Origin of the sequence: Kineosphaera limosa NBRC 100340 (genome assembly GCF_000298215.1) — a bacterium.
Lineage (GTDB): Bacteria > Actinomycetota > Actinomycetes > Actinomycetales > Dermatophilaceae > Kineosphaera > Kineosphaera limosa.
Map to the genome: position 1 here is coordinate 1 of NZ_BAHD01000028.1, position 48,969 is coordinate 48,969.

A 48,969-nucleotide genomic window follows, 5' to 3' on the forward strand; every position below is an offset into this window, starting at 1 on the left:
CGGGCGGCGCGGCTTGGGCCGCTCGGAGTCGGTGTCGACCGTGCGCGAGATCGTGCCCCGCACGGGGCGAGCCACCGAGCCGCGGCGCAGCAGCGTCGTCGGGGAGCTGGCGCGGCCCAGGTGCGTCACGGCGTCGACGACCTCGTCAGCCTGCTCGCGCGCGGAGTGCAGGGTCGTGGTGGCGCGGTCGCGGGTGCGGTCGGCGGCCTCGTGCGCCACCTTGCTGGCGCGTGCCTGCCCACGGGCCACGGTGCGGCCGGCGCGGTGCAGCAGGTCTTCGGTCTGCTGCACCGGGGCGGGACGGCGCTTGGCGAGGCGCTCGCCGCGGTCGGCCAGCTCGGAGAACTGCTCCTGGCTGCGAACCACGACGTCGAGGGCCTCGTTGAGAGCCAACACCGGCAACTGCCGGGCGCCCCGGGCCATGCGCCGCAGTTCGCCCTTGGCGTCGGTCGTGCTCTCGACGCTGGGCAGCGCCGTCTCGCCGACCGCGTTCGCGCCGATCTCGCGCAGCTTCTCGGCGGCCAGGTCGGTGGCGCCGATCACGGCGTACAGGGGGTTGAGGCCGTAGATGGAACGGCGCTTGGTCGTGCTCATGATTTCGCTCCTTGCTGGGGCCGCTCGGCGGCCGTGCGGGTTCGTGATGTTCGTGTGTTCTTGGGGTTCTTGGCGCGCGCTGCGGCGGAGGGCGGTGCGGCGCGCGGGGCGTCGGCCAGGGTGGCGTCGATGAAGTCGCCGGGGTCGACGAACGAGTCGTAGAGGTCGAGCAGCAGTCGGCGCTGCCGGGCCGTCAGCCGTGGGTCGGCCTCGATGGCGACGCGCGCATCGGGTGCCGCACCGGGTGGCCCGGCAGTACCGGTCCCGTTGGCACCGGTCTCGCTGGTGGCCTCGGCGGCCGCAGCCTGCTCCTGCGCGGTTGGCATGTCGAGTAGGCCAGCCTGCTGGTACAGCGACTCGGCCGAGACCTCCAACCCCTTGGCCAGCGCTTGCAGGATCTCTGCGCTCGGGCGGCGCAGCCCCCGCTCGATCTGGCTCAGGTACGGATTGGAGATGCCCGCCGCCTTGCTCAGTTGGCGGACGGACAACTTGGCGTTCTGCCGCTGCTCACGCAGGTAAGCCCCAAGGTCACGCACCCCGGGAACATGCGCCCCCGACGCGCCGGGCACCCCGGGCAACGTTCGGTTCAGTCGGCTCATACCCCCATTGTGCTTGCAACAGCTAGCGCAATGCAAATCCCTGCAAGCGCCACCCGCTTCCCCACTGCCCTCGACAGTTGCGCTCCCTGCCGACGAACGCGGTCGCAACAGCAACCCACGGCAGGGAGCGCAACCGTCGGCGGGGCCTGGGGCGGCCAGACGAGCGAGCCTGGGGAGGGTCGCGCGGGGACCCGGGAGGGCGGTCGGTTAGCGGCGGGTGATCAGCGTCTGGGCGGCGGCTACGTGGCCGCCGTCGAAGGCGGCGTCCAGCACCGCGTCCGGCGCGGTGTTGCGCTTGATCACCCCGAGCGCGATGGGCCCCTCCTCGTGGTGCCGGGCGACGGTGGTGAGGCGGCCGACCTCGCGGCCATCGACGGTCAGCGCAGTACCTGCGGGAGGCAGCACGTGTCCGGACCCGTCGAGGTGCAGAAACACCAGGCGGCGCGGCGGCCGGCCCAGGTTGTGCACGCGGGCGATGGTCTCCTGCCCGCGGTAGCAGCCTTTGTGCAGGTGCACGGCGGTGCGCAGCCAGTCGAGCTCGTGGGCGATCGTGCGGTGATCGGTCTCCGCGCCGAGCCGGGGCCGCCAGGCAGCCACCCGCGCGGCCTCGGCGGCCCACGTGCCGGCCAGTGGCCGGTCACCGACCCGCTGCGCCAACTCGGCCCGCGGCACGAAAACCTCGCGCCAGGCCGTCCCGACGCCGGGATGCGGGTCGGCGTCGCTGTAGCTGGCGGTGTCCCCGACCGGCCCCGGCCACGGATCCACCCACGCGGGCGGCTCCCCCGGCAGCGACTCGGCTCCGATCGGCTCACCCAGCGTGGCGTGCTGCGCGGTGACGTTCTCGACCTCCACGCGCAGCAGGAAGCGCATGCGATCCAGCCACTCGACGACGGCCGGCGCACTGCCGGGCTCCACCCCGAGCCACGTCGCCTCGCCGTCGTCCACGATGTGCAGCGCGTGCTCGATGTGCCCCTTAGGGCTCAGGATGAGGCTCTCGCGGGAGGTGCGCGGCGGCAGGTCGAGCAGGTGCTGGCTGGTCAACGAGTGCAGCCAGGAGATGCGGTCGGGCCCGGTGATCCGCACCAGGCCGCGGTGGGACAGGTCGACGACCGCCAGGCCCTGCTCCAGCATGCGTTGCTCGCGGACCGGGTCGCCGTAGTGCGCGGCGACGCCCGCGTCGGCTCCTTGCCCCTCGACCGCCCCCGGCCGGCTCAGCAGTTCGGAGTGCAGCGGCGCCAGAGAACCGCTGTCAGGCCCGCTGTCCGGCCCGCTGTCGGATGGGGTCGTCGTCATCAAGCTCAGCCCACCCGCTTGAGCTGCGCCGACACGTGGCTCTGCAGCGGCTGCCCTACGGCCGCCATGTCCATGACCCACATCAGCTGGGAGTCGACGAGACCGTACATCCGCGCGGCGGAGGTGTACTCCTTGGCCGCTGGGGAGCGCAGCACCCCGTCGGTGGCCAGCTCGATCGCCGGCCGCTGCGGATCTCTGCGGCCGACATACATCTCGAGAAAACCGGTCGGGTGGGTCAGCAGCAGCTCGACTTCGCCGTTCTCGAGCACCCGCCAGAAGCCCTCTTCGCGGGCCAGCGGGCGCACCTGGTTGCCCGCCTCGTCCAGGAGCCAGGTGCGGCTGGACATCGCCAGGAAGGCTCGACCGTCGTGCTCGATCGTCAGCTCCTGGCCGAAGTTCGCCGATTCGATCGTCGGATAGCCGACGACCCCGGCGCCCTCCCAGCGGCCGACGAGCCACGCGAGCGGCGCGAGAATGGGGTTCAGGGTCGGGTCGAGTTCGAACACCATGGCCAGTTCTCCCAACTGGTTCGTGACCGGTCAGTGCATGACGGCCATCATGTCAGGGCCGAGCGCGATCCAGGTCAGGGCGTAGGCCAGCACGCCGGGCGCCAGCACGGAGGAGACGCCGCTGGCGATCTGCGCCCGCCGCCCGAACAGCGTGGGCAGCACCGACTGCACCTGCCGCAGCGCGTAGCTCGAGCCGGCGGCCAGCCCCCCGGCCAGCGCGAGCACGGCCAGCGGCAGCTCGGCACCGACGGCGGGGCCGAGCAGCGCGGCGACCAGCGCCCCCAGACCGATCGCCAGCGCGCCCGTCAACGGTCCGCCGCCACCCCAGCGCAGGCCGACATCGGCCAGGCTGGCGACGGCGACTGCGGCGAAGATCGTCACGCTCGTGGCCACCCCCGCAGGACTGGCCGTCAGCAGCAGAACACAGGCCCCGGAGGTCAGCAGGGTGATGCCGGTGATGGAGCCCGAGACCGACTCCACGAGCCGGGGGCGGCCGTCGCGGCGCGCCAACTGGTGCACGAATTCGACGATCATCGCCAGAGCCACCGCTCCGGGGAGCAGCATCGTGCGCGCCTCCTGGGAGAGCACCCCACCGCCCAGGAGGATGAGGCTCGCCCCGGCGAGCACCGCGGTCGTGCCGCGGGGGCTCGGCAGACCCAGCAGCAGCACCCAGCCACCGGCGAGCAGCACCATCGCCAGCCCAGTCACGAGAAACGTCGGGACGGTGCCGAGCGCGACGGCACCGGCCATCAGGGCCGCTCCGATCGCGGCCGTCGCGGTGACGAGCGGGCGCCAGGGGCGGCGCGGCAGCATCAGCGAGTCGGTGCTCGGTTCGTCGGTGGCCACGCCGCGCATCCTGTCAGCCGCCGGCGAAGGGCGGCAACACCTCGAGCGTCGAGCCGGGCTCGAGCCGCTGGCCGTCGCGGGCCGGCACCCCGTCGAGCAGAACCGTCGCGACGGCCAGCACCCGTTCCAGCTCGGGGTGGTCGGCGCGCGCGCCGGCGAGCACCTGCGCCACGGTGCCGACCGGGCGATCCTCCTGCTCCACGCCGGCCGCCGCCTTTGCCGCGGCCCAGTAGCGCACGGTCACGCGGGACTGGTCCTTGCCAGCAGGCGAGGTGGGGGCGTCGGTGCGGGGTCCGGATGAGGTCGACACCAGCCCAGCCTGTCAGGTCGCGCGCCGCCACGCCTCTCCCATCGAAAGTTGCGCTCGCAGCAGCCGCTTGCGGTCGAGGCCGCGACCGTCGGCATGAGCCACACCGTCGGCGGAGGTGAAGCGACTTCGCCTCCCGCATTAGGCTTTGCGCGTGGCCCAACTCGTGCTGATGACCGATGCGCTCGCCCTGAGCGCCGAGGTGTTGCCCGCGTTGGCACTGCTGAACCACCACGTGCGCATCGTGCCCGCAGACACCGCGGCGCTGCTCGACGACAGCGCCGCCGACATCGTCCTCGTCGACGGACGACGCGAGTTGGCCCAGGCCCGCACACTGTGCCGGATGCTCGACATGACCGGCACCTCCGCACCGGTCATCGTCATTCTCACCGAGGGCGGGCTCACGGCCGTCAACGCCGATTGGGCCATCACGGACGTGCTGCTGACCACCGCCGGGCCGGCCGAGGTCGAGGCCCGGCTCCGGCTGGCGGGGGCCCGCCGCCAGGACGTCCACCCCGACGCCGACTCCCCCATCCGCTCCGGTGAACTGCTCATCGACGAACAGGCGTACTCCGCCCGCTTGCGCGGCTCCTCACTCGACCTCACCTACAAGGAGTTCGAGCTGCTGAAGTACCTCGCGCAACACCCCGGCCGGGTGTTCACCCGCGCCCAACTGCTGCAGGAGGTGTGGGGCTACGACTACTTCGGCGGCACCCGCACGGTCGATGTGCACGTCCGGCGCCTGCGCGCCAAGCTCGGCGCCGATCACGAGACGCTGATCGGCACGGTGCGCAACGTCGGCTACCGGTTCGTACCGCAAGAACTACTGGAGGAAGAGTCACCCGAGAACGGCTAGCGCCTCGGCGTGCGCAACCCGCCGCAGCGCGCCACCACTGGCTGACGTGCCGTGATAGTCATGGGCGCATGCTGCGCGCCACCGCCGTCCTCACCGAGCACGAGCAACGCCAGGTGCACGCCCTCATCACCAACGCGCGCATCCAGGACGGGGTGAGCCCGGCCTCGGAGCAGACGCTGCTGCGGCTGCCCGCGACGGGCGCCGGCGAATGGCTGCACCTGCTGTACCAACGCAACGACGACCTGCTCGGCTACGCCCACCTCGACACCAGCGACGCGAACGCGCCGTGGGCCGAGCTCGTCGTCGCACCGCTGAGCCGTCGCAGGGGTATCGGCACCCAGATGCTGCGCGACCTGCAGGAGCGGGCACCGCAGGTGCGGCTGTGGGCGCACGGCTTTCTGCCGTCGACGTCGAACTTCGCGATCACCCGGCGGCTGCGTGTCGTGCGTGAGCTGTGGCAGATGGCGCGCCCGCTGGCCGATCTGCCGCAAGGACGACCCCTGGCGGACGGCTTCGAAGTCAGCACGCTGACTCCGGGCAACGAGCGCGACGAACAGGACTGGGTGCAGGTCAATGCCGCGGCGTTCGCCACGCACCCCGAGCAGGGCCGCATGACCCGCGCCGACTTGCAGGAGCGTCAGGGCGAGCCGTGGTTCGACCCGGCCGGCTTCTTTCTCGTGCGCGACGCCCGCCCAGGCCCCACCAAGGGCAGCCTCGCGGCCTTCCACTGGACAAAGGTGGAGCGCGGCGTCGGCGAGGTCTATGTCGTCGGCGTCGACCCCGCGTACCAGGGTCACGGCCTGGGCACCGCCGTGACGTGGATCGGTCTGAACCACCTGCGCCAGGAGGGGCTGGAGCGGGTGACGCTGTACGTCGACGGCAACAACGCCGCCGCGATCGCCACCTACCGCCGGCTGGGCTTCGAACGCATCGGCCTGGACGTGCAATTGGCGGCCGCGGGAGTTTCCGGGCGGGGCGGGCGATGACACGATGGACGACATGACGACGTCAGCGCGCACGCAGGACAGCTCGGAGTCGGCAGGCACCGAGTACTCCGACGACCCCAGCGGCCTCGGCGCACCTGCCGACACGCCGGACACCGCCGATCTGAACCCTGATCGTCCGCAGAGCGGGGCGACTCCGATCGCCGCGGTCTCGCAGTCCTCCTCGCTGCAGCGCCCGCGCGCCGCGAACGGCCGGTTCGTGAGCCTGGAGGTCGGCCCCACCGCCGGGGAGTCCGCCGCGACCAGCAACGACGAGCTGCCCGCCGATCGCTTCTTGGATCGGGAGGTGTCGTGGCTGCAGTTCAACGAACGCGTGTTGCAGTTGGCCGCCGACCCCGACCAGCCGCTGCTGGAGCGCGCCCGCTTCCTGGCGATCTTCGCCAGCAACCTCGACGAGTTCTTCATGGTCCGCGTCGCCGGCCTCAAGCGCCGGGTCGCCACAGGGCTGGCCGTGCGCTCGGCCTCCGGGCTGGAGCCGCGGGAGGTGTTGGAGTCGATCCACACCGTCTCCGATGCGCTGATGCGAGAGCACGCGGAGGTCTTCCGCGAGGTGGTGCGCCCCGCGCTGGCCGCCAACGACATCCACCTGCTGTCCTTCGACGAGCTCGCGGACACCGAACGCGACAAGCTCTCCGAATGGTTCACCGACCTCGTCTTCCCGGTGCTCACGCCGCTGGCGGTCGACCCGGCGCACCCCTTTCCCTACATCTCGGGTCTGTCGCTGAACCTGGCCGTCGTGCTGGCCAACGCCAAGACCGGCACGGAGCACTTCGCCCGCGTCAAGGTGCCCTCGTTGCTGCCGCGGTTCGTGCGGGTACCCGCCGTCGACACCGACGAGGAGCTGTACTCCGCCCGCTTCGTGCCGCTCGAAGAGGTGATCGCCGCCCACCTGGACATGCTCTTCCCCGGCATGGAGGTGCGCGACCACATCACCTTCCGGGTCACCCGCAACGAGGACCTGGAGGTCGAGGAGGACGACGCCGAGAACCTGCTGACCGCCTTGGAGAAGGAGTTGACGCGACGCCGGTTCGGCCCGCCGGTGCGCCTGGAGGTCGACGAGGACACCGACGACCACGTGCTCGACCTGCTCAAGCGCGAACTGCAGATCAGCACCAAGGAAGTGGTGCGGCTGCCCACGCCCCTGGATCTGCGGGGGCTCAACGCCATCGCCGACCTAGACCGCACGGAGCTGAAGTACCCGGCCTTCGTGCCGCGTACCCACCCCGATCTGGCTCGCGTCGAGAGCGCCAAGGCAGCGAACATCATGGCCGCCGTGCGCACCCAGGACGTGCTCGTGCAGCACCCCTACGACTCGTTCTCCACCTCGGTGCAGGCGTTCATCGAGCAGGCGGCCGCCGACCCCAAGGTGCTCGCCATCAAGCAGACCCTGTACCGCACCAGCGGCGACTCCCCGATCATCGACGCCCTCATCGACGCTGCCGAGGCCGGCAAACAGGTGCTGGCAGTCGTCGAGATCAAGGCCCGCTTCGACGAGCAGAACAACATCGAATGGGCCCGCAAGCTCGAACACTCGGGCGTGCATGTGGTCTACGGCGTCGTCGGCCTGAAGACCCACTGCAAGCTCTCGCTGGTGGTCCGCCAGGAGTCGGAGGGGTTGCGCCGGTACTGCCACGTCGGCACGGGCAACTACCACCCCAAGACGGCGCGGCTGTACGAGGACTTCGGCCTGTTCACCTGCGACCCCAAGGTCGGCGAGGACCTGACCAAGCTGTTCAACCAGCTCTCCGGCTGGGCGCCGCGCAGCAAGTACAAGCGGCTGCTGGTGGCGCCGCGCTCGCTGCGCTCGGGCCTGCTGGAGCGCATCGACGAGCAGATCCAGCGGGTCCGCGAGGGGCAAGAGGGATATGTCGGCATCAAGGTCAATTCGATGGTCGACGAGGCGCTCATCGACGCGTTGTACCGCGCCTCGCAGGCCGGCGTGCGGATCGACGTGCTGGTGCGCGGCATCTGCGCGCTGCGTCCCCGCGTGCCCGGGCTCAGCGAGAACATCGAGGTGCGCTCGATCCTCGGGCGCTTCCTGGAGCACAGTCGCGTGTTCGTCTTCGGACTGCAGGGTGAGGGCGGGGTGTACATCGGCAGCGCCGACATGATGCATCGCAACCTGGACCGGCGCGTCGAGACGCTCGTGCGGATCAGCGACCCGCGCCACGTCGAAGACCTCGTGCGCGTGGTCCGCCGCGGTATGAGCGACACGACCTCCAGCTGGCATCTGACCGGCGAGGGTCGCTGGCATCGGCACAACCGCGGCAACGACGGGGAGCCCCTGACCGACCTGCAGACCGCCCTGATCACCGAGCACGGGCGCCGCCGCCGCCGGCCCCGGTCGCGCTGAGCGGCGCTGACCCAGGCTGGCTCGGACTGCGTCGACGACACAGCGCCGATACCGTCAGCTCACCCACAAGACACCCACATCGGGCTCACGACAGGCGATCATCAGCATCGGATTAACAGCAGACCGTTGATTAACTTGGGGGGCATCTTCTGTGAGCAAGGGCGAACGCCTGATCGCCGCGGCCGGAGCCGTGCCGTGGCGGATCCGTTCCGGCAAACTGCAGGTCGCGCTGGTCCACCGCCCGCGCTACGACGACTGGTCGTGGCCCAAGGGCAAGCTCGACCCGGGCGAGGACTGGCCGGTCGCCGCGGTGCGGGAGGTCTGGGAGGAGACCGGCCTGCGGGTCCGCCTGGGCATCCCGCTACCCGAAGCCCACTTCCGCATCGGTGCCACCAACACCCGCAAACACGTGCTGTATTGGGCTGCCGAGATCACCGGCGGCCGCGGGGAACTGTGCAACGAGGTCGATGAGGTGCGTTGGCTGACGCCCAAGCAGGCCCGCAGCCAACTCAGCTACGCGCGGGACCGCGAACAGTTGGACGCCCTGGTCAAGGCGCACGGCAACGCTCGCCTCGGGGTGCGCCCGTTCGCGGTCGTGCGCCACGCCAAGGCCGTGCCGCGCCGCAAGTGGAAACACGAGCCGGACTGGCTGCGTCCCCTGGACGAGCAGGGCTTCGCCGAGGCCGAGCACATGGTCGACGTGCTCCGCGCCTACGGCGTGACCCGCCTGTTGTCGTCCAGCGCGACCCGTTGCCTGCAGACGCTGCAGCCGTACGCCACAGCGGCGGCGCTGCCGTTGGAGACCAGCTACGCGCTCTCCGAGGAGAGCTACGAGAAGCGGCCGAAGCACGCCATCAAGGCGATGCGCCGGCACCTGCACGGGCCTCGCCCCGGGGCCATCTGTTCACACGGACCCCTCCTGCCCGAGCTGCTGAGCACGTTGGCCGCCGACGCCAAGGGCAGCGCCCGCGGCACCCTGCGCGACGCCGCGGAGAGCAACCTGGAGAAGGGCGAGATCGTCTTCGGCCATCTCGACCGCAAGAACCGCATCGTCGCCGTCGAACGCATCCCGCCGCACCGGCCCTGACCGGCCCTGACCGGCCCGCACCGGACGGGCCGCGGGCCGGCGAGTTTTCTCGCGGGATGTGGGAACACTCCCAGACCTGCGATAGTTGTTCCCATCGTGCGCCGGGCCGCGGTAGCCCCGGGTCCCAACATAAGCCGCTACGAGCGGCCACGCGCCGTGAGGCGCTCCCGGCCCGGCGCACGACGCAGAACGTAGCGGCGCCCACCAGCTCTTGGCTGGTGGGCGCCGCTGTCGTTGGGGTCGTTGGCGCGGCCGCGGCTACTTCGAGCAGTCCTTGGCGTGCACTAGGTAGTCGTCGGTCGCCTTCTCCCTCGCGCGCCGCCCCGGGCCCTCCCAGCCGCACGCGGGGCAGGCGCCGTAGCTGAAGTTGCCGCGCTCCACGTAGGTGAGCACCTCGACGTCGGCCTTCTTCGCGGCCTTGATGTCGGCCTTACCGGGCTCTACGAGCCCCGGCGTGCCGTCGAAGCGCTTGGTGAGCCGCTTGAACAGCTTCTTGTGGCCCTTGCGGGCATCCTTGGTATCGGCCACCGGTCTGTTACTCCATCCCTGGGTTCGAGACGTCCCGTCCGCAGGCTGCGACGGAGCGACCACGATAGCCCCTGCGGCTGACTCCCACGACCCCTACCGGTTCCAGAGACGCCGAGAGGCCCGGCCCCCAAGGGGACCGGGCCTCCCCCTGTCGTCGATCAGCCGAAGCGGCCGGAGATGTAGTCCTCCGTCGCCTTCTGCGTCGGGTTGTTGAAGACCTTGGTGGTGTCGTCGAACTCGACGAGCTGGCCGGGCTTGCCGGTGCCCTCGATGTTGAAGAAGCCGGTCTTGTCGCTGACGCGAGCGGCCTGCTGCATGTTGTGCGTCACGATGACGATCGTGTAGTTCTCCTTGAGCTCACCGATGAGGTCTTCGACGGCAAGCGTGGAGATCGGGTCCAGCGCCGAGCACGGCTCGTCCATCAACACGACGTCCGGCTTGACGGCGATCGTGCGCGCGATGCACAGGCGCTGCTGCTGACCACCGGAGAGACCCGAGCCGGGCTTGTCGAGGCGGTCCTTGACCTCGTTCCACAGGTTGGCGCCGCGCAGCGAGGACTCCACGAGGTCATCCGAGTCGCTCTTCTTCATGCGGCGGTTGTTCAGGCGCTGACCGGCGATGACGTTTTCGTAGATCGACATCGTCGGGAACGGGTTGGGCTTCTGGAAGACCATGCCGACCTTGCGGCGCACCTGCACCGGGTCGACACCCTTGCCGTAGATGTTCTGCTCGTCGATGGTCACATTGCCCTGGCAGTAGGCGCCGGGGATGACCTCGTGCATGCGGTTCAGCGACCGCAGGAAGGTCGACTTACCGCAACCCGACGGGCCGATGAGGGCCGTGACCGACCGCGGCTCGATGAAGACGTCGACATCCTTCACGGCGAGAAAGTCGCCGTAGTAGATGTTGAGGTCCTTGACGTCGATGCTCTTCGACATGGTGTGCTCTATTCCTTCCGGGGCTTACGGGTCAGCGCCCGGTCTTGGGGGCGAAGAACTTGGAGATCAGTCGCGCGACGATGTTCAACGTCATGACGATGAGGATGAGGACGAGCGCAGCCGTCCACGCCCGCTCGAGGAACGGCTCCGGCGGAATGCCCGGCACCTTGTACTGGTAGTACGCGAACACCGGCAGGGTGGCCATGCGGCCGCTGAACGGGTTGAGGTTGACCCCAGTAGTAATACCGACGGTGACCAGCAGCGGGGCCGTCTCACCGATGACGCGGGCGATGGCCAGTGTCACGCCGGTCGCGATGCCCGCCAGGGCGGTAGGAATGACGACCTTGACGATCGTCAGCCACTTCGGCACCCCGAGTGCGTAGGAGGCTTCCCGCAGTTCGTTCGGCACGATCCGCAGCATCTCCTCAGTACTGCGCACGACCGTCGGAATCATGAGCACCGTTAGCGCCGTGGCGCCGATGATGCCGGCACGGGCGCCGGGGCCGAAGACCAGCACGAACAGCGCGTAGGCGAAGAGACCGGCGACGATCGAGGGGATACCGGTCATGACGTCGACGAAGAACGTCAGCGCGCGCGACAATCGGTTCTTCTTGCCGTACTCCACGAGGTAGATCGCGGCGAGGATGCCCACTGGGATCGAGACGACCGCGGCAAGCGCCGTGATAATGAGCGTGCCCATGATCGCGTGGTAGGCGCCGCCACCCTCGCCGATGATTCCGCGCATGGACATCGTGAAGAAGTCGACGTCGAAGCGCTTGTAACCCTGCTGGATGACCTCGATGACGACTGAGACCAGCGGCAGCAGCGCCAGCGCGAACATCGTGGTGACGACGCCGGTGACGAGACGATCGACGGCGTGCCGCGGACCCTCGATCGAGCGGGAAGCCGCGTAGATCGCGATGCAGTAGATGATTGCGGAGAGCGCCACTAGCCCAACGGGGTTGAGGCCCCAGCCGAACAGGAACGAGAGCGTCACGCCGGCGAGAACTGCGCCGGCGATGATGCCGCGGCGAGCGTTCAATGACAAGGTTCCGTGCGCCATGCCCTGGCCCTGCTTACCCTGCCCATCTCCTGCGCCATTGCCTCCGGTGGGACGGGTCATCGACGGGCGTCGGGTAGCTGTCTTAGCGTCGGTGTCGCGATTCATCGTCGTTTCCGTGCGGTCGGTGTCAGTCATGTCAGTTCGCTCCCGAGAATTCGGAACGTCGGGAGACGATCCATCGGGCGACCATGTTGACCGCAAGGGTCAGGGCGAAGAGCACGAGACCAGAGGCGACGAGTGCGTTGACCGCCAGGCCGCTGGACTCGGGGAACTGCAGGGCGATGTTGCCGGCGATCGTAGCCGGGTTCGCCGAGCCGATGAGGTTGAACGTGATCACGTTGGACACCGAGAGGATGATGGCGATCGCCATCGTCTCACCGAGCGCCCGGCCCAGGCCGAGCATCGCGCCGGAGATGACACCGGACTTGCCGAACGGGATGACCGACATCTGGATCATCTCCCAGCGAGTTGCGCCGAGGGCCAGCGCGGCCTCCTCGTGCAGCCGTGGGGTCTGCAGGAAGACCTCGCGGTTCACGGCCGTCATGATCGGCAAGATCATGACCGCCAAAACGATGCCGATGACCAGCATGGTTCGTCCCGTAGCACTCGGGGGGCCGGCGAAGAACGGCAGGAAGCCCAAGTACGTGTTGAGCCACTGGCTGATGGCGACCGAGGCCGGCGCGATGACGGCCAGGCCCCACAGGCCGTACACGAGGCTGGGCACCGCGGCCAGCAGGTCCACCAGGTAGCCCAGGGTCTGCGCCAGGCGGCGGGGGGCGTAGTGGCTGATGAACAGAGCGATGCCGATCGCCAGCGGCGTCGCGATGGCCAAGGCCAAAGTCGCCGAGATCACGGTTCCGAACAGTAGGGGCGCAACGTAGGCCCATAGGCCGTTGCCACCGGGAAGGGCGGCTGGGTCGGCCACCAGCGCCGGCCAGGCCTGCCACAGTAGGAAGGCTGCGACGCCGGCCAGGATGGCGAGAATGAAGATTCCCGAGCCGGTGGCTGCACCCGCAAAGATCTTGTCGCCGGGGCGGGTCACCGCTTTTTCGGGCCCAGCGGTCTGCGTTGTCACGTCGTTCTCTCTCGTGGCAGGGATAGCGAAAGCTGAAGGGGTACGGAGCCCCGAGTGCCTGCCAGGCCCGGCGATGCTGGGGTGACCAGCGTCGCCGAGCCTGGCAGAGCGTTAGCCATACCGGATCGTCAGCCGCCGGCAGAAATCTGGTTGATGCCCTTCATGGCGTTCTCGCGGGTGGTCGCGGAGATCGGGGCAGAGCCGGCGGCCTCAGCGGCGGCCTGCTGGCCATCTTCGCTGACGATGTAGGTCAGCCATGCCTTGACCAGGTCAGCGGTGCTCTGGTCGGAGTACTTCGTGCACGCCTCGGTGTAGGCGACGAGGACGATCGGGTAGGCGCCCGCCTCCTTGGTGTCGCGCTGGATGTCGATGGCGTAGGAGAACTCCGGATGACCCTCGGGGCGCTTGGAGGCGTCGACGACCTTGGCGGCCGCCTCGGCGGTGTACGCCACGTACTCGTCGCCGACCTTGATCTTGGCGTGGTGCAGCGAACCGATCTGACTCGCGTCGGCGTAGCCGATCGCGCCGGCCCCGGAGGTGATGGCCTGCACAACACCGGTCGTGCCGTTACCGGCCTCGCCACCGGTGACGGGCCAGTCGCCGGACGCCTCGTGCGTCCACTCCTGCGGCGCGGCCTTGTTGAGGTAGTCGGTGAAGTTCTCCGTGGTGCCCGATTTGTCGGAGCGGTGCACCGGAGTGATGTTCGTGGCCGGCAACGTCACGCCCGGGTTGTCAGCGGCAATGGCCGGGTCATTCCAAGTGGTGATCTTGCCGTCGAAGATCTTGGCCAGGGTCACGGGGTCGAGCTGTAGGTTGTCGACACCGTCGAGGTTGTAGGCGATGGCGATCGGCGAGATGTAGGCGGGGAACTCGATGAGTTCGCCACAGGCGGCCGGCACTTGGCCCAGCTCGTCCTTGTCCAGGTAGGCGTCCGTACCGGCGAACTGCACGCCACCGGCGAGGAACTGCTGGCGACCTGCCCCCGAGCCCTGCGGGTCGTAGTTGACGGTTGCGTCCGGGTTGGCACCTTCGAACTTGGCCTTCCACGCGGCAACCGCCGCAGCCTGCGAGCTCGCGCCCACGCCCGAGATCGTGCCCGACGCGCCGGCTGCGGCCGCCGCTCCGGTCCCGCCCTCGGCAGCGGGCTGCTCGTTGGCGGCGCCGCAGGCGGCCAGGCCGAAGACAAGGGCGAAGGCGGCGGTAGCGGTGGTGCCACGCAGAACGGTCTGCTTCACGGTTGTGCCTCTCTAGAGTCGATCCGTCACAGTCCCGGAGGCAGCGTCAGTGGCTCACCCCCCGGAGCGGTCACATCGCACAATGGTGGGACCGGGTGAAGCGTTGTGGCGCGAATAGTGAACGCCAGGTGAACGAGATTTGGACATTCGCCCAGAGACCGGTCGGCCGGCTCCGAATCTCAGCGCAACGGCCCTTGTGGGCACGTGTCAGGTCAGCCGAACTCGCCGGCGCGCCAGCGACGTGCCCCTGCCTCGAGGTCCTCCGCCGTCGTCAGCATCGCCGCGGCTCGGCGCAACTCCTGCGACCATCCCATTCCCGCCGGCCCAGCCGCTGGGTCGCTGGTCAGACCCGCTCCGACGCCAGGCCCCGCGACGCCAGGCCCCGCGACGCCAGGTCCTGCGGCATCGGGCGCCGCGGCATCGGGCGCCGACGCGGCGTCGACTCCGTACTCCTCCCGTGCGCCGCGGCCGGCGGCCACGACACGGCAGAAGGCTCCGGCCCGATGCAGGGCCACCCCCAGGTCGCCGTCGAAGACACCGCGCAGGATCTCGTCGGCCAGGTGCTGCAGCTCCTGCGGGCCCGGGGGCGATGCGGCGCCCGCGACGACCCCGTCGACGTCGGCGAAGCGCAGGCCCTCGGTGTAGTCCGCGCTGGCTCCGGCCGGGTCGCGCAGCACCCACTCGCGCAGCACGTACAGCCGCCACAGCAGGCCGGGCAGACTGCGCGCCGGTCGTTGCGACCACAGCTGCGCCAACGTGGAGAGGCCGATCTCGTCGACGATCGTCACGAGCCGCTGCGTGACCTGCGGGTCGTCACTGGCCCGCCCCGCGTGCACGAGCGCAGCGGCCGACTCGTCGGCCACCGCGATGATGACCGCCGGGTCGAGGCTCTCGGCGGCGAACATCTCCATCATCTGCGGCGTCAGCCGGCTTGGGCGGCGGGGCCGGCCGGGCTCTAGGTTGCTCATCGTGTGCTCATAGCGACCTCAGCCGGCGCGCGCCGGGCCCACGATCGCCACGCTGTGCCCGGGCAGGCGCAGCCGGCCGTCGACGTTGGCCACGGTCGGGTCCAGCGCCAGCAACACGACTCCGTCGGGCCCCTCCGGCAGACCGACCTCCACCTCCACCGGCTCGGGGTCGAGGTTGACCGCGACGCGGTGCCGGCCACGAACCACGACGAACGCCCAGGGCGTCGAGCCGGGCTCCACCTCGATCGCCGCCAGGTCGCCGTCGCACAGGTCCGCGCGGGCGCGGCGCAGCGTGATGAGCGCCCGGTACCAGTCGAGCATCACACCGTGCTCGCCCTGTTCGCGCTCCTCCCAGCGCAACACGCTGACGTCGCGGGTCGCCGGGTCCTGCGGATCCGGCACCGACTCCGGCTCCCAGCCGTGGGACTCGAACTCCGCACGGCGGCCCTGGCGGATCAGCTCGCCGAGCTCGTCGTTGTGGTCGGTGAAGAACTGCCACGGCGAACTGGCCGACCACTCCTCCCCCATGAACAGCATCGGGGTGTACGGGCCGGTCAACAGCAGCGCGACCCCGCAGCGCAGCAGCCGAGAATCGACGCTGTGGGCGAGCCGGTCACCCGTGCGCCGGTTGCCCACCTGGTCGTGGGTCTGCAGGGAGACGACGAAGGCCGAGCCGTCGACCAGGCTCGGATCGACCGGACGCCCGTGCGTCCGACCGCGGAAGGTCGAGTAGGTGCCGGCGTGCAGAAACGGCGTGGTGAGCAACCGGGGCAGCACGGCCGGGTCGGCGAAGTCGGCGTAATAGCCCTGAGTCTCGTCGGTCAGCGCCACGTGCAGGGCGTGGTGCACGTCGTCGGCCCACTGGCCGTCGATGCCCAGCCCCCCGCGTTCGCGGGCGATGACCGTGCGCATGTCGTTGCGGTCGGACTCGGCGACGAGCACGAGCGACCGGCCGAGCTCCTCCTCCAAGTCGTCGACCGCGGCGGCGAGCTCCTCCAGAATCGGCAACGCCCGCTCGTCGTGCAGCTCGTGCACCGCGTCGAGGCGTAGCCCGTCGAGGTGGAAGTCGCGCAGCCAGCCCAGCACGTTGTCGATGAGGAAGCCCCGCACCGGGTCGCTGTCGGGGCCGTCGAGGTTGACGCCCTGGCCCCAAGGGGTCTCGTGCCGGTCGGTGAAGTACGGGCCGAACATGCCCAGGTAGTTGCCGTCGGGGCCAAGATGGTTGTAGACGACGTCAAGGAAGACGGCCAGCCCGCGGGCGTGCGCCGCATCGACGAAACGCTGCAGTGCGGCCGGGCCTCCGTAGGGTTCGTGGACCGCGTACAGACCCACGCCGTCGTAGCCCCAGCCGTTGCGCCCGGGGAAGGTGTTCACGGGCATCAGCTCGACGATGTCGACACCGAGTTCGACCAACCGGTCCAGCTTCTGCGTCGCCGCATCGAGCGTGCCCTGGGACGTGAACGTGCCGACGTGCAGCTCGTAGATGATCGAGCCGTGCAGCTCGACGCCCTCCCAGTCGTCGTCGGACCACTCGTGCTCGGCAAGGTCGTACACCTGAGCCGGCGCGTGGGGACCGTCGGGCAGGCGCAGCGCCCGCGGGTCCGGCACCCACGGGCCGTCGTCGACGGCGAAGTCGTACCGGGAGCCGGTGGCGGCGGTCAGCGGTGACGTCCACCACCCATGCACGTCGCGGGTCATCGCCGCGACCTGATCGTCGACCCGCACCTGCACCACGTCGGCGCTCGGCCCCCACACGCGGGGCGTGAACCAGCGCGTGCCCGACCCCGCCGGGTCGTGCGAGGCGGTGGCGCGGCGCTCTGGGTCCGCAGCGCCGCCCGCGATGGAGGCGGTCGTGCTGGTGTGGGAAGTGCTCACTGCCTGGCCCTCATCCTCGATTGCTGGTCTTGCAGGGTACGTCGCCAGCGGGCCGGTGTGCCGCCGCCGCCCGCGGACGCGACCGCTCACAGGCTGCGCAGCACCGCCACCGGGTGCTGGGCGAACACCTGCGCGCAGTCGACCTCCCCCTCGTAGCGCCGCTGCGTCAACACATCGAGCCACGCGCCGGGCGGCAGGCTGACGCTGCGGTCGGCCCAGCCACCCGCGGCGCGCAGCCGCGCCGGGGCGTTGACGACGAGCGTGACGACCGCCGCGTCTGCGCCGGGGGCGCCCGCCACGGCAGCGGAGCCCCGCACGTACCCGAACACGTGCTCGTCGGTGTCCAGCGGGGTGAACCCGCCCGCGAACACCTCCGGCAGGTCGCGGCGCAGGCGCAGCACGCTGGCGGTCAACCAGAGCTTCTCCGCGTCGAGGTAGCTCACGGGCAACTCTTCGGTCGCACGCTCGAGGCCGGCAGTGCCGTCGGCCGCATCGAGGCGCTCCAGCAGCCGCAGCCGCAGGTCGTAGTCGACCGGTCGGCGATTGTCCGGATCGACGAGCGAGAGGTCGACCAGTTCGCAGCCCTGGTAGGTGTCGGGCACCCCCGGCATCGTCAACGCGAGGGCCTTCTGACCCAGCACGGTGGCGCGCACGGCCTCGCTGTTCTGCGCCAGCGCCGCCGCCACCGCGTCGTGCACCGGACCGTCGTCGCGCACCTCGTGCGCGAAGGCCAGCACCCGCTGCTCGTAGTCGGGGTCGCCGTCGACCCACGCGGTGTGCTGCTTGGCCTCCCGCAGGGCCTTGACGAGGTACTCGTCGAGACGATCGCTGCTGATGGCGCCGACGCCGAGGATCGTCTGCCACAGGAAGTGCGCCGTCGGGCCGTCGACGCTCTCCCGCTGCGCCCACTCCAGGGCGGCCGCAGAGCAGCGCTGCCACGCCTGCGGGTCGCCGGCCACCGCGAGCAGGCGGGCGCGCACGTCTTCGCTGCGCTTGGTGTCGTGGGTCGAGAGCGTCGTCATCCCGTCGGGCCAGTGCGCCACCTGCCGGGCCGACCAGGCGTTGAGCAGGTCCCGCCCGCTGCGCGGACCCTCCTCCGGCCGGTCCAGGTCGAGCGGGTCGCCGCCGACCTCGTTGAGCGCGATGAGCCGGTGCCAGCGGTAGAACGTCGTGTCCTCGATGCCCTTGGCCATCACCGGGCCCCACGTCTGCTGCAGCCGGACCGCGAAGTCCAGCGCGGCCGGATCGTCGTCGCCGGGGTGGGTCAGCGGGCGCAGCGCCTCCACCTCGGTGCGCAGATCGGGGCGCTCGGCCCGGGCGCGGGCGAACGCGTCGTCGAGGCGGCCCAGCGCCTCGGGAGAGACAGCCTCGTCGGGGCGCACGTAGGCCCGGTAGACCTCGCCGGCGACGAGCAACTCGACGATCGCGGCGCGCAGCCGCTCCGGGTCCAGGCTCGGGTTGACCTCGCGGGCCCGACGGGTCAGCCGCTCGACCTCCGGGACCAGCGACTGGGCGACGACCTGCCGCTTGGCGGCCGCCACCGCCTCCTCGATGTCGGCGTCACCACCGGCGGCCCGCCACGTGGCCGTCAGGACCGGTTCGGCCATCGTGTCGACGAGCGCCGCCTGCACGACCCGCATCGCGTCGTAGCCGGTGGTGCCGGCGCAGTGCCAGTCCTGCGGCAGCTCTTCGCTGCCCTCGAGGATCTTCTCGACCCACACGAGCGTGCCCGGTCGGCTGGCCTGCCGCAGTTGGTCGAGGTAGCCGGTCGGGTCGGCCAGGCCGTCGGGATGGTCGATGCGGAAGCCGTCGATGAGCCCGGCGTGGTTGAGTTCGAGCAGCAGCTCGTGGGTGGCCTCGAAGACCTCGGGCAGCTCGACGCGCACCGCGATGAGGCCGTCGACCTCGAAGAACCGCCGGTAGTTCAGCGAGTCGTCCTTGTCGCGCCAGTTCGTCAGCCGGTAGTGCTGGCGGTCCAGCACGGCCCGCACCGTCGGCTCGTCCTTGTCGCCGGGTTGCGCCTCCCCCTCGGTGCCGAGGGCGATCGGGTAGACGTGCTCGTGGTAGCGCACCACGAGGGCGGGTGCGGCCTCCAGTCCGTCGTGCACGGCCGGCGGGTCGGGGATCTGGTCGATGACCAGCTCGCCGTTCTCCAGCACGGTCGACAGGTCGTCACCGAGCACCGGCAGGCCGAGCCGCCCGCCGCCGGCCTTCCAGTCGATGTCGAACCACGACGCGGTCTTGGCGTCACGGCCGTCGCGCAGCACGTACCACAGCGGCAGGTTGGCCGACTCCGGCGCCACGAACGCCATGTGGTTGGGCACGACATCGACGACGATGCCCATGCCGTGCTCGCCGGCGGTCCGCGCGAGGTGCTCGAAGCCGACGCGACCGCCGAGGCGCGGGTTGATGCGGGTGTGGTCGACGACGTCGTACCCGTGCATCGAGCCGGCGACGGCCAGCAGGATCGGCGACAAGTAGAGGTGCGACACCCCGAGCCTGGCCAGGTAGGGCACGATCCGCTCGGCGTCGGCGAAGCCGAACCCACCGTGCATCTGGAGGCGGTAAGTAGAGGTGACGGGCATGGTTCAGTGAACTCCAGAGGTGCCGGGAATCTCGCACCGGTCGTGGCGAGCCGCGGACGGGCCATACCGTCCACAAGCGCCGTCGCGGCCGCGGTCGGGGGCTACGCTACCGACCCCGCGCAACGCGTGCGACTGGGTGGGGTGACCGCGATCACGCGCCCACCCTCGACGCGGCGGTCAGCGAGTGCCCGCGCGGCCCGTCGACCACCCGAGGCGGCCCCCGGTGAGAGCGCTCAGGCTGAGAGCCCTCAGGCTGAGCGCAACGACACGTGCGGCTGCGCGGCCAGGGCCGAGGCGGCCAGGTCGAAGACGAGTTCGACCTCGAACCGAGAGGGGTCGACATCCAGGCGCCGGCGCACCCCGGAGCGGCGGAAGCCGTGGTCCTCGAAGCGGGCCAGCAGGTCGTGCCGGTCCTCCCCGATGCCGACGACCACCGCCTCCGCGCCGTGCAGACCCGCCCAGGCTGCCACTCGCTCGAGCAGCAACGCCTCGGTCTCGAGGTCACCGTGCCGGGCGTACAGATGTGAGACGAAGGCGTGCCGGTCACGCGCCAGGTCGTCGAAGTAGCCGCAGACGAAGCCGAGCCAGCGCCCGCCCGCGTCGATGAGCGCCTCCGCGAAACAGTCGAGGCCCGTCAAGGCCTTGGCCCTGGCCCGCCATTGCGACTGCGTCAATCCACTGGCGTCCTCGATGGTCTCGACGTCGTCACTCGGCTGCGCCGCAGACATGTCGAGCCAGACCCCGCGCAACTCCCGCCACTCGTCCTCAGACACGGCGGCGAAACGAAAGTCATTCTGCTCCACAGGAACACGGTAAGTCGCCTGACCTGGACGTGCCAACCAGTTCGCCGGTGCGCCCCCGATCAACCGTGTGGTCTGAGTCTCACTTCAGCCGGCTGATGCTGCGTCCCTTTTCGGCGCGATGGCCTGTTGAGAGGGTGCGCTCAGGCGGTGGCGCGGTCCAGATCGGTGACCGTGAGCACGAGCTCGCCCAGTTCGTCGGTCGCGTCGAGGTCGACCTCGGCGAAGATCCGCCAATCTCGGTCGCCATCGGGGTCGGCGAGGATCTGTTCGGCGAGCAGGCGCCGCCCCTCGCCGACGATGCGCAGCAGCCCGGGACCGCGGGCGTCCGGGCCGGTGCCGATGACGTCGAGCAGGTCGGTGTCGAGCTGGAGTCCGCCGTCGCTGCCCGCCACGATGTGGGCGTCGACGCCGTAGTCCGCGGCGTACTCGATGAGCCCCTCGGCCCAGTCGCGGGCATCCAAGGGCTCGGGCCCCGCCGGGCGGGTGGGCAGCCCATCGGCGGGCAAGGCTCCCGTGGCGGCTGCGGTCTCCGCGGCCGTGGGCACGGCGTCGAGCGCCGCGAGCTCCTCGACCCGACCGCGGGCCGCCAGGTCGACCCGGCGCCACAGCGCGGTGCGTACGAGCACCCGCAGGGCGCGCTCGTTGGCGCTGAGCGGGCGCGGCGAGCTCTCGCTCGGGCGCACCGGCTCGTCCAGCGGCCGATCCGGGTCCGTCAGCGCCTCCCACTCGTCCAGCAGCGAGGAGTCGGTCTGGCGCACCAGCTCACCGAGCCACTCCTGGATGTCGCGCACGTGTTCGCTCTTGGCGGCCTCGGGCACGGTCGAGCGCAGCGCCCGGTAGGCGTCGGAGAGGTACCGCAGCACCACCCCCTCCGAACGCGCCAGACCGTAGAACGCGACGAACTCCCCGAACGTCATCGCCCGCTCGTAGAGGTCGCGCACGACGGACTTGGGCGACAGGTCGTCCTCGCGGAGCCACGGGCTGGAGGCGCGGAACGTCTCGAACGCCGCGTCGAGTAGCTCGGCCAGCGGCCGCGGCCACGTGACCTCCTCGAGCAGCTCCATCCGCTCGTCGTACTCGATGCCGTCGGCCTTCATCTGCGCCACCGCTTCACCGCGCGCCTTGAACTGCTGCGCGAGCAGCACGGGGCGCGGATCGTCGAGGGTCGACTCGATGACCGAGACGACGTCGAGGGCGTAGTCGGGGCTTTCGGGGTCGAGCAGGTCGATGACGGCCAGGGCGAACGTCGACAGCGGCTGGTTGAGCGCGAAGCCGCGCTGCAGCTCCTCCACGACGCGCAGCGTGCGCCCGGTGGGGTCGGGCTCCGAGAGCTTCTCGACGACGCCGGCCTGCAGGAGGCTGCGCAGGATCTCGATGGCGCGCCGTTGCAGGTGCGCCTGGCGGCGGGGGTCCTCGTGGTTGTCGGTGAGCAGCCGGCGTAGGGCCAGCACCGGGTCGCCGGGGCGTTCGATGACGTTGAGCACGAGCCCGTGGCTGACGCGCATGCGGCTGATCAGCGGTTCGGGGGTGGCGCCGACGACCCGGTCGAAGGTCTCCTCGCCCCAGCTGACGAACCCCTCCGGGGCCTTCTTGCGTTGCACCTTGCGGCGCTTCTTCGGGTCGTCGCCGGCCTTGGCCAGCGCGCGGTGGTTCTCGATGACGTGCTCGGGGGCCTGCACGACGACGGTGCCGGCGGTGTCGAAGCCGGCCCGCCCGGCGCGACCGGCGATCTGGTGGAACTCGCGCACCTTCAGGAGGCGCTGACGGGCCCCGTCGAACTTCGTCAGGCCCGTGATGAGCACCGTGCGGATCGGCACGTTGATGCCGACGCCGAGGGTGTCGGTGCCGCAGATGACCTTGAGCAGTCCGGCCTGGGCGAGGGTCTCGACGAGGCGGCGGTACTTGGGCAGCATGCCGGCGTGGTGCACCCCGACGCCGTGGCGCACGAGCTTGGACAGGATCGCGCCGAAACCCTTGCCGAACCGGAAGCCGGCGATGCGGGCGGCGATCTCGTCGCGCTCAGCTCGGGTGGCGACCGGCACGCTGAGCAGCGCCTGGGCCCGCTCCAGCGCCGCGGCCTGGGTGAAGTGCACAACGTAGACGGGAGCCTGGTGGGTGCTCAGCAGCTCTTCGAGCGTCTCGTGCAGGGGGGTCAGGGCGTACTGAAAGCTCAGCGGCACGGGGCGCGGCGCGTCGGTGACCGCGGCGGTCGGGCGGCCCGTGCGGCGGGTGAGGTCCTCGACGAGGCCTGTCACGTCGCCGAGGGTGGCGCTCATCAGCAGGAATTGCGCCTGCGGCAGGGTCAGCAGCGGCACCTGCCAGGCCCAGCCGCGATCAGGCTCGCTGTAGAAGTGAAACTCGTCCATGACGACGCAACTGACCGGCATCGACTCGCCCTGGCGCAGGGAGAGGTTGGCGAGCACCTCCGCGGTGCAGCAGATGATCGGGGCGCTCGCATTGACCGCCGCGTCTCCCGTCAGCATGCCGACCCGGTGCGCCCCGAACGCCTCGCACAGCGCGAAGAACTTCTCCGAGACCAGCGCCTTGATGGGCGCCGTGTAATACGTCGTGCTGCCCGGCTGCGCGCCGAGGGAGAGAAAGTGCGCCGCGAGGGCGACGAGCGACTTACCCGAGCCGGTCGGTGTCGCGAGCACGACGTTCGCGCCGCTCGCGAGCTCGAGCAGCGCCTCCTCCTGGTGGGGGTAGAGCGTGAGGCCGCGACCCTGGGTCCACTCGAGGAAGGCGGCGACCGCCTCGTCGGGATCGGTCGGCGTGGTCGCCGGGAGGGTCTGCGGGGCGGGGCTCGCGTCGATGCTCATCGCCTCCCATCATCCCCCGCCGCCGTGTGATGGGATGTCGACCATGGCCGCGGCCGCTTCGTGCGCCCGCAGCCCGGGTCCAGCGAGGTCGCAGGAGTGCCGATGGATTTCGACCTCGACGAGGAGCAGCGCGCGGTCGTCGAGACGACCGCCGCCTTCGTCCGCAACGAACTCGTGCCCCACGAGGAGGAGGTCGAGCGGACCGGCCGGCTCGACCACGACGTGGCGAAGGCCTTGCGGGACAAGGCGATCCGAGCGGGTCTCTATGCGGCGAACATGCCGGAGGAGATCGGCGGGGGCGGGCTGGACACCCTCACGTGGATGCTCATGGAGCGCGAGCTCGGCCACACCGGCTACGCCCTGCAGATGTTCGCCGTCGCCCGCCCGAGCCGAATCCTGCTCGCCTGTGAGGGCGCCCAACGCGAGGACTACCTCCTGCCGACCGTGCGGGGGGAACGCGCCGAATGCCTCGCCATGACCGAGCCGGAGGCCGGGTCGGATCTGCGCGGGATGCGGACGCGGGCGGTGCGCGAGGGCGGCCCCGGCTCGGACTGGATCATCACCGGGACCAAGCACTTCATCAGCCACGCCGACGCTGCCGACTACGTCGTGCTCTTCGCGGCGACCGGCGAGGACGGGCCGGCCGATGACAGGCCACGGCGGGCCCAGATCACCGCCTTCCTCGTCGACCTCGACACCCCCGGCCTGCAGGTGCTGCCCGGCTACCGCAGCGTGTCGCATCGCGGCTACGACAACTTCGTGCTCGCCTTCGACGGGGCTCGGGTGCCGGACTCGGCCGTGCTCGGGGAGGTCGGGCAGGGCTTCGACGTCGCGAACACGTGGCTGGGGACCACGCGGCTGCAGGTGGCGGCGGTGAGTCTCGGCCGTGCGCGGCGGGCGCTCGACCTCGCCGTGCAGCACGCGGCGACCCGGCGCCAGTTCGGTACGACGATTGGGCGCAACCAGGGCGTTTCCTTCCAGCTGGCCGACATGGCGACCGCGGTGGAGGCGGCGAGCCTGCTCACGTGGCGCGCGGCCGCACTCGTCGACGCCGGCCGGCAAGACGACGCGGCGATCGCGATGGCCAAGCTCGCCGCGACCGAGACACTGGCCAAGGTCGCTGACGCCGCCCTGCAGATCCACGGCGGGATGGGCCTCATGGACGAGCTGCCACTCGAGCGCATCTGGCGCGACGCCCGCGTCGAACGGATCTGGGACGGCACCTCGGAGATCCAGCGGCACATCATCTCCCGCTCCCTCCTGCGGGCCCGCGGTGGCTGAGCAGGTGCCGGACGAGCTGGACCTGAGTCGGCTGCTCGCCCCGCGCTCTCTCGCCGTCGTCGGCGATGCGCGGCTCGGCGCGCGGGTGCTGGAGAAGACGGAGCGGCTCGGCTTCGTCGGTCCCCTGTGGGCGGTGCACCCCAGCGGGCGGGTCGGCCGACATGAGGCGGTCACGTCGGTGAGCGCGCTGCCGGAGGGTCCCGACGCGGCCTTCGTCGCGGTCCCCGCGTCGGCGGTGCCCGACGTCGTCGGTGCCCTCGCCGCGCGCAGGTGCGGCGGGGCCGTCGTCTACAGCTCCGGCTTCGCCGAGACAGGCCCGGCGGGGCGTGCCCTGCAGAGCGAGGTCCTCGAGGCCGCCGGCGCTATGCCGATCCTCGGACCGAACTGCTACGGGCTGCTGAACTACGTCGACGGGATGGCGATCTGGCCCGACGAGCACGGTGGCACGCTCCTGCCCAGTGCCGAACAGCAGCACGAACAGCGCGGTGTCGCCCTCGTCTCGCAGTCCTCGAGCATCGCGATCAGCCTGACGATGCAGGACATCGGGCTACCGCTCGCCCACGTGCTCACGGTCGGCAATGCGGCGGCACTCGGCCCGTGGCAGCTCGCCCGAGCCCTGACGCGGCGCCCCGAGGTGAGCGCGATCGGTCTCGTAGTCGAGTCGCTGCACGACCTGCGCGGGATCGAGGCCCTGGCCCGAGCCTCCCGCGAGACCGCGACACCGGTCGTCGCGCTCGTGCTCGGCCGGTCGGTGCAGGCGCAGCGCGTCGTGCTGAGCCACTCGGCTTCGATGGCCTCGGACGCCGCGGTCGGCGCGGACCTCCTGAACCGCTGCGGTATCGGCCGGGTCGAGTGCGTCGACTCCCTGCTCGGCACACTGTCGCTGCTGCACTGCGGTGGGCCGCTGTCCGGGGGCGCCCTGACGTCGCTGAGCTCTTCCGGGGGTGAGGCGGCGCTCGTCGCGGACTCCTGCGTCGAAACGGGCGTCGGCTTCGCGGATCTCTCCCCCGGCCAGCGCGACGCCCTGGGCCGGGCCCTCGGGCCGCGCGTGACGCTCGACAATCCGCTCGATTACCACACGTATGTGTGGGGCGACCTTGCGGCGATGCGGGAGACGTTCGTGGCGATGACGCAGGGGCCGGGAGACCTGCACCTCCTGTTCGCCGACATCCCGCGGGACGATCGGTGCGACCCGGGCGACTGGCTGCTGGCGACGCAGGCGTTCGCGCAGGCCCTGACGCAGACGGGGGCGCGGGGGGCACTCGTCGCTGCGATGGCCGCGAATCTGCGCGGGCAGCGCGCCGTGCAGTGGGTGCGGGACGGTCTGCCGGTGCTCGCCCCGGTCCGCGTCGCGGTCGACGCCGCGCAGGTGGCCGCCGCCATCGGGCAGGCGTGGTCACGACCTCCCGCCGAGGCGGTCCACGGCCGCGGCGACGACGCGTCGTACGGCGACGGCGGCTCGCACGGCGGGCCGCTCGGTCGCACTCACCACCTCCTGGACGAGCCCCGCGCGAAACGGCTGCTCGCGGGTCACGGCGCGCGGATCCCCGCGGGCGGGGTCGCGCAGAACGCGCAGGAGGCGGTCGAGGTCGCCGAGGTGATCCTGCGTGCGCCGCACGCGGCCCTGGACGCGAGCCGGGTAGACCTGCCGAATCAGGAGAACGCCCCGGCGCCGATTGCGCTGGTCGTCAAGGGGGTGGGCGCCGCCCACAAGACCGACCTCGACGGGGTGCGTCTCGGGCTAAGCACGAGCGACGAGGTCGCCGCGGCGGCCCGCGAGCTGCTGCGCCGGTTCGACGCCGTGCTCGTCGAGCAACTCGTCGTCGACGTCGTTGCGGAGCTCCTCGTCAGCGTCGACCTCGACCCGACGTTCGGCCCCGTGCTCACCCTCGGCTGGGGCGGCACGCGCACCGAGCTGCTCGCCGACACGTGCCGCCTCGTCCTGCCGAGCCCGCGCGCCCGGGTCCGTGAGGCGCTCCTGGGGCTGCGGTGCGCGCCGCTGCTCACCGGCTACCGCGGCAGCCCGGCGGGTGACCTCGACGCACTCCTCGATGCCGTCGAGGCGATCGTCGCCACCGCCACATCGGTCCCACCGCGCACCGTCGAGGTCAACCCGCTGCTCGTCACGTCGACCGGGGCCTGGGTCGCCGATGCCCTCGTCATCGAGGTCGGCGCGCATCCTTCGCCCGGGGGCGCAACCGAGCCCGCGGCCCAGCAGGCAGTCGACGGCACCGACCACAAGCCCTCACCCAGGCCCCCGACAGCAGGAGGACACGATGACGACTGAGCAGTCGACTCCACAGGACTGTGTGACAACACGCATCGACGGACAGGTCTTCGAGGTGACGCTCGACCGGCCGCCGGCCAACGCCATCGATCTGGCGACATCTCGCCGCCTCGGCGAGGTCTTCGCCGGGTTCCGCGACGACCCCGACCTGCGGGTCGCCGTCGTGCGCACGGCAGGCGAGAAGTTCTTCTGCGCGGGTTGGGATCTCAAGGCGGCGGCCGACGGCGACGCGGTCGACGGCGATTACGGGGTCGGTGGCTTCGGCGGGATCCAGATGTTGCCCGGTCTCGACAAGCCGGTCATCGCGATCGTCGACGGCATGGCCGTCGGCGGCGGCTTCGAGCTCGCCCTGTCGTGCGACCTCATCTATGCCTCGACCGGTGCGCGGTTCGCCCTGCCGGAGATCACCGCGGGGACGCTCGCCGACGCGGCGACCCTGCGGCTGCCGCGGCGCATTCCGTACCACGTGGCGATGGAGATGCTGCTCACCGGTCGGTGGATGGAGGCGGCCGAGGCACAACGCTGGGGCCTGGTCAACGCGGTACTCGACCCCGACGCCCTCGAGGCCGAGGTCTTCGCCGTCGCCCACCGCCTCGCGCAGGGGCCGCCGCTGGTCTACGCGGCGATCAAGGAGGTTCTTCGGGAGTCCCAGACGGCGGCGTTCGAGGACGCGATGGCGCGGATCGCCCGCAGCGACTACCCCAGCGTGCGCACCCTCTACGCCTCGCAGGACCAGCTCGAGGGGGCCCGCGCCTTTGCCGAGAAGCGCGAACCGCGCTGGCAGGGTCGCTGACCCGGCCCCGAAGCACAGGGGTCGACCCGCCGGCCGTCTCGCGGGCGACTCAAACGAGGTAGCGGTACGCGGGGCTGTCGGCGGGGATGCGTTCGACGACCAGCGAGCTCTCGTCCATCCGCTGCAACAGCCCATCGAGGTCGTCGGGGCGCCCAAGTTCGATGCCGACGAGCGCCGGCCCGGTCTCGCGGTTCGAGCGCTTGACGTACTCGAACAGGGCGACGTCGTCATCCGGGCCGAGGATGTCCTGCAAGAATCGCCGCAGCGCGCCGGGCTCCTGCGGGAAGTTCACGAGGAAGTAGTGCTTGCGGCCCTCGCTGACGAGCGAGCGCTCGACGATCTCGGCGTACCGCGAGACGTCGTTGTTGCCGCCGGAGAGCACGACGACGACATCCTGCCCAGGGTTGACCTGCACCTGGTCGAGCAACGCGGCCGAGGAGAGGGCGCCGGCCGGCTCGGCGATGATGCCGTCGACCTGGTAGAGCTCGAGCATCTCGGTGCAGATGCGGCCCTCGTCGACGGCCACGAGCTCGACCTCGGCGTCGCGAACCAGCGGATAGGTCAGGTCGCCGGCGCGGCGCACGGCCGCCCCGTCGACGAACGTCTCGATGTCGTCGAGGTCCAGCGGCTGGCCGGCCTCGATGGCGGCGGCCATGCACGCGGCGCCGGCGGGCTCGGCGCCGACGATGCGGGTCTGCGGGTGCCGACCACGCAGCCAGGTGGAGCAGCCGGCGAGCATGCCGCCGCCACCGACCGGGATGACGATGACGTCGGGAGCGTGGCCGAGTTGCTCCACGACCTCCACGACCATCGTGCCTTGACCGGCGACGGTGTCGGGGTGGTCGAAAGCCGGCACCTCGACCGCTCCGGTCTGGGCGGCATCGGCGTGCGCAGCCGCTGCGGCGTCGTCGTAGGCCTCGCCACCGACGATGATCTCGACGCTGCCGCGCCCCAGGGCGGCGATGCGGTCGCGCTTCTGTCGCGGCGTGGTGCGGGGCACGTAGACCCTGCCGGTGAGGCCGAGGGCCGCGCAGGCGTAGGCGAAGCCCTGCGCATGGTTGCCGGCGCTGGCGCAGACGACGCCGCGCTGCCGGTCGGCCGGACCGAGCTGGGAGATGAGGTTGTAGGCGCCGCGCAGCTTGTACGAGCGCACCGGCTGCAGGTCTTCGCGCTTGACCCAGACGTTGGCGCCGGTCGCGCGCGACAGGCGATCGTTACGCACCAGCGGCGTTTCGCGAATGAGCGAGCGGAGCCGCACGAAGGCGGCCTCGACGTCGATGGCGGACACGTGCTCCGCGGTCGTCGCGCTCAAGGTAGTCACCCGACGATGGTGCCCCCGCTGCCCAGCAAATGGACGCAAGTGTCCACATCCCGAGCGCAATGGGATCGACCTGCGAAACGCCGTCTCATGTCCGCGGCGCCGGCGGCCGGACCCGGGCCACCTTCTCGACGGTTGCGCCTACTGCCGACGGTTGCTGTTGCGACAGCAACCACCGGCAGGGAGGGCAACGCTCGGGAGTGGGTGGGGCGTACGGCATACTGCTGGCAGGGTTCGCCCGGCACCGCGCCGCCGGCCACGCAACCCACGGGCCCTTAGCTCAGTTGGCAGAGCAGCGGACTTTTAATCCGAAGCGCGTCGGTTCGAGCCCGACAGGGCCCACCACTGATCGGGTCGCCCGCAGCTAGACCGACCGCACCGCTCGGCAAAGCGAGCAAAATACCGCCCGCTACGCCTAGCAGCCCGGGCTCGGGGACCGCAGCCAAGGCCTTACCACTCAGAACGTCTTGGTCAGCGCGATTCCGTGGACCGTCGCGACGCCGGGCTCGGTCTCGTTCCACACGAGCATCCAACGCTGCCCACGGTCGGCGATCACGACACCCCACGCCTCCCGCGGCAACAGGTCGGTGTTGCGGAAATGGTGCTGGCGCGCACTGGCGCGCCGCTCGCGGATGTCATCGAAGCAATCCTCGATCCGCTCGACCAGATCCGTCCTGCCCTGATCCCACAGGTCGTCCAGGATCTGTTTGACGGCTGGGGACTCGCGAACCTCAGCGAACACGCTCGGACCGCCGCACGTGGCGGGTCGCCGCCTCCGGGTCGTTCATCGACGCGGTCACCTGCTGCCGCAGCTCCGGGTTCAAGAGCACCTCGTACTCGGCCTGAGTCAAAACTCGCGCCGGTTCCAGCATGAGCGTCCCACCGGGCAATTCGGTCAGCTCGAACGTTGCGTTCTTGACCGGCAGCGTCACCCGGCCCCGGCCATCAGTCGAAATCGTCGCCACGGGCCGATCATACCCAAAATCCCCATTGGGGAAATTGGTCACGGCTCCATTCACTAGCCTCTTCCCCTTCCAGACGGAAGGCCGCGGGTGCCGCGGCGGGTGGTGTCGGCGCGATCGGCGGCGGCGCGGCCGGCCAGGTGGGCGGTCACGTGGCCCTGCCCGCCCTGCTGGCCGTTGTAGTGTCGGCGGATCTTTCGCTCGGCGAGGATGGCGGCGTGGTAGGCGTCCACGGCCTCGGACTTGGCGCGCAACGCCAGGGCGGTCGTCGTCAGCGCGCGGTGGTTCGCCGTGGGCTCGGCGGCCGCGCGAGCGGCCTGCGACGCCTCCTCGGCCTCGCGTCGGGCCTCCTCCTTCTGCTCCTGCAGCAGCGCGGCGATCCGGCCGATGAAGCCGCGCTGGAAGTTGCGGCGGGCCACGCCCTTGTGCGGTCGGCCGGGCCGGTAGGCGCGGTCGGCTCGCGACCACACCCGCTGCGCGCGGGCCTCGCCCTGGTACTCACCCGTGGCCAACCACTGCTCGGCGGCGATGTTCATCTGCACGAGCAGGCTCGCGTACATCGCCTCGGCCATGTCGAGGTCGCTGGGCATGCCGTGGGCGAAAACGTGCGACCCGCTCATCGTGATGAGGCACTTCAGGTCGTTGATCTGCGCCAGAGCCAAGAACAGGTCTGCGTAGATCTTCAGCCCCGGCGTGCCGCTGGTCCCGATGTCGACGCGGCGCTCCTCCGGCTCCATCGGCCGGCCGCGTTGGGCCTGTGCGTACGCGGCCTCGGCCAGGTCGATGCCGTGCCGGGCGGCCTCGCGCTGCGCGCGCTGGAGCGAGAGTTCACGCTCGGCGGTCGTCGTGTTCGGGTCCTCGGCGCGGGCCAGCAGGTCGGCGATGAGGGCGAGTTTGGGCTGGTTCGGGCGGCCCGTCGGTGCCTGCTTCGTCTCGGTGTCGCTCATCCGTGTGTCGCTCATCGTTTGGTACTCATCGTTTCGGGTTCGTCGTCGTGGTTGTCGTCGTCGTGGTTGTCGTCGGCGTGGTTGTGGTCGTCGTGGTTGTGGTCATCCCAATCCCTCGTCGGCGTAGGCGATGCCGAGCATGGTCGCGGCGATGGGGTGGCCCGTTTGCCGCAGCAGGTCGAGCAACGCGGCCCGAAAGACCGGTCCGTGGCCGGCGACCTCCGGCGCGCCCGGACGGCTGGCCACGTGGTGGGCCAGCTCGTGCAAGACGGTGAATTCGCGCATCGCCCACTGCCCCCCGACCCGCGCCGAGGGAATGGCGATGACCGCACGGGCCTCCTCGTAGTGGGCGCTGGTGGCGCCGCGCCGCGCGCGGACGGTGACGGGATGCGGATGTCCGATGTGATCGAGGACGCCGGCGCAATAGGGGCCGATGTCCTCGACGCGGCCGAACACGACCTCCGGCTCCGGCGTCCACGCCGAACCGAACACGCGGACGCTGCCGAGCTCGGCGGTCAGGGCCGACCACCGCACCAGGCGGTCTTCGGCGGCGTAGACGGCGTCGCGGTCGGGATCAGGAGTGCTCATGACGGCAGTCAGTGTGCAACACCTCGGCCCGGCGGCGCGCCACCGGCGGAGCGCAGCTGTGGACGGCGCGAGGCCTGTGGACAGCCGAGCGACCCGATGCGAAACACTCGGACACGATCAGAGCCCACGATCAAACCAGACCCCCACCGCAACGACCACCCCGCAGCAACCACCTGGTCGACCGAAAGCGAGCCGCGTCATGGCCGTGCCCGAGGCACTCGTCGCACCCCTCCTGCGACTCACCCGCGCCAACCGCACCTTCAGCACCCGCGCGGGGGCGCAGCGGCAGATCGACCAGCGGGCGGTGCGGCCCAAGGCGTTCGGCCCGCCGCGACTGCTGCGCCGCGATGTCAACGTCGCGGTGACCCACCGCGACGGGTGGCCCGTGTACACGGTCACGCCGACCCGCGTGCGTCCCGCCGGCTGCCTCGTCTATGCCCACGGCGGCGGCTGGGTCAACGAGATCGCGCCCCAGCATTGGCAACTCGCGGCGCAGATCGCCGCGGAGGCAGGCACCACCGTCATCGTGCCGATCTACCCGCTCGTGCCGTTCGGCACGGCGGCCAAGGTCAACGCCGGCTTCGTCGCACCAGCCACGCAGGCCCGCGCCGAGCACGGCGTCCTGTGCCTGGCCGGCGACTCCGCCGGCGGGCAGATCGCGTTGTCGACGGCGCTGAGCCTGCACGATCAGCACGGCGTGACGGCGGCGACCACCATCTTGATCTCCCCCGCCCTCGACCTGTCGATCAGCAACCCCGCCGTCCCGGCGGTCCTGCCCACCGATCCCTGGCTCGGACTGGAGGGCACCCGGCATCTCATCGACGCCTGGCGCGCCGACCTGCCGCTGCACGACCCCCGCGTCAGCCCGCTGGCCGGCGACCTGACCGGCCTCGGCCCGCTCAGCGTGTACATCGGCACCCGCGACATCCTGTGGCCCGACACCCGCCTCCTGCGCGACCGCGCTCGGGCCGCCGGCGTCGCCGTCGAACTCCAGGAGGAGGAGGGGCTCGTCCACGTCTACCCGCTGCTCCCGACGCGCTCGGGTCGGGCGGCACGCGAGCGCATCGTGGCCACCGTGCGGGCGGCGCTGAACGGGGCCGATCAGCGCTGACTCAGAGCTGACTCAGAGCTGACTCAGAGCTGACTCAGCGCAGCGACAGGGCGCGCTCCCAGTAGGTGTCGACGATCGTGCGATCGCCCAACGGCGCGGCCAGCCGCACGGAGACGTTGCCGATGGGCGTGGCGCAGGCGCCGGCGGCATCGGCCGGACCCTGGGCCGCATAGATCGCGACGGCCTCGTCGGTCTCGGAGGCGAACAACCGCCAGCAGCCGCCGCGCTCGGCGACATCCCGCCGCTCGATGCCGGCGCTAATGACCCGCTTGTCGGCGCTCAGCGACGTGCGCCACAAGGGCAGTTGGGCGGCCTCGACGGCCGGCGGAACGGCGCCGCGAAAGTCCGGGGTGAAGCGCACGAGGCCCGCGTCGGTCACCGCGGGGCGCACGAGCTTGACCCGCGAATCGCGCACCGTGTACTCCCATGCCGGAAGGGTGACCTTGCCCGCGTCCGTGTCCTGGCTCATCGTCGTCGCCTTGACCGACGTCAGCACGATGTCGCGGCAGGTCTCGCACGCGGGACCCTCGATCGCGCGCATCGCCATGAACGTCTCGTACGCCGAGGCCACCGGGGCCGTGTACCGCTGCCCGTCGGGCAGCCGCACCCGCGCCTCGCTCGTGGCCCGGGGGAAGGCCTCGTGGGTCACCAGCCGGCCGGAGCGCACCGCTCGGTCGTTGTTGGCCGCCAGTGTCATCCCGTTCTCCAGCGTGGTTCTCTCCCACTCCCCGATCTGGCGGCCGGGCACGGTCACCAGGTGCTCGCCCAGCGGGGCCGTCGCGACCGGCGCACCGGTGTTCGCCGCTGCCACCAGGCCGTGCAGGCGGGCCAACTGCGCTGCGGCGAGTTGTGCGGCGGGCTGCGGCGCCCCCGCCGGTGTGGTCACCGCCGGGGCGTCGGGGGCATCGGGGGTGCCGGGGGTCTGCGTGGGGGCCTGCGTCGGGCTTGGCGTGTCGGTTGGTGACGCGGGCGACGTGGGCGGCACCGTCGCCTCTCCCCCGCGCGGCGGGTCGCTCTCCGTCGGGGCGCTGGCTACATCGCTGGGGCTCGTGTGGCCCGGGGATCCCGGTTGCGCTGCGGTGACCTTGTCGGTGGGGTCCGCGGTGAGGCGCACGACCTCGACGAGCAGTGCGACGAGCACGATCGCGGCGAGGCCCACGATGGCCACGCGCGCCCACAAGATCGCCCGGGGGTTCGGGGGCCGCCGGTGCCGCCCGGAGGATCGGGGGCGCGCCTCCTCGGGCTGCTCACCCGAGCCTTCCTGCGCTGCGTCGTCACCCTGCACCCGCCGGTCACCTCCTCGCGGTCGCGCCACCGCGCCGGGTTTCGGCGGGCAGACTTCCCCGCTGCCCCATCGGCAGGCGCCCGCCGAAACGTAGGCGAACTCGGCGAATATCGCTACCCATCAGAGGAATTCAAACACCTGTCGGCGCTCGGCCGGCACCGGCGCGCGGCCTCACTCGCGGGATTCGCTGGGATCCTCGTCGGACTCCCCGCCGGGGCCGGTATGCCGGGTGTCGGTGAGCTCGGGCCCACCGAGGGCCGTGTGCGTCCACAGGTCCACGGTCCAGCCCTCCTCCGGCGTGCCGTGCAGGGCGACCAGCGCGGTGTTCTCCAGCGGATGCTCGGCCGCATAGGTCAGGTCGATGTTGTCGGAGCGGCCCGCGACCCACATCCGGATCATCGCGCCGTGCGACACGATGACGGCCGTGCCCTCCCCGACCTGCCCGAAAGCCTCGGCGACGACCTCGTCGAAGCGGCCCAGCACCTCCCGGCCGGTCTCGGCGCCCGGCATGCGCGCGTCGAGGTCGCTCTCCCAGCCGAACACCTGCCCGACGTAGGCCTCCAGACTGGGCCGGTCGTTGGCCATCTCCAGGTCGCCGGCACCGATCTCGCGGACGCCCGGCCGGATCAGCGGCTCGAGGCCGAGCGCCTGCGCCAGCGGCGCCGCGGTCTGCTGGGTGCGCACGAGGTTCGAGACGTAGATCGCCGCAATGCTCTCACCGGCCAGGGCCGCGGGGATCGCCTGCGCCTGCGCCCGCCCGAAGTCGGTGAGGTCCGCGCCGGGTTCCGCGGTGTCCAGGTGGTGCCCGATGTTGCTGGAGGTCTGGCCGTGCCGCACGAGGAGCAGTCGCATGCCTCCATCATCACCGATGCGTGCGGACCTGCCGTGCACGGGCGAGCGACTACAGCTCCTCGTGCGGGCGCCGGGGGGCGTCGTGCGGCAGCGCGCTGAACTTCTCGACGGCCTTGGTGGAGCCGGAGATGATGAGCTCGTCACCGCGGTGGGCGATCGTGTCGAGGTCGGTGTAGGTGTACTTCTGCCCTTCGGCGCGGATGCCGACGACCGTGATGTGGTAGCGGCTGCGGACCTCGGACTCGCCCAGCGGCACGCCCCACAACACCGTCGGCGCCTGGATGCGGGCCAAGGCGTACCCCTCGAACTCCAGGTAGTCCTCCAGCGATCCGGTGATCTGGTGGGCCACGCGCTTGCCCATCGCCCGCTCGGGATAGACGACGTGATGGGCGCCGACGCGAGCGAGGATCTTGCCGTGCTTGGGGGTGATGGCCTTGGCCCAGATCTCCTCCACCCCGGCCTCCGAGAGCGCCAGCACCGTCAGCACGCTGGCCTCGATGTCGGAGCCGATCGCGACGACCGCCCGGTCGAAGGAGTCGACGCCCAACTGCCGCAACGCCTCCTCGTCGGTCGTGTCGGCCTGCACGACGTGCGTCAGCTCGGAGGCGAACCGCTGGACGAGTTCGGCGTTCTCGTCGATGGCCATCACCTCCTTGTCCATCTCGATGAGGGACAAGGCGACCGCGGAGCCGAACCGACCCAGGCCCACGACGAGAATCGATTCGGGCGAGCGGCGGGGACCACCCCGCCTTTTGCCGATAGCCATGCGAGCCCTTTCGTGTCGCGGGCGCCCCGTCAGCCGACGATCGGGCGCTCCTCCGGCAGATTGAAGTGGCGGCGCTTGTTCCGCAACGCCAAGGCCGAGGCCACGGTGATCGTGCCGACCCGGCCGACGAACATCAGCACCATGAGCAGTATCTGACCCGGAGCGTTGAGTTGCGGGGTGATGCCCAGCGACAGGCCGACGGTGCCGAAGGCCGAGACGACGTCGAAGAGCACCGCCACCAGCGGCAGGTCGGTGACGATCACCATGCCGATGGTGCCCAGAGTCACGAAGCCGACGCACAGCAGCGCCACCGACAGGGCCTGGCGCTGGGTGGCGCTGCCGATGCTGCGATGAGCGACGCGCACCTGCGGCTCACCGCGGATCTCGGCGAGGATGACGTAGCCGAGCAGGAAGAACGTCGAGACCTTCAGCCCGCCGGAGGTACCGGCGCTGCCGCCGCCGATGAACATGAGCACGATCGTCACGACGATCGTCTCGTCGTGGATGTGGGCGTAATCGACCGCGTTGAAGCCGCCGGAGCGGGGCATGACGGTGCCGGCCATCGCCGCGTTGATCTTGGTCAGCACCGACATCGGGCCGAGGGTGTCGGGATTGGTCCACTCGAAGACGATGAAGGTGACGAACCCGATGGCCGCCAACAGCAGCCACCCCCAGAAGGTGATGCGCGTGTGCACCGACCAGGAGTCCGGGCGCCGCCACGACTTCAGCAGCTCGAAGATCACCGGATAGCCCAGGCTGCCGACGAAGATCCCGAGGTACATGGGCCAGACGATGAACGCGTCGGGCACGAAGCCCATGATCGAGTCGCTCTGAATGGCGAAGCCGGCATTGGTGAACGACATGCAGGCGTAGAACACGCCGTGCCAGAGCGCGTCGAGGAGGTCGAGACCGCGGGCCAAGAAACGGACGGTGAGCACCGCGGCGATCGCCGCCTCGCACACGAGCATCAGCACGCCGATGCGCACCAACACGGTGCGCGCGTCCCCGATGTGCTTGGCCTGCTTCTCCGTCTGGGTGACCAGCGACCCCGAGAGGGCGATCTTGCCGCGCACCATGAGGGCCAGCAGCGTGGCCGCCGACATGATGCCGAAGCCGCCCATCTGGGTGAGGACGACGATGACGACCTGCCCGAACGGCGTCCAGTAGGTCGCGGTGTCGACGACCGCCAGGCCGGTGATGCAGGTCGCGGAGACGGCGGTGAAGGCCGCGGCGAGCGGGCGCACCTCGCCGGGGTGCGCGATCGGCAGCAGCAGCACGAGCGTCCCGAGGGTGATGACGGCCAGGAACGCCAGCGGCACCAGGCGCACCGGATGCAGCAGCGCGCGCTGCCACACGCGTCCCGCACTCATCCGGCCTCCTGTTGCCACTGCCCGTGTCGAACTCAGGCCCCGGCGCCCGACCGCTTGGCCGCAGCGACCGGGGCGCCGGCCCCGACCTTCTCCCCTATTCCTTCGTCTGCCCGGCCCAGAGGTTGACGCCGGAGTCGACGGCGAATTCGTCGATGGCGCGCAGTTCTTCGTCGGTGAAGGTCAGGTTGGCCAGCGCGCCGAGGTTGTTGTCGAGCTGCCGAACGCTGGAGGCGCCGACGACCGTCGAGGTCATGCGCTCGTCCCGCAACACCCAGGCGAGGGCCATCTGCGCCAGCGACTGCCCACGCTCCTGGGCGATCTGGTTGAGGCCGCGGACCCGCGCGAGGGTCTCGTCGTTGAGCTGGTCGCGCTCGAGCGAGCCGGCGCGCGAGGCCCGAGACCCCTCCGGGACGCCGTTGAGGTAGCGGTCGGTCAGCACGCCCTGCGCGAGGGCGGTGAACGCGATGCACCCCATGCCCTGCTCCTCGAGCGTGTCGAGCAGGCGCTGCTCCTCGATCCAGCGGTTGAGCATGCTGTAACTCGGCTGGTGGATGAGCAGCGGGGTGCCCAGGTCGCGGGCGATGCCGGCGGCCTCCGCGGTCTTGGTCGCCGAGTAGCTGGAGATGCCGGCGTAGAGCGCCTTGCCGGAGCGCACCGCCTGGTCCAGGGCCCGCATCGTCTCTTCGACCGGGGTGTCGGGGTCGAAGCGGTGGCTGTAGAAGATGTCGACGTAGTCGAGGCGGAGGCGGCGCAGCGACTGATCGAGGCTGGCCAGCACGTACTTGCGGGAACCGCCGCCCTGGCCGTAGGGGCCGGGCCACATGTCCCAGCCGGCCTTCGTGGAGACGATCAGCTCGTCGCGGTAGGGCGCGAGGTCTTGCCGCAGCATCTGGCCGAAGTTGATCTCCGACTGGCCGTACGGGGGTCCGTAGTTGTTGGCCAGGTCGAAGTGGGTGATGCCCGCGTCGAAGGCGCGCCGCACGATGGCTCGCTGGGTCTCGTGCGGTTTGTCGTCGCCGAAGTTCTGCCACAGGCCCAGGGAGATGACCGGCAGCTGCAGGCCGCTGCGACCGCAGAAGCGGTAGACCATCGAGTCGTATCGGGAGGGGTCCGCCGCGTAGTCGCTCATGCGCAGTTCACTCATGGCGCCCATCCTGCACCGCAACGACCACCGTGCAGGGCCAGGGGGCACGTGCCGAGCAAAGGGGCGGGCTCCCCGAGGGGTTGGGGAGCCCGCCGCTGCCCGTCGTGGACCGGGCTGCGCCGACCGTAGGCCGCGCCGCCCAAGACCAGCCTGAGAATCCCGCCTGCGAATCCGGCGGGGGTGGTGTCGAACCTCAGGCGTGGGCCAGGCTCGGGTAGAGCGGGAACTGCTTGGCGAGGGCCTCGACCTGCCCGCGCAACACCGCGGCCTTGTCGTCGTCGAAGTCGGGCGCCAGAGTCTGCGCGATGATGTCGGCGACCTGCGCGAACTCATCCGGCCCGAAACCGCGAGTGGCCAGCGCCGGGGTGCCGATGCGCAGCCCCGAGGTGACCATCGGCGGGCGCGGATCGTTGGGGACGGCGTTGCGGTTGACCGTGATACCGACTTGGTGCAGCCGGTCTTCGGCCTGCTTGCCGTCCAACTCGCTCTTGGCGAGGTCGACGAGCACGAGGTGCACATCGGTACCGCCGGAGAGCACGCTGACGCCGGCCTCCGTCATGTCGGGCTTGAGGAGGCGGTCGGCCAGCAGTTGGGCACCCTCGAGGGTGCGGCGCTGCCGATCCTTGAACTCATCGCCCATCGCGACCTTGAACGAGACGGCCTTGGCGGCGATGACGTGCTCCAGCGGGCCGCCCTGCATGCCGGGGAAGACCGCGGAGTTGATCTTCTTGGCCAGGTCGGCGTCGTTGGTGAGGATGACGCCGCCACGGGGGCCACCGAGCGTCTTGTGTGTCGTGGAGGTCGTGACGTGAGCGTGCGGCACCGGGTTGGGGTGCAGCCCCGCGGCGACGAGCCCGGCGAAGTGGGCCATGTCGACCATGAGGTAGGCGCCGACCTCGTCGGCGATCGCCCGGAAGCGCTCGAAGTCGAGTTGGCGCGGGTAGGCCGACCAGCCGGCGATGATCATCTTCGGCTGGTGCTCGCGCGCCAGCGCCTCGACCTCGTCCATGTCGACCAGACCGTCTTCGTCGACGTGGTAGGCGTGGACCTCGAACATCTTGCCGGAGTAGTTGATCCGCATGCCGTGCGTGAGGTGGCCGCCGTGGGCCAGGTCGAGCCCGAGGATCTTGTCGCCAGGCTGCAGCAGCGCGAAGAAGACGGCGGTGTTGGCCTGGGCGCCGGAGTGCGGCTGGACGTTGGCGTAGCCGGCGTCGAAGAGCTCCTTGAGTCGGTCGATGGCCAGCTGCTCGACGACGTCGACGTGCTCGCAGCCACCGTAGTAGCGCCGACCCGGATAACCCTCGGCGTACTTGTTCGTCGCCACAGACCCCTGTGCGTCGAGCACTGCGACGGGCGCAAAGTTCTCGGAGGCGATCATCTCGAGGGTGGACTCCTGCCGGTCACGCTCGGCGTCCAGCGCCTCGGCGATCTCGGGGTCCACCTCGGCCAAGGACTGATTGAGGAGGTTCATGGGCGCAGTCTGGCAGACCGGACCGACACAATTGAAGGGACGGGCCCACCTGGGCGCGGGCGCCTGCCAACCGGCTCGCGAATCCGCGGCGGGGCGTGGGAAACGACGAAGCCGCAGGCGCGAACCTGCGGCTTCAACGTGGTGGCCAGGGGCGGGGTCGAACCGCCGACCTTCCGATTTTCAGTCGGACGCTCGTACCAACTGAGCTACCTGGCCGCTGACAAGCAGAGCGACCCCGACCGGGCTCGAACCGGCGACCTCCGCCGTGACAGGGCGGCGCGCTAACCAACTGCGCTACGGGGCCTCGTGTGAGGGTGTCTCGTATCCCCAACGGGATTCGAACCCGTGCTACCGCCGTGAAAGGGCGGGGTCCTAGGCCGCTAGACGATGGGGACCTGCGATCGCTCGACAGGCCCTCGCCGCCTGCTTGTTGCGACTGCAGCTCGGATCCGTCGAGGACTTCCGAAAGCATAGGACAGAGGGGCCCACAACACCAAAACGCTTCCGCCCTCTGGCCTTGCGCCACCGTTTGCGCAGGTCACAGGCGTGCCGCTGGTGCGGAGGCGGACCGGGCGCCTCAGGCGGGGCGAGTCCAGTCCAGCAGTCGGTCCCGCTCCCACGTGGTGATGATGCGCTCGGCCGGCACCCCCAGGCGCTGGGCGCGGGCCGCCCCGTAGGCGAGAAAGTCCAGCTGGCCCGGGGCGTGGGAGTCGGTGTCGATGCTGAACAAGCAGCCGAGCTCGAGGGCGAGGGTGATGAGCTCGTCGGGCGGGTCGCAGCGCTCGGGTCGGGAGTTGATCTCGACCGCCACGTCGTGCTCCGCGCAGGCCGTGAAGACGGCGCGCGCATCGAACGAGCTGGGCGGCCGGGTGCCGCGGGCGCCCTCGACGAGGCGGCCGGTGCAGTGGCCGAGCACGTTGGTGCGGGGGTTGCGGACCGCGCCGAGCATCCGCTTGGTCATGACCTCCGCCGGACTGCGCAGCTTGGAGTGCACCGAGGCGACGACGACGTCGAGGCGATCCAGCAACTCCGGCTCCTGGTCGAGGGTGCCGTCGTCGAGGATGTCGACCTCGATGCCCGACAGAAGCGTGAACGGCTGGTCGCGCAAGTGGGCGTCGATGGCGGCCACGACCTGCAGCTGCTGCTCCAGCCGCTGCGGCGAGAGCCCGTTGGCCACGCGCAGGCCCCGAGAGTGATCGGTCAGCGCCAAGTACTCGCGGCCCAACTCCATCGCGGTGGCGACCATCTCTTCGATCGGCGAGCCGCCGTCGGACCAGTCGGAGTGGGCGTGCAGGTCGCCGCGCAGTTGGGCGAGCAGCGCCTGCCCGCCCTCGACGAGCGGCTCGGCGGCGCCGGAGGACTCGAGGTCGAGGAGGTAGTCGGGTCGCCGGCCGGCGAGCGCCTGCGCGATGACCTTGCCGGTGCTGGCGCCGATGGCGGGCAGGTCGGTCAGGGTGCCGGCCGTCGCGCGCTGCTCGAGTTCATCGCGCGGGGTGCGGACGAGGGTGGCGGCGGCCTTGCGAAACGCCTCGATCCGGCGGGTCTGGCCGCGGGTGCGCTCCATGAGAAACGCAATACGTCGCAGCGCGTCGATCGGCTCGATCGGCTGTTCGCGCAGACTCTTGGGCATGCGCCCAACAGTAGGGGGCGACGCGCGGAGGGCGAGTTGCCTATCTCACGGTAACGCCGGCCTTTTTTCCGCGCGGGCACCCGGCATTAGTCGCTATAAGCGCAGACCTGGGCGTCGGCAGCGCTTCACAGTTGGACGCCCGACTACGAGAAACCCCCGCTCACCTGCAGTGATGCAGTTGAACTCATGGTTTTCACGGGTTACCTTCATGTAGGTAGACGTCAGTCTTGGGGGCCCCCGCGGACACGGTGGCAATCTGGCGTGCGCCAGGGAGGGAACCACACAAAGGGAGGGCCATGTCTCGGCCGATGTCTGCCACAGAGCGGGCCTACCACGTGACGCGCGCACGTATTTTGGACGGCGTTCTGGCCGGCGGCGATGTCATCACCGAGGGACAGGTATCCAGTTCCCTGGGTATTTCCCGCACCCCCGTTCGTGAAGCTTTCTTGCGCTTGCAGGCCGAGGGCCTGCTGCAGCTGTACCCCAAGCGCGGAGCCGTCGTCGTCCCCGTCTCCCTCGAGGAGGCCACCTCGGTGATGGAGGCCCGCGAGATCATCGAGACCCACGCCGCCACCAAGCTGCTGACCGCCGCCGACACCCTGCCCCGCGCCCTCCTGGACTCCCTGTGGGAGCGGTGCGCCGAACAGCAGCGCTTCGCCCACGCCGGCGATCACGTCGAGTTCATGGAGTCGGACACGCTCTTTCACCTGACGATCGTGCAGTCCGGCGAGAACCCCTTTTTCGTCGACCTGCTACGCAACCTGCGCGACCACCAGCGCCGGCTGAGCACGAGCGCCAGCCAGGACGGGATCGTCGAGCGAATGCTCGCCGCCCAGCGTGAACACGTCGGTCTCGTCGAACGCCTCGAGAAGGGCGACCTGGACCTCTACCTCTCGGGCCTGCGCGCGCACCTGCGCGCCGGACGGGCCCGCCTGCTCGCGGCCGCCAACGGCCGCTGACGGGCTGCTGACGGGGCTGCTGACACCCTGCCGGTCACGGCGCTGAGCGCTGGAGCGCGCCGCGCGCTCCCTATTGCTGAGCCGGATCGGCGGGCAGGCGATAGGCGGCGTTGGGGTCGTTGGCGTAGCTCATCGACTCCACGGTGGTGGTGCTCGTCTCCTCTTCCGCCGGTTTGGCGAACGACTTCGCGACGGCATACACGAGGTTGACCAACAGCCACGAGACGGTCAGGGCCGCCAAAAAGCGCAGCGCCGCAGCGTCGAAGGCCATCGTGCCGTCGACGAAGGCCATGAGCGAGGGCAGGCAGACGACGACCGCGAGCAGCACGATCATCCCGAACGGGGGGCCGGTCGGCGGCTCCTCGATGACGATGGTCGTCTCGGCGACCTCATCGGCACCCTTGCGACCCTTGCGGCCCTTCTTCTTGGCCTTAGGCGGCCGTGACTTCGGCGACATTCACGACTCCTGAGGTGACGAGGGTCAGCTGCCCGCCGAGTTCGGCGTAGGACAGCACGGGGGTTCGGGGTGCCGCCTGCTCGAGCAGGCGTCGGATCGGCAGGCGCAGCGGACCCGCGCACACCAGGACGGGCGGATCGCCGTTGGCCTCCGCCAGGGCCGCGACGCGCCCGGCCTCGGTGGCCAATCGCTCGGCCAGCAGGGGGTCCATCGCGAGGAAGACACCCTGCTCGCTGGGTCGCAGCGACTCCATGAGCCGCTGCTCGAGCAGCGGCTCGAACGTGATGACCGACAGTCGGCCGTCGACGGCGTGGCTGGCGGCGATCGCGGGACCCAGCGCCCCGCGGGCCGACTCGACGAGGCCGTCGGGATCGGTGGAGACCTTGGCGCGCATCGACATGGCCTCGAAGATCCGCACGAGGTCGCGGATGCACACGCGCTCGGTGAGCAGCCCCTGCAGGGCCCGCTGCACCTCACCGAGGGAGAGCGGGGCGGGCGTCAGTTCGTCGACGACGACGGGGTGGCTCTGGCGCACCATGTCGACGAGCATCTTGACGTCCTCGCGCGAGAGCAGCTGCGCCGCGTGCACGCGCACGACCTCCGCCATGTGCGTCGTGATGACCGAACTGCGGTCGACGACGGTCGAGCTGGCCAGCGCGACGTGCTCGCGCAGCTCGGCGGGCACCCACTTGGCGGCCAGGCCGAAGACCGGCTCCTGGGTGACCATGCCGGGCAGTTGGTCGAGGTCGTCACCGATGGCCAGCACCATCCCGGCGGGGGCCTGCCCGCGGGCGACCTCGACGCCGTGCACCCGGATGGCGTAGTGCCGGGGCGGCAGGTCGAGGTTGTCGCGGGTGCGCACCAGCGGCACGACGATGCCGATCTCCTGGGCCAGCTTGCGGCGCAGGGCACGGACGCGGTCGAGCAGGTCGCCGCCGGCGGCGGAGTCGACGAGGTCGATGAGGTCGTAGGCCAACTCCAGCTCCAGCGGCTCCACGCGCATGTCCTGCGCGATCGCCATGGGGCTGTCCTTCTGCGGGGTGGTCGGCAGATCTTCGGGTATCTCCTCGGGCTCCACCTCCGCGCCCTCCTTGGGGAGGCGGAAGGCCAGGGCCAGCAGGATAGCGCCGATGAGGATGAACGGCAGCTTGGGAAGCCCGGGGACCAGGCCGAGCGCCAGCACGGCCGCGCCGGCGATCATCACGGCCTGGCGGTGCCTGCCGAACTGGGCGAGCAGGTCGGTGCCCAGGTCGTTCTCGGTGGTGGCCCGGGTGACGATGAGGCCGGTGGAGACCGAGAGCAGCAGCGCGGGGATCTGGCTGACCAGACCGTCTCCGACCGACAGCAGGGAGTACTTCTGAATGGACTCCCCGGCGCTGAGGCCGTTCTGCAGCATGCCGATGGCGAAGCCGCCGAGCAGGTTGATCAGCGTGATGATGACGGAGGCGATCGCGTCACCCTTGACGAACTTGCTGGCACCGTCCATTGCGCCGTAGAAGTCGGCCTCGGCCGAGACCTCCTTGCGGCGCCGCCGGGCCTCGTTCTCGTCGATGAGGCCGGAGTTGAGGTCGGCGTCGACGGCCATCTGCTTACCGGGCAGTGCGTCGAGGGTGAACCGGGCGGCGACCTCGGCGACACGGCCGGCACCGTTGGTGATGACGACGAACTGAATGATCATGAGGATCACGAAGATCACCAGGCCGACGACGATCGAGCCGCCGACGACGAAGTGCCCGAACGACTCGATGACCTGCCCCGCGTCGCCCTGCAGCAGCACCAGACGCGTCGAGGCGATGTTCAGGGCCAGCCGGAACAGCGTCGCCAGCAGCAGCAGCGCCGGGAAGATCGAGAAGTCCAGCGGCTTGGTGACCCGCATCGCCACCAGGAGGATGAGCACCGAGAAGCCCATGTTGAACGCCAGCAGCACGTCGAGCAGCTGCGTGGGCAGCGGCACGACCATCATGATGACGACGCCGACGATCGCCGCAGGGATACCGATCTGCGCGATACGGCTCGGTTTCACGGGCGACCTCTTGGATGTGCCGGGGGACACCCGCGGGCAGGCGGGCGGCGTACTCCCTGTTCATCGGCCCGCGCGGGGCCATTCTGAGCGGCGCCGAAAGCGCCCCGGATCACGTTTTCTCGCGACCCGGCGCGACCATCGCGGCGGGTAAAGCAATGGTCAAGTCGGCGCTGCACCGATCGACATGTGCGCGAACGGTTTTCAGGCGGCGCGCCAGTCGTCGGGGCCGTCGGCGGGCTCGTCTTGGGCCTGCCTGGCGTAGGCGGTGATGCCCAGCGCCTCGTCGCTGAGGTCCTCCGGTAGGTCGACGCCGTTGTAGTCGGGGTGGCGCAGCGGACTGGTGTGCACGCGGTCGGTGCGCTGCAGATCCGACATGCGCATGACGAACGCGAGCACGTTGGCGATGGCGTCGTACAGCTCGAAGGGGATGTACTCCTCGACCTCACAGAGCTTGAACAGCATGCGGGCGACGATGACGTCGCGCACGACCGGCACCTCGTGGGCCTGGGCCTCCTCGCGGATGCGCTTGGCCAGGTGACCTGCGCCTTTGGCGACGACTTGGGGCGCCCCCTCCCCCTGTTCGTACTTCAGGGCGACGGCGATGTGCGCGGGGTTGGTGACGACGACGCTGGCCTCCCCCACGGCGGCCATCATCCGCATTCGGCCCATCTCGCGCTGCTTGGCGCGGCGTTGGCCCTTGACGTGCGGGTCACCCTCTTGCTGCTTGCTTTCGCGGCGGATCTCGTCCTTGCTCATGCGGATCGACTTGTCGACGCGGCGGCGCTCCATCGCGTAGTCGGCGGCCGCGATGACGAGGCCGACGATCGCGATGTCTCGCACGACCGCCATCGCGGTGTCGGCGGTGATGCCGAACAGGGAGCCGATCGCCCAGCGACCCGAGCCGCTGAGCGTGGCAATGGTGCCCTGCACGGCGAAATAGGCGATGGAGCCGAAGACCGCAAACTTCACCAGAGTCTTGACGAAGGTCCAGGCCGCCTGCATCCCGAACATATTCTTCAACCCGGTCCACGGGTTGAGCTTCTTCCATTTCGGTTTGAAGCGCTTGGCGTAGATCTTCATGCCGCCCTGAACGATGTGCCCCAGGGCACCGAACACCATGCACAGCAGCGCGATCGGCAGGATGATCTTCAACGAGTTGAGCAGGCCGCTGCGGAAGTACTGGGTGGCGGTGCCCAGGTCGGGGGCCTCGATGATCCGGGTGATCCACTCCAGTTGCAGGGTGGTGTCGTCGAAGAGCTGCCGGATGAGCATCGGGCCGATGAACACGAAGACGAGCACCGTGAGCCACATCGACAGGTCCTGGGTGCGGGCGATATTGCCCTCTTCCTTGGCCTGCTTCTGCTTTTGCGGGGTCGCCTTCTCGGTTTTACTCGACTTGTCCTCGGACACGGCTCACCCCCCGAGAATCTGTAGGGCGGGCTGGAAGTGGAGCAGCACCCGCTCGACGATGCCGTTGACGGCCGCGGGCAGCATCGCGACCGCGACCGAGGCCAGGCTGACCGCGAGGATCACCTTGATCGGGAAGCTCAGCTGGAAGACGTTGAGGCTGGGCACCGAACGACTCACCAGACCCAGGGCGACATCGGCCAGGAACAGGCAGGCCAGCACCGGCCCGCCGATCTCCACCGCGGCCAGCAGCAGGCGCCCGAACTCGTTGATGAGCAACGGCTCCAGCGCTCGCAGGTCGGGGGCTTGCAGCGGGGCGACCTCGAAGGTCGACATCAGGCCGCGGACGAACAGCAGGTGCCCCCCGGAGGCGAACAGCAGCGTCGTGCCGATGAGGTACTGCAGGCGGCCGAACACCGAGCTCTGCGTGTTGGAGATCGGGTCCAGCATGGCCGCCATGGCGAACATGCTGAACAGGTCCATGAGGTTGCCGGCCGCCTGGATCGCCGAGAACGCCACGAGCACGATGAAACCCAGCGTCAGGCCGACCAACACCTGCCAACCGATGGCGGCGACCAGCGGCCACAGCGACGACAGATCGGGCAGCGGCGGATCGTCGGTCGCCACGAGACCGGCGATCGGCAGCGCGATGGCGGCACCCAGCAGCACGCGAATCCGGCGGGGAATCGCGTTGCTGTTGAACGGCGGCGCGATGAGCAGAAACGCGCTCAGTCGGGTGAACACGAGCAGGAACGAGACGAGCAGATCGAGTGGGCCGGCGAGGGACATGGCACCGCCCTACCGCTGCAGATAGTTCGGGATGTCGCGGATCAGTCCCTGAGTGAAGGTCACCAACTCTGTCATCATCCAATTGCCCAGAAACAGCAGAATGAGCGCGACCGCGATGAGTTTGGGCACGAACGTCAGCGTCATCTCCTGCACCTGCGTCACCGACTGCAGCAGCGAGATGATGAACCCCATGACGAGGCTGATGATGAGGATCGGCGCCGCGAGCTTGGCGCCCATGATCATGGCCTGCACGGCCAGATGCATCACATCGTTGTCGCTCATGGCCCGCCCTAGCGGTAACTCGTGACGAGGGCCGTGGTGATGAGCGTCCAGCCGTCGACCATGATGAACAGCAGCAGCTTGAACGGCAACGAGATCATGATGGGCGGCAGCATCATCATTCCCATCGACATCAGCGTCGAGGCGACGACGAGGTCGATGATGAGGAACGGGATGAAGATGACGAACCCGATGATGAACGCCGTCTTCAGCTCCGAGAGCACGAAGGCGGGGATGAGCGTGACGGCCGAGACCTGTGTTTCGTCCTGGGGTTGATCGGCCCCGGAGAGGGCGATCATCGTCTGCAGTTCCTGCTGACCGGTGTGCGCCAGCATGAACGAGCGCACCGGCGCGAACGTGTTCTCCAGCGCGACGGAGGTGTCCGTGATCTGCCCGTCGATGAACGGCGCGATGCCCTCGTTGTAGGACTGGGTCAGCACCGGGCCCATGACGAACAGCGAGAGGAAGATCGCCAGGCCGGCCATGACCTGGTTCGGCGGGATCGTCGGGGTGCCCAAGGCCTGCCGGGTCAGGGCCAGGACGACGACGATCTTGGTGAACGACGTCGTGAGCATGAGGATCGCCGGCGCGAGCGACAGCACGGTCATCAGCGCGATGATCGTCACCGACTGCGTGACGCCCGGCCCGTCGTTGAGGGAGACCGAGATGCCGGGGCTCTCCGGGTCGGTGGCGGCCGCCAAGGCGGCCTCGCTGGTGAGCAGCCAGGTCAGCGCGGCGAGCGCCGCGACGCCGAACAGGCGCACCCACCAACGGTTGCGCGGTCTGCCAGGTGCGAGTGCGTGGGCGCTACTGGCCCGGCACGCGTCGACGGTCCCCCCGTGCGGCACGGTGCCTCCCCTCCGGTCTGATCAGGTCCTCCAGCATCCGCAGCACCCCGCCGGCGCCCCCTTGCGGGCGGGCGTGGTGCACGACGTCGCTCGGGTCCGATCTGCGCGAGATCGACCCGATGCCCCCCGTCGCATCCTGTAAGTCCGCCGCCGCGATCTGCGCGGCCTCGGACGCCTCCTGCTTCCCTTCGGCAGCTGGTAGCCGCCGCAACACCCTTACGCCCGATTCGCCCACACCCAGCAGCAGCGTCTGGTCGCCCACCCGCACCACCTGCAGGGAGGCGTTGCGGGCCAACTGCCGGCGGGCGAGCACCTCGATGTCGTAGCCGAGGCCGACACTGCGGCCCACCCCGCGCCGGGCCGCATAGCGGGCTAGCAGCACCAGCAGACCCAGGACCAGCGTCAGAGAGATCACCATGCGCAGGGCCAGCACGGCGACCTCGCCTGGGCTCACGCCGTGATCCGTCCTTCTCGGTCGGGCCCGACGACCTCCGAGATCCGAACGGCGAACTCCTCGTCGACGACGACGACCTCGCCGTGGGCGATGAGGGTGCCGTTGACGAGCACGTCGACGGGGGCGCCGGCGGCGCGGTCCAGCTCGACGATCGAACCGGGGGTCAGCCCGAGAATCTCCTGCACGGTCAGGCGGGTGCGGCCGAGCTCGACCGAGACGCCCATGATGACCTCGCGCAGCAGGTCGATGCGGCGCGGGTCGACCGGATACGGCATCGCTCCGGCCAGCGGCTGGAAGGTCGCGCCGGTGGCCATGCCCTGCAGCTGCGCCTGCTGGGCCGCGTAGGCCTGCGCGTGCGCGGCCATCGCCGCCTGCTGCGCCGCGCTCGGATAGGCGCCCTGCCCCATCTGGGCCGCCATCGCGGCCACCATGGCGGGGTCCATGCCCGGCACGCCGAAGCCGGCCATCCCCGGCATGCCGCCCTGGCCGTTGGCGTCATCGACCCCGAAGGCCGCGCCCGGCGCCTGCTCGCCCGATGGCTCCTGCGCCTGCGCGGCCGCACCCTCGGCGGCTTCGTCGGCCGGTGCCTCGGCGCTCTCGGGGCCCTCGGC

The 48,969-nt window shown here is 70.4% G+C and carries 45 protein-coding genes and 4 tRNA genes; 10 read left to right on the forward strand and 39 right to left on the reverse strand.

Annotated features, from left to right (window positions below; all coding sequences use genetic code 11):
- From KILIM_RS09130 to KILIM_RS09155, 6 genes are all read right to left on the reverse strand, one after another.
- Positions 1-594: hypothetical protein (locus KILIM_RS09130; RefSeq protein WP_006592379.1), on the reverse strand; the 594-nt coding region annotated here is incomplete at its 3' end.
- Positions 591-1,193 carry a helix-turn-helix domain-containing protein gene (locus KILIM_RS09135; RefSeq protein ID WP_006592380.1) on the reverse strand — a complete coding sequence of 201 codons (603 nt, stop codon included), beginning with the start codon at positions 1,191-1,193 and terminating at the stop codon, positions 591-593. The genes KILIM_RS09130 and KILIM_RS09135, both read right to left, overlap by 4 nt.
- Before the next feature lie 207 nt (positions 1,194-1,400).
- Entirely contained in the window at positions 1,401-2,486 is a 1,086-nt protein-coding gene (gene ygfZ / locus KILIM_RS09140) for a CAF17-like 4Fe-4S cluster assembly/insertion protein YgfZ (protein ID WP_006592381.1), read from the reverse strand.
- Positions 2,487-2,491: 5 nt separating this feature from the next.
- Positions 2,492-2,995, reverse strand: a complete 504-nt coding sequence (locus tag KILIM_RS09145; RefSeq protein WP_006592382.1) for a heme-binding beta-barrel domain-containing protein — start codon at positions 2,993-2,995, stop codon at positions 2,492-2,494.
- Between the two features lie 30 nt (positions 2,996-3,025).
- Positions 3,026-3,841: a hypothetical protein gene (locus tag KILIM_RS09150; protein WP_006592383.1), complete on the reverse strand. Its 816-nt coding sequence runs from the start codon at positions 3,839-3,841 to the stop codon at positions 3,026-3,028.
- A 13-nt stretch (positions 3,842-3,854) separates the two neighbouring features.
- Positions 3,855-4,151: a MoaD/ThiS family protein gene (locus KILIM_RS09155; protein ID WP_255247632.1), complete on the reverse strand. Its 297-nt coding sequence runs from the start codon at positions 4,149-4,151 to the stop codon at positions 3,855-3,857.
- A gap of 151 nt (positions 4,152-4,302) precedes the next feature.
- On the opposite strand from KILIM_RS09155, the gene KILIM_RS09160 reads away from it, so the two are divergent.
- The 4 genes from KILIM_RS09160 to KILIM_RS09175 all read left to right on the forward strand — a co-directional run bounded on the left by KILIM_RS09160 (position 4,303) and on the right by KILIM_RS09175 (position 9,448).
- Positions 4,303-5,004: a winged helix-turn-helix transcriptional regulator gene (locus tag KILIM_RS09160; protein WP_040562812.1), complete on the forward strand. Its 702-nt coding sequence runs from the start codon at positions 4,303-4,305 to the stop codon at positions 5,002-5,004.
- A gap of 68 nt (positions 5,005-5,072) precedes the next feature.
- A complete protein-coding gene (mshD, locus tag KILIM_RS09165; RefSeq protein WP_006592386.1) occupies positions 5,073-5,990 on the forward strand; it encodes a mycothiol synthase in 918 nt (305 codons plus the stop codon).
- A gap of 4 nt (positions 5,991-5,994) precedes the next feature.
- The gene (locus tag KILIM_RS09170; RefSeq protein ID WP_006592387.1) at positions 5,995-8,361 is read left to right on the forward strand and encodes an RNA degradosome polyphosphate kinase; all 2,367 of its coding nucleotides are present in this window, start codon (positions 5,995-5,997) and stop codon (positions 8,359-8,361) included.
- Positions 8,362-8,512: 151 nt separating this feature from the next.
- The gene (locus KILIM_RS09175) at positions 8,513-9,448 is read left to right on the forward strand and encodes an NUDIX hydrolase (RefSeq protein ID WP_006592388.1); all 936 of its coding nucleotides are present in this window, start codon (positions 8,513-8,515) and stop codon (positions 9,446-9,448) included.
- A gap of 258 nt (positions 9,449-9,706) precedes the next feature.
- On the opposite strand, the gene KILIM_RS09180 is transcribed toward KILIM_RS09175, so the two are convergent.
- The 10 genes from KILIM_RS09180 to KILIM_RS09225 all read right to left on the reverse strand — a co-directional run bounded on the left by KILIM_RS09180 (position 9,707) and on the right by KILIM_RS09225 (position 23,337).
- Positions 9,707-9,976 carry a hypothetical protein gene (locus tag KILIM_RS09180; protein WP_006592389.1) on the reverse strand — a complete coding sequence of 90 codons (270 nt, stop codon included), beginning with the start codon at positions 9,974-9,976 and terminating at the stop codon, positions 9,707-9,709.
- A gap of 158 nt (positions 9,977-10,134) precedes the next feature.
- Positions 10,135-10,914 carry a phosphate ABC transporter ATP-binding protein PstB gene (gene pstB / locus KILIM_RS09185; protein WP_006592390.1) on the reverse strand — a complete coding sequence of 260 codons (780 nt, stop codon included), beginning with the start codon at positions 10,912-10,914 and terminating at the stop codon, positions 10,135-10,137.
- A 31-nt stretch (positions 10,915-10,945) separates the two neighbouring features.
- A complete protein-coding gene (gene pstA / locus KILIM_RS09190; RefSeq protein WP_246308455.1) occupies positions 10,946-11,977 on the reverse strand; it encodes a phosphate ABC transporter permease PstA in 1,032 nt (343 codons plus the stop codon).
- A 136-nt stretch (positions 11,978-12,113) separates the two neighbouring features.
- A complete protein-coding gene (pstC, locus tag KILIM_RS09195) occupies positions 12,114-13,052 on the reverse strand; it encodes a phosphate ABC transporter permease subunit PstC (RefSeq protein WP_006592392.1) in 939 nt (312 codons plus the stop codon).
- Positions 13,053-13,180: 128 nt separating this feature from the next.
- Positions 13,181-14,287 carry a phosphate ABC transporter substrate-binding protein PstS gene (pstS, locus tag KILIM_RS09200; protein ID WP_006592393.1) on the reverse strand — a complete coding sequence of 369 codons (1,107 nt, stop codon included), beginning with the start codon at positions 14,285-14,287 and terminating at the stop codon, positions 13,181-13,183.
- A 212-nt stretch (positions 14,288-14,499) separates the two neighbouring features.
- Positions 14,500-15,255 carry a hypothetical protein gene (locus KILIM_RS09205; protein WP_006592394.1) on the reverse strand — a complete coding sequence of 252 codons (756 nt, stop codon included), beginning with the start codon at positions 15,253-15,255 and terminating at the stop codon, positions 14,500-14,502.
- 18 nt (positions 15,256-15,273) lie between these two features.
- Positions 15,274-17,130, reverse strand: coding sequence for a malto-oligosyltrehalose trehalohydrolase (gene treZ, locus KILIM_RS09210; RefSeq protein WP_006592395.1), 1,857 nt, complete (start codon positions 17,128-17,130; stop codon positions 15,274-15,276).
- An 86-nt stretch (positions 17,131-17,216) separates the two neighbouring features.
- Entirely contained in the window at positions 17,217-19,715 is a 2,499-nt protein-coding gene (treY, locus tag KILIM_RS09215) for a malto-oligosyltrehalose synthase (RefSeq protein ID WP_006592396.1), read from the reverse strand.
- 248 nt (positions 19,716-19,963) lie between these two features.
- Positions 19,964-20,488 carry a hypothetical protein gene (locus KILIM_RS09220; RefSeq protein WP_169330751.1) on the reverse strand — a complete coding sequence of 175 codons (525 nt, stop codon included), beginning with the start codon at positions 20,486-20,488 and terminating at the stop codon, positions 19,964-19,966.
- Positions 20,489-20,658: 170 nt separating this feature from the next.
- A complete protein-coding gene (locus tag KILIM_RS09225) occupies positions 20,659-23,337 on the reverse strand; it encodes a DEAD/DEAH box helicase (RefSeq protein ID WP_006592398.1) in 2,679 nt (892 codons plus the stop codon).
- Between the two features lie 102 nt (positions 23,338-23,439).
- Between KILIM_RS09225 and KILIM_RS09230 the strand changes: the two genes are divergently transcribed.
- From KILIM_RS09230 to KILIM_RS09240, 3 genes are read left to right on the forward strand one after another with little or no spacing between them, the layout of a single operon-like run.
- Positions 23,440-24,618: an acyl-CoA dehydrogenase family protein gene (locus tag KILIM_RS09230; RefSeq protein WP_006592399.1), complete on the forward strand. Its 1,179-nt coding sequence runs from the start codon at positions 23,440-23,442 to the stop codon at positions 24,616-24,618.
- Positions 24,611-26,905, forward strand: coding sequence for an acetate--CoA ligase family protein (locus KILIM_RS09235; protein ID WP_006592400.1), 2,295 nt, complete (start codon positions 24,611-24,613; stop codon positions 26,903-26,905). Before KILIM_RS09230 ends, KILIM_RS09235 begins: the two co-directional genes overlap by 8 nt.
- Positions 26,895-27,698, forward strand: a complete 804-nt coding sequence (locus KILIM_RS09240; protein WP_006592401.1) for an enoyl-CoA hydratase-related protein — start codon at positions 26,895-26,897, stop codon at positions 27,696-27,698. The genes KILIM_RS09235 and KILIM_RS09240 overlap by 11 nt, the downstream gene beginning before the upstream one ends.
- A 49-nt stretch (positions 27,699-27,747) precedes the next feature.
- On the opposite strand, the gene ilvA is transcribed toward KILIM_RS09240, so the two are convergent.
- Positions 27,748-29,010 (reverse strand): threonine ammonia-lyase IlvA, encoded by a 1,263-nt coding sequence (gene ilvA, locus KILIM_RS09245; protein ID WP_006592402.1) that lies wholly within the window; start codon positions 29,008-29,010, stop codon positions 27,748-27,750.
- Between the two features lie 275 nt (positions 29,011-29,285).
- On the opposite strand from ilvA, the gene KILIM_RS09250 reads away from it, so the two are divergent.
- Positions 29,286-29,361: transfer RNA gene (locus KILIM_RS09250), tRNA-Lys, on the forward strand.
- 112 nt (positions 29,362-29,473) lie between these two features.
- Here KILIM_RS09250 and KILIM_RS09255 read toward each other — a convergent pair.
- From KILIM_RS09255 to KILIM_RS09270, 4 genes are all read right to left on the reverse strand, one after another.
- Complete coding sequence (locus KILIM_RS09255) at positions 29,474-29,758, reverse strand: hypothetical protein (RefSeq protein WP_006592403.1); 285 nt, start codon at positions 29,756-29,758, stop codon at positions 29,474-29,476.
- Positions 29,748-30,023 (reverse strand): hypothetical protein, encoded by a 276-nt coding sequence (locus KILIM_RS09260; RefSeq protein WP_157551611.1) that lies wholly within the window; start codon positions 30,021-30,023, stop codon positions 29,748-29,750. Before KILIM_RS09260 ends, KILIM_RS09255 begins: the two co-directional genes overlap by 11 nt.
- Positions 30,024-30,034: 11 nt before the next feature.
- Positions 30,035-30,940 (reverse strand): DUF7168 domain-containing protein, encoded by a 906-nt coding sequence (locus KILIM_RS22280; RefSeq protein WP_006592405.1) that lies wholly within the window; start codon positions 30,938-30,940, stop codon positions 30,035-30,037.
- Positions 30,941-31,027: 87 nt separating this feature from the next.
- Positions 31,028-31,513 carry a TIGR04338 family metallohydrolase gene (locus KILIM_RS09270; protein ID WP_006592406.1) on the reverse strand — a complete coding sequence of 162 codons (486 nt, stop codon included), beginning with the start codon at positions 31,511-31,513 and terminating at the stop codon, positions 31,028-31,030.
- A gap of 199 nt (positions 31,514-31,712) precedes the next feature.
- Here KILIM_RS09270 and KILIM_RS09275 point away from each other — a divergent pair, with 199 nt between their 5' ends.
- Entirely contained in the window at positions 31,713-32,624 is a 912-nt protein-coding gene (locus tag KILIM_RS09275) for an alpha/beta hydrolase fold domain-containing protein (protein WP_006592407.1), read from the forward strand.
- Between the two features lie 34 nt (positions 32,625-32,658).
- Here KILIM_RS09275 and KILIM_RS09280 read toward each other — a convergent pair whose 3' ends face one another.
- The 10 genes from KILIM_RS09280 to KILIM_RS09325 all read right to left on the reverse strand — a co-directional run bounded on the left by KILIM_RS09280 (position 32,659) and on the right by KILIM_RS09325 (position 41,142).
- Positions 32,659-33,909: a hypothetical protein gene (locus KILIM_RS09280; RefSeq protein ID WP_006592408.1), complete on the reverse strand. Its 1,251-nt coding sequence runs from the start codon at positions 33,907-33,909 to the stop codon at positions 32,659-32,661.
- 171 nt (positions 33,910-34,080) lie between these two features.
- On the reverse strand, positions 34,081-34,761 hold the full coding sequence (locus KILIM_RS09285) for a histidine phosphatase family protein (protein WP_006592409.1): 681 nt from the start codon (positions 34,759-34,761) through the stop codon (positions 34,081-34,083).
- A 49-nt stretch (positions 34,762-34,810) separates the two neighbouring features.
- Complete coding sequence (locus KILIM_RS09290) at positions 34,811-35,527, reverse strand: potassium channel family protein (protein ID WP_006592410.1); 717 nt, start codon at positions 35,525-35,527, stop codon at positions 34,811-34,813.
- 29 nt (positions 35,528-35,556) lie between these two features.
- Entirely contained in the window at positions 35,557-36,897 is a 1,341-nt protein-coding gene (locus KILIM_RS09295; protein WP_006592411.1) for a TrkH family potassium uptake protein, read from the reverse strand.
- Positions 36,898-36,991: 94 nt separating this feature from the next.
- Positions 36,992-38,041, reverse strand: coding sequence for an L-glyceraldehyde 3-phosphate reductase (gene mgrA / locus KILIM_RS09300; protein WP_006592412.1), 1,050 nt, complete (start codon positions 38,039-38,041; stop codon positions 36,992-36,994).
- A 193-nt stretch (positions 38,042-38,234) separates the two neighbouring features.
- The gene (glyA, locus tag KILIM_RS09305) at positions 38,235-39,512 is read right to left on the reverse strand and encodes a serine hydroxymethyltransferase (RefSeq protein WP_006592413.1); all 1,278 of its coding nucleotides are present in this window, start codon (positions 39,510-39,512) and stop codon (positions 38,235-38,237) included.
- Positions 39,513-39,651: 139 nt separating this feature from the next.
- A tRNA-Phe gene (locus KILIM_RS09310) sits at positions 39,652-39,728 on the reverse strand.
- A 14-nt stretch (positions 39,729-39,742) separates the two neighbouring features.
- A tRNA-Asp gene (locus KILIM_RS09315) sits at positions 39,743-39,816 on the reverse strand.
- Between the two features lie 18 nt (positions 39,817-39,834).
- A tRNA-Glu gene (locus KILIM_RS09320) sits at positions 39,835-39,907 on the reverse strand.
- Positions 39,908-40,089: 182 nt separating this feature from the next.
- A complete protein-coding gene (locus KILIM_RS09325; protein ID WP_006592414.1) occupies positions 40,090-41,142 on the reverse strand; it encodes a PHP domain-containing protein in 1,053 nt (350 codons plus the stop codon).
- A 308-nt stretch (positions 41,143-41,450) separates the two neighbouring features.
- On the opposite strand from KILIM_RS09325, the gene KILIM_RS09330 reads away from it, so the two are divergent.
- Positions 41,451-42,101 carry a GntR family transcriptional regulator gene (locus KILIM_RS09330; RefSeq protein ID WP_157551612.1) on the forward strand — a complete coding sequence of 217 codons (651 nt, stop codon included), beginning with the start codon at positions 41,451-41,453 and terminating at the stop codon, positions 42,099-42,101.
- Between the two features lie 70 nt (positions 42,102-42,171).
- On the opposite strand, the gene KILIM_RS09335 is transcribed toward KILIM_RS09330, so the two are convergent.
- The 8 genes from KILIM_RS09335 to fliN form a co-directional block, all read right to left on the reverse strand.
- Positions 42,172-42,558 carry a hypothetical protein gene (locus KILIM_RS09335; RefSeq protein ID WP_006592416.1) on the reverse strand — a complete coding sequence of 129 codons (387 nt, stop codon included), beginning with the start codon at positions 42,556-42,558 and terminating at the stop codon, positions 42,172-42,174.
- Complete coding sequence (gene flhA, locus KILIM_RS09340; RefSeq protein WP_006592417.1) at positions 42,533-44,581, reverse strand: flagellar biosynthesis protein FlhA; 2,049 nt, start codon at positions 44,579-44,581, stop codon at positions 42,533-42,535. Before flhA ends, KILIM_RS09335 begins: the two co-directional genes overlap by 26 nt.
- Before the next feature lie 201 nt (positions 44,582-44,782).
- Entirely contained in the window at positions 44,783-45,991 is a 1,209-nt protein-coding gene (locus KILIM_RS09345) for an EscU/YscU/HrcU family type III secretion system export apparatus switch protein (protein ID WP_006592418.1), read from the reverse strand.
- Between the two features lie 3 nt (positions 45,992-45,994).
- Positions 45,995-46,777, reverse strand: coding sequence for a flagellar biosynthetic protein FliR (locus KILIM_RS09350; protein WP_006592419.1), 783 nt, complete (start codon positions 46,775-46,777; stop codon positions 45,995-45,997).
- Between the two features lie 9 nt (positions 46,778-46,786).
- The gene (fliQ, locus tag KILIM_RS09355) at positions 46,787-47,059 is read right to left on the reverse strand and encodes a flagellar biosynthesis protein FliQ (protein WP_006592420.1); all 273 of its coding nucleotides are present in this window, start codon (positions 47,057-47,059) and stop codon (positions 46,787-46,789) included.
- A gap of 8 nt (positions 47,060-47,067) precedes the next feature.
- Entirely contained in the window at positions 47,068-47,820 is a 753-nt protein-coding gene (gene fliP / locus KILIM_RS09360) for a flagellar type III secretion system pore protein FliP (protein ID WP_006592421.1), read from the reverse strand.
- 43 nt (positions 47,821-47,863) lie between these two features.
- Entirely contained in the window at positions 47,864-48,358 is a 495-nt protein-coding gene (locus KILIM_RS22285) for a flagellar biosynthetic protein FliO (RefSeq protein WP_006592422.1), read from the reverse strand.
- Positions 48,355-48,969 (reverse strand): flagellar motor switch protein FliN (fliN, locus tag KILIM_RS24965; RefSeq protein WP_006592423.1); only part of this gene is annotated, 615 nt, incomplete at its 5' end. The genes KILIM_RS22285 and fliN, both read right to left, overlap by 4 nt.

What these genes read in the sequence shown, in the direction of transcription:
- KILIM_RS09225 (WP_006592398.1), bottom strand. Translation starts at nt 23,337, where the DNA reads ATGAGCATCGACGCGAGCCCCGCCCCGCAGACCCTCCCGGCGACCACG.
- mgrA (WP_006592412.1), bottom strand. Translation starts at nt 38,041, where the DNA reads ATGAGTGAACTGCGCATGAGCGACTACGCGGCGGACCCCTCCCGATAC.
- pstA (WP_246308455.1), bottom strand. Translation starts at nt 11,977, where the DNA reads ATGGCGCACGGAACCTTGTCATTGAACGCTCGCCGCGGCATCATCGCC.
- KILIM_RS09335 (WP_006592416.1), bottom strand. Translation starts at nt 42,558, where the DNA reads ATGTCGCCGAAGTCACGGCCGCCTAAGGCCAAGAAGAAGGGCCGCAAG.
- KILIM_RS09135 (WP_006592380.1), bottom strand. Translation starts at nt 1,193, where the DNA reads ATGAGCCGACTGAACCGAACGTTGCCCGGGGTGCCCGGCGCGTCGGGG.
- mshD (WP_006592386.1), top strand. Translation starts at nt 5,073, where the DNA reads ATGCTGCGCGCCACCGCCGTCCTCACCGAGCACGAGCAACGCCAGGTG.
- KILIM_RS09275 (WP_006592407.1), top strand. Translation starts at nt 31,713, where the DNA reads ATGGCCGTGCCCGAGGCACTCGTCGCACCCCTCCTGCGACTCACCCGC.
- ygfZ (WP_006592381.1), bottom strand. Translation starts at nt 2,486, where the DNA reads ATGACGACGACCCCATCCGACAGCGGGCCGGACAGCGGGCCTGACAGC.
- treY (WP_006592396.1), bottom strand. Translation starts at nt 19,715, where the DNA reads ATGCCCGTCACCTCTACTTACCGCCTCCAGATGCACGGTGGGTTCGGC.
- KILIM_RS09145 (WP_006592382.1), bottom strand. Translation starts at nt 2,995, where the DNA reads ATGGTGTTCGAACTCGACCCGACCCTGAACCCCATTCTCGCGCCGCTC.
- pstB (WP_006592390.1), bottom strand. Translation starts at nt 10,914, where the DNA reads ATGTCGAAGAGCATCGACGTCAAGGACCTCAACATCTACTACGGCGAC.
- fliQ (WP_006592420.1), bottom strand. Translation starts at nt 47,059, where the DNA reads ATGAGCGACAACGATGTGATGCATCTGGCCGTGCAGGCCATGATCATG.
- KILIM_RS09270 (WP_006592406.1), bottom strand. Translation starts at nt 31,513, where the DNA reads ATGAGCACTCCTGATCCCGACCGCGACGCCGTCTACGCCGCCGAAGAC.
- KILIM_RS09205 (WP_006592394.1), bottom strand. Translation starts at nt 15,255, where the DNA reads ATGAGCAACCTAGAGCCCGGCCGGCCCCGCCGCCCAAGCCGGCTGACG.
- KILIM_RS09230 (WP_006592399.1), top strand. Translation starts at nt 23,440, where the DNA reads ATGGATTTCGACCTCGACGAGGAGCAGCGCGCGGTCGTCGAGACGACC.
- KILIM_RS09330 (WP_157551612.1), top strand. Translation starts at nt 41,451, where the DNA reads ATGTCTGCCACAGAGCGGGCCTACCACGTGACGCGCGCACGTATTTTG.
- KILIM_RS09240 (WP_006592401.1), top strand. Translation starts at nt 26,895, where the DNA reads ATGACGACTGAGCAGTCGACTCCACAGGACTGTGTGACAACACGCATC.
- KILIM_RS09290 (WP_006592410.1), bottom strand. Translation starts at nt 35,527, where the DNA reads ATGGCTATCGGCAAAAGGCGGGGTGGTCCCCGCCGCTCGCCCGAATCG.
- KILIM_RS09325 (WP_006592414.1), bottom strand. Translation starts at nt 41,142, where the DNA reads ATGCCCAAGAGTCTGCGCGAACAGCCGATCGAGCCGATCGACGCGCTG.
- KILIM_RS09170 (WP_006592387.1), top strand. Translation starts at nt 5,995, where the DNA reads ATGGACGACATGACGACGTCAGCGCGCACGCAGGACAGCTCGGAGTCG.
- glyA (WP_006592413.1), bottom strand. Translation starts at nt 39,512, where the DNA reads ATGAACCTCCTCAATCAGTCCTTGGCCGAGGTGGACCCCGAGATCGCC.
- KILIM_RS09350 (WP_006592419.1), bottom strand. Translation starts at nt 46,777, where the DNA reads ATGTCCCTCGCCGGCCCACTCGATCTGCTCGTCTCGTTCCTGCTCGTG.
- KILIM_RS09285 (WP_006592409.1), bottom strand. Translation starts at nt 34,761, where the DNA reads ATGCGACTGCTCCTCGTGCGGCACGGCCAGACCTCCAGCAACATCGGG.
- KILIM_RS09295 (WP_006592411.1), bottom strand. Translation starts at nt 36,897, where the DNA reads ATGAGTGCGGGACGCGTGTGGCAGCGCGCGCTGCTGCATCCGGTGCGC.
- KILIM_RS22280 (WP_006592405.1), bottom strand. Translation starts at nt 30,940, where the DNA reads ATGAGCGACACACGGATGAGCGACACCGAGACGAAGCAGGCACCGACG.